Source organism: Sorangium sp. So ce185 (assembly GCF_051526825.1).
GTDB lineage: Bacteria > Myxococcota_A > Polyangia > Polyangiales > Polyangiaceae > Sorangium > Sorangium cellulosum_D.
In genome coordinates this window covers 8,899,518-8,957,188 of the sequence record NZ_CP150316.1, presented here as the reverse complement: position 1 = coordinate 8,957,188, position 57,671 = coordinate 8,899,518, and the positions used below count along the sequence as shown (strand labels likewise).

The window sequence follows — 57,671 nt, the reverse complement described above, 5'->3', positions numbered from 1 at the left end:
GTAGAAGCGCGTGAGCGGCGACGCCGCCTCGCCCGGCCGGGCGCCTTCGTGCTCCGCGCCCTCGCCCGCCCGGCCCGGCTCGTGGCCGCGCAGGCGCTGCACGAGCCGGTGCAGGACGGCCACGATGTCGTGGATGGCGTCGTGCCGGGCCCGGCGCGTGAAGGTAAGGCGCCGCTCGGCCTCGGCGGCGACGTCCGCCAGGGGATCGCCCGACGCGAGGCGCAGCGCCACGATGTGAAAACAGCAGTACGACGCGTAGATGAGCGCGCCGGTCTCGACGGCCTCGTCGAAGGCCTCGTGGAAGAGGCCGACCACGTCGCGGAAGGGGCGGATCCAGGGGTCGATGAAGGTGCTGATCATGTGGAGGATCTGCGCCCGGCTCCCGGCCTGACCGCCGGCGTCGAGCAGCGCGCGGGCGAGCTCGCCGAACCGGTAGCTCTCGCGGTAGAGTCCGAGGACGCGGCCGAGCGTCCCGCCGAACGCGACGTAGCCGGGCGGAGAGGCGTCCGAGTTGCCCGCGCGCAGGCTGAGCCGGACCATGTGGCACGCGATGAGGCCGTAGAGGTCCGGATCCGTGTAGTAGGCCGACGGCAGCGCGGTCGACAGGGTGAGCATGAGGGCCGCGGTGTCCGCATCGGCCATGCGCGGCAGCCGGGCGAGCGCCTCGGTGCGGCGATCGCGGATCTCGCCCCACACCTCGCGCGCCGCGCGCTCCACGGCGTCGCGCGCCGGGTGGAGCGGGAGGTCGACGCCGAAGCGGCGCGCGCAGGCGAGGGCGCTCCGCGCCGCCCGCTCGAAATCGGCCCGCGTCGTGTGCAGATCGATCTCGATGCGGTGGACCTCCGCGAGATCGAGCCGGCTCCGGGCGCGCCCGAGGAGCGCATCGACGAGCCGCTCGGCGGCGGCGAAATCGCCGCTCAGGAAGGCGCAGCGCGCGCCCTCGCCGTGGAGCTCGAGCGCGAGCGCGTAGTCCTCCTCCCACGCGTCGTCCGCGAGCAGCGCCATGCCCGCCGTGAGGTAACGGGCCGCCGCCGCGAAGGCGGAAGAGGCCTTGGCCCGTCGGCCCGCCATCAGGTTGAGCCTGGCGATCCGGTCCCTCTCGCGGCGGTCCGTGACGAGCGCCGAGCCCAGGTTGAGGTGGCCGGCGATCTCGAAGATGCGCGGGTCGGCGGCGTCCGCCGCCGCGCGGGCGGAGAGCAGCCGGCCGATGCGGAGGTGCGCCGCCGCGCGATCCTCCTCCGGGATGAGCGCATAGGCCGCCTGCTGGACGCGGTCGTGGAGGAAGCGGTAGGTGTCGCCGGACCGGAGGAGGAGCCCCTCGCGCACGAGCTCCCGGTGGTCCTCGTGAATCGCGCCCGCGGGCCGATCCCGGACGACGGCGAGGGTGCCGGCGTCGACGGTGTTCCCCACGCAGGCGGCGAGCCTGAGCGCCTCCTGGGCGGGCTCGGAGAGGCGCTTGATCTTCGTGATCATGAGATCGATCACGTTGTCGGCGAGGCCCTTCTCGCGGATCGCGCCGATGTCCCACCGGAAGGCGCCGGCGCGCAGATCGGCCTCGATCAGGCCCTCTTTGTGGAGCATGGCCAGGAACTGCGTGGCGAAGAACGGGTTGCCGGCGGTCTTCTCGTGGACGAGCCGCGCGAGCGAGTCGCTGTCCTCGCAGCTCGCCTGGACCGTGTCGGCGACGAGCCGCTGGACGTCCCGGGTGGAGAGCGGCGGGATCTCGATCTCGCGGAGCGGCGCGCCGGCGCCCCGCGCGCGCTCGATCATGCGCGCGAGCGGGTGGAGCGGCCCCACCTCGACGTCGCGGTAGGCGCCGATGGCGAGCAGGTGCCGCGCCTCGGGGTGGGCGACGAGCTGCTCGAGGAGCGAGAGGCTCTCCGGGTCTGCCCATTGGAGGTCGTCGAGGAACAGGACGAGAGGGCGCTCCGCGCGGCAGAAGACGGAGGCGAGCTGCCGGAGCACCGCCTCGAACCGGCGCTGCCCCTCGGTCAGCGGCAGCTCGGGGGCGGGCGGCTGCTCGCCGAGGATGAGCGCCACCTCGGGGAGGACGTCGATGACGAGCTGCGCGTTCTTGCCGAGCGCCGCGGAGAGCCGCCGCCGCCACGCGCCGATGACGGGCTCGCTCGCGCCGAGGACGCCGAGCAGGAGCTCGCGGAGCGCCTGGACGAGCGTCGCGTAGGGGACGTGCCGGTGCCGCTGGTCGAATTTGCCCGCCGCGAAGAGGCCGCGCCCGCGGACCGACGTGCGGTGGAGCTCCTGCACCAGCGACGTCTTGCCGGCCCCGGCGCCGCCGGCGAGCAGGACGAGCTCGGGCGCGCCGCGCAGGGCGACGCGCGCGAAGGCGGCGAGGAGGGCGGAGGCCTCGCGCTCGCGGCCATAGAGCTTCTTCGAGATCCGGAAGAGGCCGGAGAAGTCGTGCTCTCCGAGCGGAAATGGGTCGATGTGAGCGACCGTCGTGAGCCGCTCGAGGCAGCGCTCGAGGTCGCGCGTGACGCCGCGCGCGCTCTGGTAACGGTCCTCGGCGGCCTTGGCCAGGAGCTTCATGACGAGCTCGGACACGGTCCGCGGGATGCCGGGGACGAGCTCCGAGGGCGGCCGGGGGAGCACGGCGGCGTGGCAGTGGACCCACTCCAGGGCATCGCCGGCCGAGAAGGGCAGGACGCCCGTGAGCATCTCGTAGAGCGTGACGCCGAGCGAGTAGAGGTCGGCGCGGTGATCGACCGCCCGGTCCAGGCGCCCTGCCTGCTCCGGCGAGATGTAGCCGAGGGTCCCCTCGATGACGCCCGGGCTCCGCCCATCGTTCTCCTCCTCCGGGAGGAAGGACGCGAGATCGAAGCTCACGATCTTCACCTCTCCCGACTCGGGATCGAGGAGGATGTTCTGCGGTTTGATGTCCTTGTGGACAACCCCCTTCGCATGGATGTCCGCGAGCGCGGCGGAGGTTCGGGCGGCGATCGGCAAGAAGCGCCCGAGCTCCATCGGCGCGCCCAGCATCCGGTCGAGCGAGCGCCCGCGGAAGTCCTCCAGGACGAGCGCCGGCCGGTCCCGGTACGTCGTCAGCTCACACGGCCTGATGGCGGTCTCTTCGCTGAGCCTCCGCCCGATCTCGAGCTCGTGGCGCAGGCGCGCCACGTCCCGGCGATCGAGGCGCTCTGCGCGAGGAATCTTGAGCAATACCGGACAGCCGTCCTCGTTCCGCACGCCGCGGTGGACGACATACCTGGTCTCCTCGCGCAGGACCTCCGTCAGCGTGTAGCGATCGGGCCTGGGCATGGCCCTCAACCGGCGGCCAGGCTGCGCCGCGCGAGCCGTCGAGTCCGCCCGCGCTCGGCGCGGCGCGCGCCCCGGCGCGCTGCTGGCCGGCTTGGCGGGCGGCTTCGCGCAGAGCGCCACCGAGCGCTCTCCACAGAAGAGGGCGACCGAGCACGCCGCGGGCTGGCCCGGTAGATCGGCTCCACTGTAGGGAGTGTGCTGGCCGGCACAGTGGCGGTCAAGCCGCGGGGGCGTATCGACGTCTGCCGTCCACCGCGTCCACCGCAGCTCGGGCCGCGAAGGCGCGCGGCGCAGCGATGCGGGCTCGAGCGCGCGCGACGACGGCTTCGCTCCGGCGGCCCCGCGGCCTTCGCGGAGCTTCCGTCTGGCGCGGCCGGGGGCGACGCGCGTATCCTTGTGGGCCCAATGCATCCGCCCGCACCCGATACCGCTTCGCTCGACCTCGACGCCTACCTCGCCCGCATCGGCTACCGCGGGGCGCTCGCTGCCACGCGGGAGGTGCTCGATGCGCTGCACACCGCGCACTCCTACTCTATCCCTTTCGAGAACCTCGATGTCCTCCTCGGCCGGCCCATCCGCATCGACCTGGCCGGCGTGCAGGAAAAGCTCGTCAAGGCGCGCCGCGGCGGCTACTGCTTCGAGCAGAACACCCTGTTCGTCGCGGCGCTGCGCCGGATCGGATTCAAGGTCACGACGCTCATCGCGCGGGTGAGGTACCATCGGAGCGATATCGGCCCGCGGACTCATATGCTGTCCCTGATCGAGCTGCCCGAAGGGCCGTTCATCGCGGACGTCGGCTTCGGCGGTCCGGGCCTCACGCAGCCGATCCGGCTCGTGGAGGGGGAGAGCCAGGCGCAGGCGCACGATGTGGTCGGCCTGCGCCGGGAGGGCGACGCGTGGGTGCTCGAGACGAGGGGGCGCGAGCCGTGGCAGGACCTCTATGCGTTCACGCTCGAGGAGCAATTCCCGGTCGATTACGAGGTGGCGAATTATTACACGTCCACCCACCCCGACTCGCTGTTCGTGAGCAATGTGCTCGCGGCGATCTCCTCGCCGGAGGCGCGCGTGACGCTGCGCAACCGCCAGCTGGGGGTGCTCCGGGGCGGCCAGGTCCAGTGGTTCGAGCTCGGGGACGACGAGCTCATCGACGTCCTGAAGACCCGCTTCGGGCTGGAGCTCCCGGCCGGAGCGCGGCTCTCCTGCGCTGGCCTGAACGGCTGAAGCGGCGGCCCCGCGAGCGGGGATGTCCGGCGCGCGCCGCCTCGGGCGCGGGCCGTCGCGGGGGCGAGGCGGCGACGGGCCGGCGGGCGCGGCTCGCCGGCCGCGCCCGCCGCCCGTCGCGCTGCCGCGTCAGTGGACGCGCCCGATGCCGCGGCGGATGAACGCCGAGCGGCTCGCGGCCGCGCCGGCCGCGCCGCCGCGCCCCGCGGCGCCTGCGAAGGTCGGGGCGGGCTCGCAGACCAGCGCCTTCAGGTCCTGGTTCCGGCGCCCGAGGTCGTTCAAAAAGCGCAGCTCGCCGGTCACCGGGTCAGGCATGTTGATGCCGGTCATGAAGCCGGACAGCGTCGCCTCGCCCCCGAGCGACCTCGGGTTCACGTGCAGGAACGGCGTCCCGGTCTCCGCCGCCCCGTGGCACCCGTTGCAGGTGTTGAGCGAGAACTTGTGCCGCGCCTCGTTGTTGAGGATACCCGGGGCCGTCCACGCCGTCAGGTTGTTGAACGACGAGCCGCCGAGGAACGGGCTCCCCTGGAACGAGTCGGGCACCGTGTGTTGCTCCGCGACGATCGCCGCCTCGTTCTGGTTCACGTAGGCCGCGAGCGTGGCCGAGCCGTCGAAGCCGATGTCCGGCGTCAGCTTGACGGTCTCCGGGCGCAAGAAGCCCGTGTCGGCCGAGAGGACGAACTCGCGCAGCTCCCACGGGCCTGCCAGCGCGATCTCGTTCGTGCGGAGCTGCCCGAGCGAGCTCCCGTTCGGCCTGCCGGGCGCCGCGTTCCGGCCCGCGAACCGGGAGGTGATGTCCTGGAGGGCGGCGTTGTACTCCTCGGACGGGAAGGGCAGGCTGCCGAGGGCGTGCCAGTCGTTCGCCCAGTCGAGCACGTCGGCCTCGGTCGACGCGGGGAGCTTGTACTCCAGGATGATGGTGAACTGTTGCGGGAAGCCCTGGCTCACGACGCCGAACACGAAGCGCCCCTCGCCGGCGTGACCTTCGGCGAGGTTCCGCACGTCGATCCTGTTGACGATGCCGAGCAGCAGGAGCGGCGCCTGCGTCAGGTCGAGCGACCCGTCGGGGCTCCTCGGCCACTCGTCGAGCACGACCTGCTGAATGGCCGGGCGCGCCGGCACCGTGAAGCCGTTCACGACCTGGTCGGTCAGCCAGGTATCGAGCATCTGCTCGACCATGGCCGGCGCCTCGGCGGGCGTGGGGGCCATGTCCTCCATGAGGCGCGCGAACGTCCACGCGCCGGTCCGGGGGTCTTCCGGCGGCCCATTGGAGGTCGTGCGGATGGGATCCTCGACGACGCTGAGGTGCTTCACGAAGATCTCGCGGCTCGTCCGGACGAAGCAGCCGGTGGGCTCGGCGAGCTCGAAGTTGAGGGCGCCTGAGCCGACGAGGAGCTCGTTCGAGCTGAAATTGAGCACGTCGAAGGGGATCTCGTGGACGCCGGGATCCGCGTCCTCGGTGCCGTTCACGGTGACCGCGAAGGTCGCCGTGCTCCCTGGCGGGACGCCGGGGATGAACGTGGTATCTCCGGAGACGTTGATGCCCGGCGACGGGTTGAAGATCTGGAGGGCGTAGTCCCCCGGGGCGCACGCGCCGACATCGTTGTTGGCGACGGCGACCTGGTACGCGACCGGCGTGTTCGGGGGGACCGGCCCGGTGCTCGCGGGCGTGACGGTGATCGTCCCGGGCCGCCTGAGGCAGGAGAGCTGGGCGATCTCGCTCGCGGTCGTCGGGCTGGCGGAGAGCCACACCTCGTCGATGAGGCCCGTGAAGCGCTGCTGTTTCTGCTCGTTGCCGCCGATGTGGATGGACGCGTTGACGTCGCGGATCGTGCCTGCGGCGCTGAGCTGCCCGACCTGCTCGCCGTTCAGGAACAGCCGCACGAACCTGCCGTCGTAGATGCCCGCGACGTGCGTCCACACGTTGGCCTCGATGGGAGCGCGGGAGGTGACGGTCCGGCCGTCGGTCAGGGTCACGGCGAACCGCGCCTCGCCGTTGCGGATGCCGAGCGAGAAGCCCCTGTCTCCGCTGTCTCGCTCTTGCACGATCGTCTGCAGGGTCGACTCGGACACCGAGGTCGGGTTGACCCACGCCGCGACCGCGAGGTTCTTTCCGAAGGTGAAGAGGGGATTGTCGTCGGCGCTGACGGTGTCTTTTTTCTGGTCGAACGAGATGGCGAGGCCGCTGATGCCCTGAGCGCAGGCGGCGCTGGCCGAGCGGGTGGCGGTCGTGCCGTTGCCTGACGAATCGAGCAGCTCCGTCGTCGAGCCGTTGCAGTCGTCGAACTGCCAGAAGGCGACCGCCGGCGGCCCGACCGGGGTTGGCTCGACCGGCCCGCCGCCGGTGCCCCCGCCGACGCCGGTGCTGCTGCTGCTGCTGATGCCGGTGCTGATTCCGCCGGTGCCGCTGCCGCCGGTGCCGCTGCCGCCGCTGCCGCCGACGCCGACGGCGATCGAGGCGCCTTCCGCCTCGTCGAGCGCCAGCTCTGCGTTGCCGAGCGAGCCTTCATCGACGCCATAGCTTCCGCATGCGGCGGCGCCCAGGGCGAACAGGGCGAGGACCGCAGCCGAGCTGGTTTTGGTTGCGAGGGGATGGGCGAAGCCGAAGGAGAGGTTCCGCATCTACGTTCTCGTTGGGTGAGAGTTGACTGCACGAGCGTGGTCCGGCCGCAGCGCGATCTGCGGCTGGTGACGCGAGCAGGCGTTGGTTCAGACCCGACCGGGCTGTTCGGGCTTGGGCGCTGGTACGGAGCGCCCCATTGTTTCTCAAGCAATGGATATGCCCGCTGCTGGACGGCGATTTCCCCCTTGCCGCATCGATCCCAGCGTGTCCGGCCATGTCGCCGGGGCCTGACACTGGCACATGTGGCACACCATTTTTACGATGACAGGCGGGTGCTCGAGCCCCGACAAGCACGCTTCCAACGCGTCATCATCGTGCGCCGCTGCGCCGCGTCTACGCCAAAGCTCCTCTCTGGAGCCGCGCGCCCGTCGCTCTTCGTCCCGAACGCCGCGCCTCTGCCGTCCGCCGCCCTGCGCGAGGTCGTTATACGGAGCAGCTCCCGTCGCGCCGCGTTCCTGGCGGCCGCGGTGCCCCGGTCGATCGCGGCAAGTTTCCGCCGCTTCCCCCTCTACAACCTCACCCCTATTCTCTGATACACGTCAGCGGAGCCCTCCCGCACAGGAGGCGGCCCTCCCCCCTAATCTCTGACCCACGTCATCGGAGCCCTCCCGCACAGGCGACGGCCCTCCCCCCTAATCTCTAACCCACGTCAGCGGAGCCCTCCCGCACAGGCGACGGCCCATCCCCCCTAATCTCTGACCCACGTCATCGGAGCCCTCCCGCACAGGCGACGGCCCATCCCCCCTAATCTCTGACCCACGTCAGCGGAGCACTCCCGCACAGGAGACGGGCCCAGATCGGCGTTTTCGGCGCGGAGGCGTACTCTTGTACGCCGAGCACCGAAAACGTCGAGATGGGCCCGTATCCGAAGCGGGAGTGCTCCTCAGGACGAGGTCCAGCGGGGACCCTGGGGGGTGTCTTCGAGGACGACGCCGGCCTCGGCCAGCAGGTTGCGGATGGCGTCCGCCTTCGCGAAATCCTTCGCCTTCCGCGCGGCCTGGCGCATCGCGATCAGCCGGTCGATGGCGGCGTCGCCCCCGCGCCCCGCCGCGCTCTCGGAAGGGGCGACCGCATAGTCGGCCACGAGCGCCGGATAGAGCGCCGGCTCGGCCACCTCCACCCCGAAGACCCAGAGATGGCGCGCCACCGCCCGGTACACCGCGAGCAGCGACGCGCGGTCGTCGCACTGCTCGATCCCCGCCGAATAAAGCGCGCTCACGTAATCGAAGAAGGCCGCCACCGCGTTCGGCGTGTTCAGGTCGTCGTCCATCGCCTCGACGAATCGCGCGATGAACCGCTCGGTGTGCTCCTTGAACTGGCCGTGGACGTACTGGTGGCGCATCCTCGGGAACCGCTCCTCCTCGGGCCGCTGCGACGCATACGCGCCCGGCGCGAGCGGCTCCTCCCCCGCGCCGCGCAGCTTCTCGGCGAGGACCGCCGCGAGCTTCTTGATGCGCGCGTAGCCCTGGGCGCTCTGCTGGAGCAGATCCCAGCCGAACGGGAGCTTGCACCGGTAATGGTGCGTCACGAAGAACCACCGCGCCTCGTCGTGGCCGTGCCGGGACAGGAGCTCCTCGACGGAGATGACGTTCCCGAGGCTCTTCGACATCTTCACCTCCTTGAGATCGAGGTGCTCGGGGTGCAGCCAGTAGCGCACCCACGGCCTCCCGCAGAGCGGCTCGCTCTGCGCGATCTCGTTCTCGTGGTGCGGGAACATGTTGTCGATTCCGCCCCCGTGGACGTCGAAATGCTCGCCGAGCAGCGCCGTGCTCATCGCCGAGCACTCGATGTGCCAGCCGGGCCGCCCCGTCGGCCACGCGCCCTCTCCGGTCGGCCAGCTCGGCTGGCCCGGCGAGGTCGGCTTCCAGAGGCTGAAATCCGCCGGGTGCCGCTTCCGCGCGAAGTCCTCCTCGACGCGGCCGCTCGCCCCGACCTCCTGCTCGTCGACCTTGCGCCCCGAGAGCTCACCATACGAGGGGCACGTGGCGACCTCGTAGAAGACCTCGCCGTTCACCGAGTACGCGTGGCCCTTCTCGATGAGGCGCTTCACCATGTCGACCTGCTCGTCGACGAAGTCGGTGGCGCGCGTGTAGACCGCGTAGTCCTTGATGTGGAGCTTGCGGCAGTCGCGCCGGAAGGCCGCGATGTTCCGCTCGGCGACGTCGACCGCGCCCTCGCGCTCGTTCGCGCGCTGCATGATGCGGTCGTCGATGTCCGTGTAGTTGATGATGCTCAGCACGTGATTGCCGCGGTACTCGAGGTAGCGGCGGAAGACGTCCCAGAAGCAGTAGGTGCGCGCGTGACCGATGTGCATCGGCGCGTAGACCGTGAGGCCGCATGTGTAGATGCGCACGATCTTCGGCTGGGCGGAGACGAATGGCTCCTTCTTCCTCGTGAGCGTGTTATGGACCTTGAGCGGCATCGGCCACCTGCGTGAATGTGCGAGCTGCCCCCCGGACCGCGTACGCTACCCTGGCGCCGCTCCCCGGTCAACGCGGAACATCGCCGCCGTTCCCGCCCGTTCCCGTGGTTTTCCGCACGCTTGCGGCCGTCCTGTCTTCGATCTACGCAGGCGTGCATGCACATCACTTCAAGGACCTTGCTGTTCGTCCTCACGGGCGCGCTCGCCGCCTGCGCGTCCAACCCGCCGCCCGTCGAGACCGCCCCGCCGCCCCCGCCGCCGGCTCCGGCTCCGGCCGCCGAGCCGGCCGCGCAGCCCGAGGCGGCGGCCCCGCCCCCGGTGGATCCGGCAGAGGAGAAGAAGAAGGCGGAGCTGGCCAAGCTCGCCGAGGACACGAAGGCCATGGAGGCCAAGGCCGACCAGGAGGCCGCGCGGTTCGACGACGCGCTCAAGGCCGAGGTGAAGGCGCTCCTCGCGGCCAATCACCCGAGCGCCGGCGCGGCGCTGCGCGCGGCGCTCAAGAGCAAGCACCGCGTCCCGGGCAACGCCGAGCGGGACGCGGCCCGCCACCCCGTCGAGACCCTGGAGTTCTTCGGCCTCAAGCCGACGAGCACCGTCGTCGAGCTCGGGGCAGGGGAGGGCTGGTACACCGAGCTGCTCGCGCCCGTGCTCGCCAAGAAGGGCAAGCTCATCGTCACGTCCTTCGACCCGAACGGCCCCGCGGACTCGCGCAACACCCTCTATGGCAAGCGGCTGAAGCGCACGCTCGATAAGTCGCCCGACCTGTTCGGCAAGGTCGATGTCGTCGTCATCGACCGCGACAACCCGAAGCTCGGAATCGACGGCAAGGCCGACCTCGTGCTCGCCATCCGCGAGGCGCACGGCTGGCAACGGAACGGCAAATTCGACGCCTACGTCGCCGAGGCGTTCAAGGCGCTCAAGCCGGGCGGCGTCTTCGGCATCGTGCAGCACCGCGCCAAGCCCGACGCGAACCCCGACGAGAGCGCCAAGCAGGGATACCTCCCGGAAGCGTGGGTGATCCAGAAGGTCGAGTCGGCCGGCTTCAAGCTCGCGACCAAGTCCGAGGTGAACGCCAATCCGAAGGACACGAAGGACTATCCGGAAGGGGTCTGGACGCTGCCGCCGAACTTCCGGCTCGGCGACAAGGACCGCGCGCGCTACGCCGCCATCGGCGAGAGCGACCGGATGACCCTCAAGTTCGTGAAGCCCGCCCGCTGACCCCCGCCCGCGCAGATCCCACCCGCGCCTCGCGCGCCGCGCCGACCCGCCGCTACGCGGGCGCCGCGGCGCCGTCCGAGGGCGGCCGCGCGGCCACGCGGCGCATCGGGATCGCGGCGCCCGGGGCCCCCGTGGCCCGGTGCGACGTGAAGCCGAGGCCGTCCAGCATGGCCGGCGACGCGTAGACGCCCGTCGCCGCCGTCTCCGGCAGGCACGAGGAGAGCTCGAGCACGTTCCCGCCCACCACCGAGCCGTCCTCGGTGACCACCACGTCGCCGGCGTGGAGGCAGAAGCGCACGCCGACCCGCAGGTCGCGCCGGTCCGGCCCGGCGAGCCGCTCGTACAGCCCGAGCGCGGCCGCGATCGCGCGGCGGCGCGCCTCCTCGGCGCCGCGCTCGTCGCGCGGCCAGTCCGCCGAGAGCAGCACGCTGGTGCTCGTGACCGCGAGCGGCGAGAACCCCGCGGTCGCGAGCTCGGTCATCGCCTCCGGGAGCACCGCCTCGAAATCGGTCAGGAAGGAGTCGGTCGGCGCCTCGAGCGCCCGGGTCTCGGCGAGGACCTCGACGAGCATCCCGATGGCGAGGCGGCGGACGCGCCCCGCCTCCTTCGCGTCGGTGCGGAGGACCCGCGCCGTCGCGGCCCGCACGTCCTCCAGGAACGCCGCGACGTCCGGGTGGCGGCCCGCGGGGTCCTTGCTCATGGCCCGCACGACGATGTCGTCGAACGCCGGGTCGACCGGCGCGTGCAGGCTCGGGCGGGGCGGCGCCTGGTGGAGGTGCAGGTGGCGCAGCACCGGGTACGCGCTCGCCGAGAAGGGCATCGCGCCCGCGATCATCGTGTAGAGCAGCGCGCCGAGCGCGTAGACGTCGGTCCGCATGTCGACCGGCCGGTTCAGGAGCTGCTCGGGCGACATGAACGCCGGCGTCCCCACGACGTGCCGCGACGACGTGAGCGAGAGATCCGTCGTGCCGAGCAGCTTCGCGATGCCGAAGTCGAGCAGCACCACCCGGAGCCCGCCGCCCTGCTCGCACAGGATCACGTTCGAGGGCTTCACGTCCCGGTGGATGATCCCGAGCGCGTGGACCGCGGCGAGCGCGCTGCAGAGCGGATCGAGGATCGCGAGCGCCTCGTCGGCCGGGAGCCGGCCGCGCGAGAACAGGTGCTGCTCGAGGCTCCTGCCCTGCAGCAGCTCCATCGCGTAGTAGGGCCGCCCGTCCTCGAGCTGCCCGACGTCGAGGATCTCGACGACGTTCGGGTGCCGGATCCGCACGATCGCGTCGACCTCGCGCTGGAACCGGAGCACCACGTCGGTGCGCGAGATGAGCTCGGCGTGCATGATCTTGACCGCCGCCGGCGCCCCGCTCGTCGCGTGCACCGCGCGGTAGACGACGCCGAACCCGCCCTCGGCGATCACCCCGTCGAGGAGGTATTCGCCCGCCCGCGGCGCCGCGGCGATCGGGATGCCGGGGCCGTCGCCCTCGCGATCGCGCGTATCGAGCGTGCGCTGGTCCCAGGTCGGCGCCGTGCCGGCCGCCGTCGCGCCCGCCGGGGGGGCGACGGGCGCGTCCACCGCCGGCTCGGCGAGGGACGGCTCATCGTCTCGAGAGGAGGTCTTCATACATGACAGCCGTCGACTTCCTGCGTTACTGTAGGAGTAAGCCGGTGTCCAACGCGACCGTCGGCTGCCCGAAATCGAGCCGATCATGCACCGCTGCGCCGTATGTCACGGGCGGCTCGCCGACGGCGCGCCGTGCGCCAGGGATGGCTTCACGCCGCCGCCCGGCGAGCCCGACGTCGTGGCAGGCGCGGCGCCCGCGATCGACGGCTTCTCGCTGCTCGGTCCGCTCGGGCGCGGCGGCTTCTCGGACGTCTGGGCCGCGGAGCGGGACGACGACGGCGCGCCGGCGGCCATCAAGGTGGCGCGGCAGGCGGCGTCGAGCGTCCGCGAGCGGTTCCGGCGCGAGGCCGCGCTCCTCGAGCGCGTGGGGGTGCCCCACGTCGCCCAGCTGTACGCCCAGGGCGAGCTCGCCGACGGCCGGCCTTACCTCGCGATGGAGCGGCTCTTCGGCCGGACCCTGGCCGACGAGCTCGCCGCGCTCCGCGCCCCGTTCGACCCGGACCGCGCCGCCGGGCGCGCGGACGCGATCCTCGCGGTGCTCGAGGCGGCGCACGCGCGCGGGGTCGTCCACCGCGATCTCAAGCCGGAGAACCTCTTCCTGCTCCGCACGAGCGGCCGCGCCGTGCTGCTCGATTTCGGCCTCGCGAAGCTCGCCCCGGGCGACGACCAGCCGGCCTCGTCGATCCGCGCCACGCGCGTCGGCGACGTCGTGGGGACGCCGGAGTACATGGCCCCGGAGCAGCTCCGGGGCGACGCCGCGCGGATCGACGCGCGCGCCGACATCTACGCGTTCGGCGTCGTCCTGTTCGAGCTGCTCACCCTGCGCCCGCCGTTCGTCGGGAACGAGGACGCCATCGAGCACGGCCACCTGGCGCTGCGCCCGCCGCGCCCGAGCGACCTCGCGGACGTCCCCGAGGGGCTCGAGGAGCTCACGCTCGCCTGCCTCGCCAAGGACCCGAGCCGCCGCCCCGACAGCGCCACAACGCTCCGGCGCACCCTGCACGCCCTGCGCGCGCGCCCGGCCGCCGACACCCTCCCGCCGCCCTCGTCGCCGCGCTCCGGGCCGCGGTCGTCGCGGCCGGTCGACGGCGTCGCCACGGCCGCCGCCGAGGGGCGCCAGCCGGTCGCGCTGCTCCTCGCCGAGGCCGGCGCCGGGCCGGTGATCGCGGCGGTCGGCAGCCGCCGGGGGTTCGTCGCGCGGCAGCGGGGGCAGCGCTGCCTCGCCGTGTTCTCCGCGCGGGACGTCCACGACCCGGCCCGCGCCGCCCTCGCCGCGGCGCGCGAGATCGCGGAGCGCGGCGGCGCGCGCGTCGCGCTGCACCTCGCCAGCGTGCGCCTGCGCCGGGTCCCCGGCGGCATGCACGCGGCCTACGGCTCCCCGGTCGAGCGCCCCGAGACGTGGCTCCCCCCCGAGCCGTGGCGGGGCCTCGCGATGACCGAGGAGTTCCAGCGCGCGCTGCCCGAGGAGGAGCTCGCCCCCACGCCGCCGAACGACCCGGAGAGCCTGGGCGAGCCGCCGCTGCTCGGCCGCGACGACGTGCTCTCGGCGCTCGCGGGCAGCGCGACCGAGGCCTTCGACGGGGCGTGCCCCGGCCTGTTCACGCTGATCGGCGACGCCGGCCTCGGCAAGTCGCGCCTCACGGCCGAGGCCGCCTGCATCGCCGGCGTGCCGGTCCCGGACGTGCGCGTGGTGGTCGTGCGCGCGCTCCACCCCATCCACGGCGGCGCCGCGCAGGCGGTGCGCGCGCTCCTGCGCGTCGCGCTCGACGCGCCCGACGACGCGCCCGACGACCCGCGGGGCTTCTGCGTGGCGCGGCTCGGCGAGCCGCTCGGCAGCGCGACGTGGGAGGCGGTCGCGGCGGCGCTCGGCTGGGCGGATCCGGGGGGCGGACGGCTGTCCGGCGCGGCCCGCCACGGCCTGATGCTGGCGCTCGCCGAGGCGCTCCGCCAGCGGGCGCGCCGCGGCCCGCTCGCCGTCATCCTCGACGACGCCGACCAGGCGGACGACGTGCTGCTCGACGCCCTGGAGTACGCCACGCTCGACGGCGAGGGTGTCCTGCTCTGGGCGGTCGTGACCGCGCGCCCGCGCTTCGAGCAGGCCCGCCCCAGCTGGGGCCAGCGCAACCAGCGCCACACCCGCGTGACGCTCGCGCCGCTCGCGGAGGAGGCGGCGATGGACCTCGCGTCGCGGCTGCTCCTGCCCGCCGAGTTCCCGCCGGCCGAGACCCTCCGCCGCCTGGCCGACTGGGCGGGGGGCAACCCGGACTGCCTGCGCCAGATCGTCCGCTCCCTCAAGCACGCCGGGGTCGTGCGCCGGCGCGCCGGCGGCGGCTTCTACCTCGCGACCGCGGAGGTCGAGGCGCTGCCGCCCGCGCCGGCGTGGCAGTGGCTCGCGGCGCGGCAGCTCGACGAGCTCCCGGCGGAGCTCGCCGCGTGCGCCCGGGTCTGCTCGGCGCTCGGCATGTCGTTCGATCGCGCCGAGCTCGAGGCGGTGCTGGACGGCCTGGAGCGCGCGGGCGCCGCCGGCTCGATGGTCGACGCGGGCTTCGGGCTCTCGGCGCTCGTCGAGCGGCGGATCCTGCTGCGCGACAGCGAGGTCGGCGGCGGCGCGGACGACCGCCACGCGTTCCAGAACGCGATCTTCCAGGAGGCGGTTTACGAGATGCTCGACCCGGCGCACCGCGCCGCGATCCACCTGAGCGCCCTCGCGTACTGGCGGGCGCAGGTGGCGGCCGGCTCGACCGACGGGCTCCGCGCGCTCGCGCGCCACGCGGCCGCGAGCGGCGAGTGCGCCGAGGCCGCCGACGCCTACCTCGCGCTCGGCGATCTCGCGTCGGCGCGGCACCACGTCGTCGAGGCGGACCAGCGCTACGGCGCCGCGCTCCAGGTCGCGGCGCCGGGCGACGCGCGCCGGCGCGTGCGCGCGCTCGCGGGGCGCGGCAGGAGCCGGTACCGCATGTGCCGCCTGAAGGAGGCGCGCCGCGATTTCGGCGAGGCGCTCGCGCTGGCCGAGGCGCTCGGCGACGCCCACCAGAGGGCGAGCCTGCTGCTCGAGGACGCGACCGCGCTCGACTGGGACTTCGACTTCGAGGCGTCGGCGCGCCGGGTGGACGAGGCGCGGCCGCTCGTCGACGCGGCGCGCTCGCCGGAGCTCGCGCTGCTCCTCCGGGTCGCCGAGGGCCGGACCTCGTGGCGGCGGGGGAAGCTCGAGGCGTCGATCGCGGAGCTCACCGACTGCGCCGAGCGCGCCGGGGCGTCGGGCGACTACGACGCGCGCGTCCTCGCCCTCATCATGCTGTCCTTTCAGCTCGCGTCGGCGGGCCGTCGCGAGGAGGCCGAGCGGGCCTTCGGGGATCTCATCGCCCTGCTCACGGCGGCCGGCGACCGGTTCCACCTCTGCGCCGCGTACATCAACCGCATCGCGCTGTGGGCCTGGAGGTGGTCGCTGCCTGGCGCGGTCGACGACCTCCGCCGCGCGGTCGATCTCGCGCGCGAGATCGGCAATCCGTGGCTCGAGAAGATGGCTTCGTACAACGTCGCCGTGCTCCTTCACTGGAGCGACAGGCAGCGTGAGGCGCTCGCGCTCGCGCGGCGCGCCCGGTGGCTGGAAGAGCAGGCCTCGGAGCGCCCCGTGCCGCACACGGCGATCCTGCTCGCGCAGATTCACCTCGTCCTCGACGAGTACGAGCAAGCCAGCCAGCTGGCCCTGTGGATCGCGCGCTCCTGCGTCCTCGAGCCGGGCGACGTCCGGGACTACGCCTTGCTCGAGCTCGTGCTCTCCGAGGTCGGTCTCCGGCCGGCCGGGTCCGCCTCTCTGTCGTGGGACGACGCCATCGCGCTCGCGAGAGACCAGCCCATCGTCGAGAACACGCTTCAGCTCTTCTACTGGCGTGCTCGAATGGCGCTTCGTCGAGGACACACCGGAGAGGCGGAGGAGTCGCTCGCGAGCGCGCGGGCGCTCCGCGCGGCGAGCCCCATGTGGCTGTCTCGCTTCGACGAGCTCGAGCGCAGGCTGGAGGAGGCGTCGCGAACGGACGTTCGTCCAACCCTGACGGCTTGATTCGACAAGCCATGTCCCCGCGCCGCGTTTGGGCGAGCACGGCTATCCGTGCACGCAGTGTATACCAGTTTTCAGTATTGCGCGTCTTCCTGGAAAATGAAACAGTGTGGGATTAAGAAAACAGCGCTTGTAGTCTTATGTCTGACGCTGTAATGACCCAGGAGGAAAGCGGAATGTCCTCGATTCGCTTCGTCGCAGTTGGTGTCCTTGGCGCCTGTGTGCTCACGGCGGGGTGCATCGGACCATCCGATGTCGATCCGGTCGAAACGGCCGAGACGGCGGAGGCGCCGCTGGGGCGCCGCACGGTGGCGCCCATCGGCGCGAACGGCCTGGCTCCCGCCCACTTCTGGGCGCAGGAGAACCGCGCGGCGTTCCGGGCGCTCGGCGGCGCTCCGCTCGTCGTCGGCGGCGTCCTGGCCGCGACGTCGCTGCTCGGCACCGAGGGCGGGAGGAGCGTGCTCGACTATACGATACGTTGCGCGCTGTCCGAGGGTCAGGTCGTCCACGCACCGAACGGCGATCCGTATTACGGCTCCTTTGGCTTTGCGCCGGCCTGGACAGGTCGTGCGCTCAACCTCTCGGAGCAGCGCTGGGTTTCGGCGTGCATCTTTCAGCACCTGAACGGCTCCGGCGCGCATGTGGATATCCTGCTGAGGGGCGGCCATCCGGCCCTCGCGTGCTCCCCGGACGAGGCGCCCTTTCTCGATTTCTTCGTGCGGGACGCCACGATGTTCGGAAACGCCTTCCTCCCCGGGCCCATTGCCGGGTTCGCCTGCATCGATCCCGATCTGACGGGGGAGCTCTCGAGGATATCGCTGAGCTGCCCGCTCGATCTCAACCTCCTCGAGCTGGACAGGCTCTGCGGTCATGTGCCGACGTGCGGGATCGCCTTCGTCGGGCTCTGCAACCTGGCCTGCACGGCGGACACCGCCGGCAACAAGACGTGCAACACGCTCCCGCTGCTCGGGCCGCTGCTCGGGCCGATCCTCGGGCCCATCCTCGGACCAAGCTACGCGGAGACCATCCGGACCCAGCTACGCGACGCGGATCTCCTCCCGCTCTACCCAGGGTGCGGCCTGCTCTGACCGGCGCCGGCGGGCGGCAGGGGAGCTCGCCGCGCGCTGGCCGGCGGGTGTAGCGCGCGGCCTGCCCGCGCGGCCACGCACCTCGTCACGTCCCGAGGCGCGCCTTCAGCTGCTGGATGGCGTCGGCGATCGCCTTGTCCTCGCGGAAGCAGCACGGGTCGTTCCGCCTGCACCGGGCGCCGTGCAGCACCTGGAGCTCGAAGAGCGTGCGCTCGTCCCCCTCGGCCGCGGCGCGGCCGAACAGCGCCCGCTTGCCGTTGCACGTGGCCTTGCGGAACGCGAACGTGACGCGGAGCGCGGGGGTCGCGCGCGCCATCACCTCGGGCCTCGCCAGGATCTCGCTGGCGCGCCGGGCCGCCTTCGTGCCCCCCCGGGCGCGCACGACGTCGAGCAGCACGTCCAGCCCGCCGGTGCCGAGCCGGTTCGTGAGCAGGTCGAAGACCTGGTCCGCCGCCGGGTTGTCCTCCTCGAACGCGATGCCCGCCACCGTGGAGAGGACCTCTTCGCGCAGGCCCCGGCTCAGGACGAGCTCCGGGTCGGCCTCGGCCAGGCCCAGCAGCGACTGCGCGCCGAGCACCCAGTTCCTGATCGCCACCGCCTTGCCGAGCTGCGCGCGCAGCCCGGCGGCGCCCCGGTCGTCCTCCTCGGGCGGCGCGCTGGCCGGCGCTGCCGGCGGCGGCGCTGTCGGCGCGGGCGGGGTGACCACGGCGGCGGCCGCGGGCGCCTCCGCGGCTGGCCTGGGCTGCCGGAGGACGAGCCAGAGCGCGACGCCGATCGGGAGCGCCGCCGCGGTCGCCAGCGCCACCGCGAGGGGCACCCACCGCGCCGAGGGCGCGGGCCGGCGGTGCGCGTGGGCGAGCAGGGTCTTCCGGGGGCCTGACCAGGCCGGCGGCGCCGCCTTGGGGGCGCCTTGCGCAGGCTGCGTCGCCGGCGCCTCCTGCGCAGCTGGCGCTCGCGGCGCGGGTTGCGCTCCCGGCCCGGCGTGCGCCCCCTGCGCGGCGTGCGCCCCCTGCGCGGCCTGCGTCGCCTGCGCGGCCTGCGTCGCCTGCGCGGCGTGCGCCCCCTGCGCGCCGCTCCCGACCGCCGCCCGCGCGATCGCCGCCAGCGCCTCGTCGAGCGCCGCGACCGCATCGGCCGCCGTCTGGTAGCGGAACGACGCGTCGTGCTCCATGAGCCGCGCCACGGCCTGCTCGACCTCGTAGGGCACGACCAGATCCGGCGCGCGCAGGCTGAGGGCCGGCGGCCCCGCCGCGCCCTGCTGCTTGAGCCGCGCCACGATGTTCTTCGTGTCGAAGGGGTGGTGTCCTGTGAGCATCTCGTAGAGCACGAGCCCGAGCGCATACAGGTCCGCGCGCGCGTCCACCGCATCCATCCCGCGCAGCGCCTCCGGCGCCAGGTACGCGAGCGTGCCGAACACCTCGCCCGCGTTCGTCAGGGCCGGGGTCGGGCCCGCCGTCTTCCGGCTCTGGCTGGACAGGAGATCGACATCCACCTTCGCCAGCCCGAAATCGATGAGCCGGACCTGATCGTGCGCGTCGAGCAGGACGTTCAGCGGCTTCACGTCGCGGTGGACGATGCCCTTCTCGTGCGTCGCCGAGAGCGCCGACGCGAGCTGGCGCGCGATGCGGAGCGCCCGCGCGGGCGGCAGCCGCCCCTCGGCGATCACGTCCTTGAGCGGCGTGCCCTCGACGTACTCGAGGACGAGGAAGAACGACGCGTCGTCCAGCTGACCGAAGTCGATGGCCGCGACCACGTTCGGGTGCCGGATGTGGGCGCCCGCGACGGCCTCGCGCTCGAACCGGGCCACGAGCTCCGGCATCCGCCGGGCGAGCGGCCTGAGCACCTTGATGGCGACCCGCTTGCGCAGGTGCACCTGCTCGCCGCGGTAGACGGCGCCCATCCCGCCCTCCCCGATGAGCGCGTCGACGCGGTACCGCCCCGAGATCAGGCTCCCGACCAGCGCGTCGCCGCCCGCGGCGCCGGCGGCGGCCGCCGCCTCGATGTCCTCGGCGAGCGCCGAGCTCGAGAGCTCCTCCAGCGGCGCAGCGGCCGGCGCTCCGACCTTCGGCACCGCGAGCTCCTCGATGTAGGCCGAGCCGAGCGGCTCTTCGGCCGAGCCGAGCGGCTCTTCGGCCGAGCCGAGCGGCTCTTCGGATCGCGGCGTCTCCGGCATGCGGCGCAGGATATCAGGTCGGCCGGCGCCGCGGGGAAGGTGCGCAGCGCCGGGAGGGGCGCGGGCGCGCGCGCCTCCCGGCGACGCACCTCACAGGAGGAACGACACGCCGAGCGAGAACGCGGGATACCCGAGGCGCATCGTGAGCGTCACGTTCTCGGTGAAGTGAAAGCGCCCTCCGATGAACACCACCGGTGAGACCCCGGGGTACGGGTCGCGCCCGAGGTCGCCCAGATAGAACGACAGCCCCGGCTCGCCGAAGACCGACCACCGCCGGTGAAGCCAGAAGTTCCACTGCATCACGACCGAGCCGAACACGTAGTTCGACGCGTCCCCGTACGCGTCGACCTCGGTGCAGATGCGCGTGCCCGCGGGCCCGTTCTCGAAGCGCCTGCAGTCGCCGCGATAATTCCCGTTGCCCGCGTAGTGGAGGCCGTCGATGCCGAAGCCGAGCCCCACCGAGTCGTTGATGCGCTTGATGAAGCCGTCGGGCACGATATCGATGGTGGCGCGGAAGCCCGCGCCGACGCCCGTACCGACGCCCGGGCCCAGCGGCTCGAACGGCGCGAAGAGCAGGTGCGGCTCGAGCTCGACCTTGTAATCCGGGCGATCCCCGGGGCGCTTGATCGTCATCTGCGCTTCCCCGACCCCGGCCCACCCGACGGTCAGCGCCGCGAACGAGAGCGCGGCGGCCAGGAGGCGCGGCGCGCGAAGCTGCGATGTCATCGCTCTCTGCATGGATCTCCGTCTCCTCAGCATCCGCCGCACGCGAGCGAGCGGTCCGGGCAGCTGACCGCGGCCTCGCCGTCGGGGCAGCGGACGCGGCACTCGCCGCTCACGTTCTCGCAGAACACATGGCACGAGCCCCGGCACTCGATCTCGCAGGTCCCCACGTTCCGGCAGGTCACGACGCTGCTCGACCCGACGCTGACGCCGCACCGGCTCGTGTCGTGGCACTCGTACCGGCAGCCGCGGTCGCAGATGGCGCCGCACGACGCGGTGTTATGGCAGTTGAGATCGCAGTCGTCGCCGCACGAGGCCGAGCAGTCGTTGACGTCGAAGCACTCGAACGAGCACCCGTGCTCGCAGACGGCGCCGCAGTGGACCATCTGGAAGCAGCGCTGGTCGCAGAAGTCACCGTCGCAGCCGAGGTAGCAATCGTCTCCGTTGAAGCACTCGCACGCCTCTCCCTCGACGCAGGCGCCGCTGTTCCAGCAGCTCGCCAGGCAGAGGCCCGCGAAGAGCATGAGCAAACACAGTGCATAGAAGCGCATGGCCGGGGCAGCATACTCGAGCCGCCCGGAAATTGTCACCAAATCCGCGGAGGTGCGCCCCGAGGTCCGCTCACCACCGCGTCCAGCGAGAGATTCGCCGAACGCGTGTAAATCGTGTGTCGTCGCTGGCGAGCCCGAGCCGCTCCGCGAGGTGGGTCCCGAGGTGGGGGCCCCAGCCGCCGTCGTCCCGCGGCTCGTCCCCGTCCGCGCCGAGGTTGTATTCCCAGCACTGCGCGTAGTGCTGGGTGACGTTCTGGTTCTGGAGCGCGCAGTTCCCCGGGTCGGGGTCGACGTCGCGGTCCTGGGACGACCACCCGGAGAGGAACTGCGAGACGTAGATGTCGGCGTTCCCGGAGACGTGCTCGGGGCGGAGGAGCTTCATGGTCGCCGAGTCGATGCCTTCGGCGGTCGCGCGCATGACCGTCTTGACGGTCCCCTCGATATCCTCGATCTCGTCGCGGTACTCTCGACCGACGAAGTAGAGCGAGCCTCGGTAATAGTTCTGCGAGATCGCCGGCTCTCCCCGGGTCCCGAGCCGCTCGGCGTAAGGGATGTTCCAGAAAGGGAGCGTCGCTCCCGCGTCGGAGCCGACGCTGTTGTAGACGAGCGCCCAGCCGCCGCCGTCCGTCGTCAGATCGCAGTAGACGGGGAGCTCCGGCTCTGGGCCGGCCCCGTCCAGATCGAGGAGGACCACGCCGCTCGGCTGGCCGCGGGGAACGTCGGCGCACCGGGCGTAGGTGCACCCCTGGTTGATCACACCGTCGCAGTCCTCGTCCTCGGCGGTGTCGCAGCGCTCGGACGCCGGCAGCACCTCTCCGGCGCAGGGGCCGTATCCCTTCCCGTCCTCGTCGCAGGTCCTCACGCCGCCGCGGCAGACGCCGCGGTTCATCGTGTCGGGCTCTCCGCTGTAACAGCCGTTCTGGGTTCCGGGATCGCACGGCCCGCCGCCGCTGCTCGCCGAGGCGCCGCCGCCGCTCGCCGTCGCGCCGCCCTCGCCGGCGCTCGCCGTGGCGCCGCCCGCGCCCCCTCCGGCGCCGTCCTCCCCGAACCTCCGCACCTTCGTCGTGCAGGCCGGCGCGGCGGCCAGCCACACGACGGCCGCGCAGCAGGCGCCTGCGACCGGACGTTGGCCGAGCACCGTGCGGTGTTGGGGGGACTCTTGAGAGGACCGAGCGCGCGCCACGCTGCCTTATACACCAGCCGCCTCGCCCCGCCCAACGACCGAGCACGACCGGGGCGGCGCCGGCGTGGCGCACGGCGCCGGCGCGGCGTGGCGCGCGGCGCCGGCGCGGCGTGGCGCGCGGCGCCGGCGCGGCGTGGCGCACGGCGCCGGCGCGGCGTGGCGCACGGCGCCGGCGCGGCGTGGCCGCGGCGCCGGCGCGGCGTGGCCGCGGCGCCGGCGCGCCACGGTCAGGGGGAGAGGGCCCGGGCCGGGGTCTGCCCGCTTTGCAGCGCGAACGAGATGGCGCTCTGGAGGGTGCTCTTCGTGATGAGGCCCGCCAGGTCGAGCCCGAGCCCGACGAGCGTCTGCGCCACCGCCGGCCGGATGCCGGTCAGGATGGTCCGTGCGCCGAGCAGCTGCAGCGCCCTCGCGGTGTCGACGAGGGCGGAGGCGACCCGCGTGTCGATCTCCTTGAGCCCCGTCACGTCGAGGATGACCATCTGGGCCTGGCTGGACTGGACTCCATCGAGCGCGACGGCCATCACCTGGCTGACGCGCTCCGTGTCCATCTGCCCCACGAGCGGCATGACCACGATGCGATCGGTGATCGGGATGAGCGGCGTCGACATCGCCTGCATCGAGTCGCGGAGCCGCGCGAGCGTCCGCTCGAACTCGCCGAGCAGCTCCCGGTACGACGTGACGTCGTGGGCGGTGCCATAGACGAGGCGGTTCGCCGGGTCATCGGCCGCGTCGAGGTGCGCGGTCCACGCGAGCCACTTGTAGGAGCCGTCCTTGCACTCGTAGCGGTTGTCGAACCGGATGGTCGTGCGGCCCTGGAAGAGGGCGGCGGCCTCGGCGAGCGTGGCCTCGCGGTCCTCGGGGTGGACGAACTCGATGAACGGCCTCGACGTCATGTCCTCGGGCGTCCACCCCAGGGTGCGCTCCCAGGCCGGGTTGGCGTGCCGGAAGTACCCCTCGGCGTCCAGGGTCACGAGCAGGCCCACCGAGACCTGGAACAGCCGCTCGTACACCTTTGCGAGCTGCGCCACCTGCTCGAACCGAGCCGCCTGCTCCCGGTCGTTCGTCACGTCGAGCGCCGTGGCATAGATGAGGCGCGCTTCGGCGGGCTCGGCCATGTCCACGCGGGCGGCCCAGCCGAGCCAGCGGTACGACCCGTCCTTGCACAGATAGCGGTTGTCGAACCGCGATGTCGTGCGACCGTTGAAGAGGGCGTTGGTCTCCGCGAGCGTGGCCTCCCGGTCGCCCGGGTGGACGAACTCGATGTACGGCTTCGCCCTGAGCTCATCGAGCGACCAGCCGAGGGTCCGCTCCCAGGCGGGGTTCAGATCGTGGAAATGGCCGCGTGCGTCCGCCGTAGCCAGGAGCCCTGAAGCGACCTCGAACAACTTTTCGTGGCTCAAGCCGATGTCCTCCCCTGTGCGGGCGCGGCGCGCTCCTCGTCGCGTCCGGCCGCTCCGCTCGACTCCCCTGTGCCGGCGCAGGCGAGCCCCTCCGCCGTCCGGCCGGAGCGCGCGAGCGCCCGCGTCCACACGGCGGGAGGTCGAGCCCACCCATGCTTCGGAGCTTGCTTGTCCACGAGATCGACTTTTATGTCAAGAGTGTTTCGCGGGCTCCGCGGCGTCGCCGGGAAGCCGCCGGAAGCGGCCGGAGCCTGGTGTGCGTGCTCGCCCCTGGGCGGCGTCCGCTGTCAGTGTGAGCGAGGTTGCAAGGCCATGATGAGGCGGGTAGGGTCCGCGCCACAAGGAGTGGACCATGACCGTCTCTGCGATTTTCAACCCGGCGCGCTGGCGTGAGGTCGAGGGCTTCTCGTTCGAGGATCTCACCTATCACCGCGCCGTCGATCAGGGCACCGTGCGTATCGCGTTCAACCGGCCGGAGGTGCGCAATGCCTTTCGTCCCCGCACGGTCGATGAGCTGTACACCGCGCTCGAGCACGCGCGCACGACCTCCGACGTGGGTTGTGTGCTGATCACCGGCAACGGGCCTTCTCCGAAGGACGGCGGCTGGGCGTTCTGCTCCGGCGGCGATCAGCGCATCCGCGGGAAGGACGGTTACAAGTACGAGGGCGAGAGCGCGGGGCAGGCCGATCCGGCGCGGCTCGGCCGGCTCCACATCCTCGAGGTGCAGCGGCTCATCCGGTTCATGCCGAAGGTCGTCATCGCCGTGGTGCCCGGCTGGGCGGCGGGCGGCGGCCACAGCCTCCACGTCGTCTGCGACATGACGCTGGCGAGCCGCGAGCACGCGATGTTCAAGCAGACGGACCCGGACGTGGCGAGCTTCGACAGCGGTTATGGCTCGGCGCTGCTCGCGCGGCAGGTCGGGCAGAAGAAGGCGCGGGAGATCTTCTTTCTGGGGCTCGATTACACGGCGGAGCAGGCGGCGGCGATGGGGATGGTCAACGCCGTGGTGCCCCACGCCGAGCTCGAGGAGGAGGCGCTCCGCTGGGGGGCGATCATCAACTCGAAGAGCCCGACCGCGATGCGGATGCTGAAGTACGGCTTCAACCTGCCTGACGAGGGGCTCGTTGGACAGCAGCTCTTCGCCGGCGAGGCGACGCGGCTCGCCTACGGCACGGAGGAGGCGCAGGAGGGGCGGGATGCTTTTCTAGACAAGCGCCGTCCCGATTTCAAGCGCTTTCCCTGGCACTACTGACGGCGCCGCGCCGCGCGCTCTCCCCGGGGCCCCGGCGGACTCCCGTAAGTCCTCTCAAACATGAAGAAAAATTGATGCGGAACCGGGCGGCCGGGCGCCGTTTCCACAAACCCACAGGCAGGATCCGACCTGTAAAATTGCATCGTGGACGCACGGATGCGGCATGTTCGCGACGCCGCGATGCGTGATCTCGAGTCAACGAGGTCGGGTGATCGTACGGCGCGAGGGGCGCCTATCTGCGCTTGACAATCACACCGTATCCATCAATGGTGTCGCTGCCGCGCCGTGACGTGACGTTCGCATCGTTCACTGCTGCGCGGCCCTCAACTTCTTCTTCTTCCGGAGATGCTCATCATGCTTTGTGCTGGTAGGTCGGCTGGTTGGAAGCGTTCATGGCTGTCCCTGGGAGGGTCGCTACTCCTGGCGCTCGTGGGCGGCCTCACCGCGGTTGGCTGCGGCGACGACGGCTCCTCGAACGGCGCGAACAACGGTTCGGGCGGCGCGGGGGCCTCGGGCGGCGCGGGCGGCGCGGGCGGCGCGGGCGGCGAGGGCGGCGTGGGGGCCTCGGGCGGGGGCGGCGCGGGCGGCGAGGCGCCGGTCGAGACGGTGCCGCCTTCCGGTTCGGAGCTGATCCGCGTCAATCAGGTCGGGTACCTGCCGGCCGCCGCCAAGGTCGCGACGGTCGTGGCCGCGGCCGACAAGCCGCACGCGTGGGAGCTCGTCGACGCGGCCGGCTCCGTGGTCGACAGCGGGGCGACCCGCGTCGTGGGCGACGACGCCGCCTCCGGCGAGCACGTGCACACCATCGACTTCAGCGATTTCACCACCGTCGGCGAGGGCTACAAGCTCCGCGTCGGGACCGTGACGAGCCACCCGTTCGACGTGAGCCCGACCATCTATTCCCAGATGAAGTACGACGCGCTCGCGTACTTCTATCACAACCGCTCCGGCATCGAGATCCTCGAGCAGTACGTCGGCCCGGACCACGCGCGCCCGGCGGGGCACAAGCCGGATGAGGCGCCCTGCGCCGACGGCATCGGCTGCTCGTACACGCTCGACGTCACGGGCGGGTGGTACGACGCCGGCGATCACGGCAAGTACGTGGTCAACGGCGGTATCTCCGCCTGGACGCTGCTGAACCAGTACGAGCGGTTCGTCGCGCTCGGGACCACGGCGGGGGATTTCGCCGACGGCAAGCTGAAGATCCCCGAGAACGGGAACCGGATCCCCGACCTCCTCGACGAGGCCCGGTGGGAGATCGATTTCATGCTCAAGATGCAGGTGCCCCAGGGCGAGACCAACGCGGGCATGGTGCACCACAAGATCCACGACCTCGCGTGGACCGGCCTGCCGCTGGCGCCGCACGAGGATACGCAGCCGCGCTTCCTGCGCCCGGTCAGCACGGCGGCGACGCTCAACCTGGCCGCGACCGCGGCCCAGGCCGCGCGCATCTGGAAGGAGCTCGACCCCACGTTCTCGGCGAAGTGCCTCGAGGCCGCGACGCGGGCGTGGACCGCGGCGAAGGCGAACCCGAAGGTCACCCTCCCGAACGAGGGGATGGTTGCGGGTGGCGGCGCCTACGGCGACAGCAACCTGGGCGACGAGTTCTACTGGGCGGCCGCCGAGCTGTTCCTCACCACGGGCGACGCCGCGTACAAGGCCGAGCTCGCGGCGTCGGACTACAGCAAGGAACTCATCGGCGTGGACGGCACGTTCAGCGCCATGACCTGGGGCCAGGTCGACGGGCTGGGCGCCATCTCGCTCGCCGTGGTCGAGGCCCAGCACGCCGCGGCGGAGCGCGAGGCGGCCCGCACCCAGCTGATCGCCATCGCCGACAAGTACCTCGAGGCCGTCGCGACGGAGGGGTACCGGGTGCCCTTCACGGTGGGCGCGGGTGGCTACCCCTGGGGCTCCAACTCGTTCGTGCTCAACAACATGCTGGTCCTGGCCCTGGCCCACGACTTCACCGGCGAGCAGAAGTACTTCGACGGCGTGGCGTCGGGCGCGGACTACCTCCTCGGGCGCAACCCGATGGACAAGTCCTACGTCTCCGGCTACGGCGAGAACCCGCTCGAGAACCCGCATCATCGCTTCTGGGCGGCCCAGGTCGACCCCGAGTACCCGTCGGCTCCGCCCGGCGCGGTCTCCGGCGGGCCGAACTCGGGGCTGGAGGATGAGGTGGCGCAAGCGGCGCTCGACGAGACGGCCGAGCGCGCGAAGTGCGCCCCGCAAAGGTGCTACCTCGACGACATCGGGGCGTGGTCGGTCAACGAGATCACCATCAACTGGAACAGCCCGTTCGCGTGGACGGTGGCCTGGCTCGACGAGAAGGCCAAGACCGCCCAGTGACCCCAGAGCGCCGCGCGCTCGCGTGATCGCGTGATCGCGTGACGCGCGGCGCGGCTCCCCCCGGGGGCGCCGGCAGCCCACCGGCGGCCCGCCGGGCGATTGGCCGCGACAACCGTCCAGGTTCTGCTAGGTTGCGCGGCTTTCATGAATCCAGACTCATTGCACGACGCCTTGCCCGCGCCGCTCGCGGGCGCGCTCGCCCGCCGCGGCTTCACCTCCCTCACCCCCGTTCAACACGCCGTCCTCGCGCCCGAGCTCGCCGGGCGCGATCTCCGCATCTCGTCGCAGACCGGCTCCGGGAAGACCGTGGCCATCGGCCTCGCGCTCGCCCCCCGCCTCGAGCGCGCCCTCGCCGGGCGCGCGGCCGCGCCCGACGCCGCGGCCGCGCCCGACGCCGCTCCCCGGATCGCGGCGGCCCCGGCCGCGGTGATCATCGCCCCGACGCGCGAGCTCGCCGCGCAGATCGCCGGCGAGCTCGGCTGGCTCCTGTCGCCCCTCGGCGCGCGCGTCGCGTGCGTCACCGGCGGCACCAGCTTCGGCGCCGAGGCGCGCGCGCTGCGCCGCGACCCGCTCGTCATCGCCGGCACGCCCGGGCGCCTGCTCGACCACCTCGAGCGCGGGACCCTCGATCCGCGCGGCGTCCTCGACCTCGTGCTCGACGAGGCGGACCAGATGCTCGATCTCGGCTTCCGCGACGACCTCGAGGCGATCGTCGGCAAGATGCCCGAGGACCGCCGGACCCACCTCGTCTCGGCCACCTTCTCGCGCGAGGTCCGCGCGCTCGCCGACCGCTTCCAGCGCGATCCGGCGAGCGTCGAGGGCACGCGCCCCGGCGCGGCCAACGTCGACATCGCGCACGTCGCCCACCTCGTGCTGCCGGCGGAGCGCGACGCCGCGCTCGTCAACCTGCTGCTCCTCGCGCCCGGCGAGCGCACCCTCGTCTTCGTGCGCACGCGCGAGGGCGCCGCCGAGCTCGCCGACAAGCTCACCGCGCTCGGCCTGCCCGCGCGGGCCCTGAGCGGCGACCTCGAGCAGCGCGAGCGCACGCGCACGCTCGACGCGTTCCGCTCGGGCGCCGTCACCACCCTCGTCGCGACCGACGTGGCCGCGCGCGGCATCGACGTGCCCGAGGTCGGGCGCGTCATCCACGCCGACCCCCCGGGCGACCCCGAGGTCTTCACGCACCGGAGCGGCCGCACCGGGCGGGCGGGCCGCAAGGGGACGAGCGTGCTGCTCGTCACGCCGCCTTCGCGCGAGCACGCGCTGAGGCTGCTCCGGCGCGCGCGCGTCGAGGCCACGTTCCGGCCCGCCCCGTCGCCCGAGGACGTGCTGCGCGCCGCCGACGAGCGGCTCGCGGCCGAGCTCGCCGGGGCGCGCCGCGGCGGCGCGGCCGACGCGGCCGTCGAGGCGGCCGCGGAGGGGGCGAGCGAGGCGCCGGTCCCCGCGCCGGGCGCACGGGAGCCCCGTGAGGCGTTTTGCCCCGCGCCCGACGCGCGGCTCCAGCAGCTCGCGGCGCGGCTGCTCGCGGACATGGACGCGACCGAGCTCGTCGCGGCCCTGCTCGCGCGGGCGAAGCACACCGGCCCCTGCGCTCCGCAGCCGGTCACCCCCGTCGCGCCGCCGCGGTCCGAGCCCCCGCCGCGCGGCCGCCCCGCGGCGCCGCCGTGGTCCGGCGCGCCGTCGCGTGGCCGTTCCGCCGAGGCGCCCTGGTCCGGTGCGCCGGGGCGCGGCCGTTCCGCCGAGGCGCCCTGGTCCGGTGCGCCGCCGCGCGGCCGCCCCGCGCCCCGCCGCGGCGACGGCGAGCAGCCCCCGCGGCTCCCGTTCGTGCCCTTCCAGGTCAACTGGGGGGAGCGCCACGGCGCCGATCCCCGGCGCCTGCTCGCCCTCGTGTGCCGCCGCGGCGGCGTCTCGAGCCGTCAGATCGGCGCGATCCGGATCGGCTCCACCGCGTCGGTCGTCGAGGTGGCCTCCCCCGCCGCGCCCGATTTCGCGCGCGCGGTCAACCAGCCCGACGCGCGCGACGCGCGGATCCGGATCGTCCGTGCGAGCTCGATGCGCGTCGACTAGCCGCGTCGCCGAGCGTTTCGCCGAGCGCCTCCGGCGCGCGCCGCCGCGCCGCGATCGATCGCGCTCGCGCCCTGCGGCGACGATCGCCAGCAAGTGCAGGGGTTTCCTGATTTCTCGACGACCTCAGGTGATGTACAAAGGCCGGGTGAACCGACGCCCGAACAACAAGCCAGCCCTACGCCGTCTCGCGAGCCCGGTTGCGGCGCTCGCTGCATTGCTCGGCCTCGCCGTCGCCGGTTGCGGCGGCTCCCTGCCGCCGCCGAACGACCAGCTCGCCGAATCTCAGGCCGCCATCCGCGCGGCCGACGAGGTGGGCGCCGAGACCGACCCCCAGGCCACCCTCCACCTGAAGCTCGCCCGCGAGCAGCTCGAGAAGGCCAAGAAGCTGATCGAGGCCGAGGAGAACGAGTCCGCCCTGCGGCTCCTCGAGCGCGCCGAGGCCGACGCCGAGCTCGCGCTGGCCATCGCCAAGGCGCGCGCCACGCAGGCCCAGGCGCAGGAGGCGCTGAAGCAGGTCGAGAAGCTGCAAGAGGCGGGGGTCCAGTGAAGCGAGAGGTGAAGGAGATGGCTTCTTTCGTGAACAACGTGTCGTCGCGGGGCTGGTCCCTCGCGCTGTGCGCCGCGCTCGTCGCGGCCACGGGGTGCAGCGCGGCGATGCCGCCGAAGGAGCTCGTCGACGCCCGCACCAGCTACAAGCGCGCGGCCCAGGGCGCCGCGGCGAGCCTCGCGCCCGCCCAGCTCGACACCGCGAAGCAGGCGCTCTCCCGCGCCGAGGGCGCGTTCAACGAGGACCCCGAGGCCCAGCAGACGCGCGACCTCGCGTACATCGCCGATCGCAAGGCGCGCGAGGCCGAGGCGGCGGCGGCGCTGCAGCAGGCGCAGCGCGACAAGGCCGCGGCCGAGGAAGATTTCAAGGAGCTCTCGCAGCAGCAGCTCGCCACCGCGAAGGACGCGCTGCAGAGCGGCCAGCAGCAGATCGAGCGCGAGCGCCAGGCGCGCGCGCAGGCCGAGAGCGCGCGGCTCCAGGCCGAGAGCGCGCGGACCGAGGCCGAGAAGGCCCGGCAGGAGGCCGAGGCGGCGCGGCGGGAGGCCGAGCGCGTCGCGAACGCGGCGCTCGCGAGCCTCAAGGAGATCGCCGCGGTGAAGGAGGAGAAGCGCGGCGTGGTCATCACGCTCTCCGGCGCGGTGCTCTTCGCCTCGGGCAAGTCCGAGCTCCTCCCGATCGCCAAGGAGAAGCTCAACCAGGTCGCGACCACCCTGAAGGATCAGGGGTCGCCGCCGCTGCGGATCGAGGGGCACACCGACTCGACCGGCTCCGCCCAGGCGAACCGCAAGCTCTCGCTCGCGCGCGCCGACTCCGTGAAGGCCCACCTCGTCAGCGTGGGTCTGCCGGCCGACAAGATCGCGACCGTCGGCCACGGGCCGGATCGCCCGGTGGCGGACAACGCGAGCGCCGAGGGCCGCGCCAACAACCGGCGCGTCGAGATCATCGTCAATCCCACCTCGGCGCAGTGACGCCGCCGGGGGGGGCGCGCGGGGAGGCGGGGAGAGCATCCATCGACTCCTCCCGCCTCCCTGCCTCTCTCCGATCACCACCTCACGGCGAGCGACGGCGCGGCGCCGGTCATCCGGGGCTGCCCCCGTCGCCCCGGGGAGCGCGCTGCGCGAACGGCCTCATCACGGGCGTCCTCACGACGCGGGGCGCCGCCCCTCGCGCCGCCCCTCGCGCCGCCTCTCGCGCCGCCTCTCGCGCCGATCGAGGCCTCGACGGGGCGAGCGCGGGGCGCGCCGCGCCGGCCGCGATCTGCGCCTCGATCGCGTCGAACATCCCCGTGAGCTCCCGGTAGCACCGGTCGATCAACTGCAGCGCCTCGGTCCGCGTCTCCTGGTCGAGGGAGATGGCCTCGATGCGAGCGTCGGTGTCTTCCTCGAACACGTCGTGGGCCTTCTCCACGTCGAGGTGTGTCTGGGAGAAGTAGCGCAGGCGGCGCTGCTCGCCGATACGCTCCAGGTAGCGCGCGACGCGCTCGAAGAAGACGTGTCCCGCCGACTCCAGCGTCAGGAGCAGGGTGAGCCGGCACGCGTCGTGGCGCGCGCGGAGCGCCTCCGAGAGCAGCGTGAGGCTCGCGTTCCGCGCGGCGCGATGACGCTCGCCGAACAGCTCGGCCGCCGCGGGAGGCTCGAGGCCGAGCGCCGCCAGATCGCCGAGGAACCAGCGGTCGTGCCCCGCGTCTTCGAGGCGATGGCGGTGCACCATGGACTTGTATCCCGGCTCCGTCGCGCGCTCATCGCAGATGCGCAGGATGTCCTGAAATGTCATCACGAAGAATGTCAGACAGACCGGGAAAGGCGCGAGCCGCTCGAACGGCGGATCCGTCGCGAGGCGTGCAAAGAAGGGGTGGTCGCTGAACTGCTCCTGATGGCGCACAATGTGCTGCTGAACGATTTTCATGGGCTGGCTTTCTCCGAGAGCCCGTAAGAATGCAAAACACATACCGAAAACGGAACGTCCGGTGCGTCGCCAGCTGCTTTGAGGAGCGCTGAGGGGCCCTGCGGCCGTCGGCCGAGGTGGTTCTGGGTGGGCGTGGGCGACGCGCAGGACGCAAGACACGGAGGAATCGGTGCACAAGCTCGATCGACGTACGTTTCTGGATCTCCTGGGGCTGAGCGGGCTCGGTCTGGCCCTGGGCCCGGGCTGCGTGCTGGGCGATGCGGGGCGCGGGCCTGAGGAGGACGGTGAGGCGCTGTCGGACGGATTGCGCGCGGGGCCGGCGCTCTCGCTCCGGACCCGGCTCACCGTGGATTACGGTGTTCCGTTTCCGCTCGTCAGCGCCGGCATGGCGTTCGTCAGCCTTCCTCCGCTGGTCGCGGCGGTCTCGAACGCGGGTGGGATCGGCGTGCTGGGGTCGGCGACCGAGCCGCCTTCCGTCGTCGAGGCGCGGATCCGGGCGACCAAGGCGCTCACGGCGGGCGTGTTCGGCGTGGATTTCATCGTCGCGACCGGGCCCGCGGGCGCGTTCGTCACGCGGGATCACATCGATGTCTGCGTCGCCGAGGCGGTGCGGCTCGTGGTCTTCCACTGGAACGCGCCGGAGGTCGCCTGGGTCGACGCGCTCCACGCGGCGGGCGCGAAGGTCTGGGTCCAGGTGGGCTCGGTCGCGGCCGCTCGCGACGCCGTCGCGGTCGGCGCCGACGGGATCATCGCGCAGGGGTCGCAGGCCGGCGGGCACGCGCGGGCCACGGTGAAGACGAAGCCCCTCGTCGATGCCATCCGCAGGGACGTGAAGCCGGCGCTGCTCCTCGCGGCGGGCGGGATCGCGGACGGGGCCGGCGTCGTGCGGGCGCTGCGGGACGGCGCCGACGGCGTTGTCGTCGGCACGCGGCTGGTGGCCTCCACGGAGGCCTACGCCCATCCCGACTACAAGGCTCGCCTCGTCGCGGCGGGCGCCGGGGCCACGGCGGTACAGACCTTCTTCGGCCCGGAGTGGCCGGGCCAGCGCCAGCGCGTCCTGCGGAATCGCGTCGTGCGGCAGTGGGCCGGGAGAGAGCCGCGGATCCCGGATCCGCCGCCCCCGCCGGCCACGATCGGCACCACGGTGCTGTTTCCCGGGGTCCTGGACGTCCCGTACGAGATGCCGAAATTCAGCGCGTTCGTGCCCACGCCGGACACGGTGGGCGACCTCGAGGAGATGGATATGCCCGCCGGCTCGGAGAGCGTCCTGTCCATCGCCAGCGTCAAGCCAGCAGCCGAGATCGTGGCGGAGATGATGACCGAGGCGCAGGCCATCCTCGACGTGCGCCCGACCGGCGTGCTCGACGCCGGCGTGCTCGGCGCCGCGCCGTCGGGAGGCGACGCGGACGATGACGACTGATCGTGCGTTGGACGACTGACGGGCAGCAAAGCGGCCCGGCCGGAGCGCCGTGCGGGCTCGGGCGCAGGCCTTCTCGATTGTGCCGGGGGCGCCCGCGGTGATAAGGCACGGCGCGTGATCGGACGTTTTTTCCGCGGGATCTGGCAGGAGTACGTCATCGACCTGCGCGATCGGCTCGACGCCGAGGCGGCGCTCCACCGGGCCGAGACCCCCGCGGGCGAGGTCACCCGCCGCATGGTGAGCGTGTTTCTCACCGTGATCGGCGTGCTCATCTTCGTCCGGTTCGCCGGCAACGAGAACGACACGCGCTGGATGGTGGATGGCCTGCGCGCCGTCGGCCTCGAGGACGCCGCGGCGCGGCTCCACGACGCGCTGAACACCTCCCCGGACCGCCGCTTTCACCAGCGGATCGTCTGGGCGGTCGGCCGCCTCACTGGTTACCTGCTCCCGACCCTCCTCGTCGCGCGCTTCGTGCTGGGCGTGCCGATCCGGACCCTCGGCCTGCGCGTCCGCGGGACGGCGCGGCACATGTCCATCTATGCCTTGTTCTTCGCGGTCATGGCGCCGGTCCTCTACGTCGCGTCGCTCTCGCCCGCGTTCCAGGCGAAGTACCCCTATTACAAGCTCGCGCGCGGCGAGGACCTCTGGCCGTGGTTCTGGGCGTGGGAGGCCCTTTATGCCGCGCAGTTCGTCGCGCTCGAGTTCTTCTACCGCGGCTTCTTCATCCACGGCGTCCGCCGCGCGCTCGGCTATTCCTCGATCTTCGCCATGATGGTGCCTTATGCGATGATCCACTTCGGCAAGCCGCTGCCCGAGGCGCTCGGCTCGGTGCTCGCCGGGTTCATCCTCGGCACCGTGAGCCTGAAGAGCGACTCCATCTGGGGCGGCTGCGCGATCCACGTCGCCGTCGCGACGTCGATGGACCTGCTCTCCCTGTGGCATCAAGGGCTTCTATGACCCCGCGCGCGCCTCGATTCGCCTCCGAGGCGGCGCCGCGTCGAGCGCGGCTCGTGCGGCTCGATCGGGATGGAGCGCTCGACTCCGAGGCCGGCGAGGCCTGTTCCCCGCTCACCCGCGCCGCGTGACGAGGCTGCCCGGCGTCCGGCCACGCGGTGCTCACTTCGGCCGCTCACCGCGGCTGGCGGCCTGCGCGACCGAGCCAGCGCCGTCCAGCAGCACCGTTTATTTACGGAAAGAAAAATTTGAACATGCGCCGGGGACGGGCAATTGTTAAGGACCATGACAAAGTCGCCCCTCCTTGCCCTCGTCGTCGCCGCCGCGGCTTCCCTCGTGCAACTTGGCTGTGCCGTCCTCCCGGAGGATACGGCCGAGGAGCCGGTCGACGCGGACGAGCAGGCCGCGATCATGGGGAATGGGCTGACGTTCAACGGGCTCACGTTCAACGGGCTGACGTACAACGGTCTGACCTCCAACGCCCTGACGTACAACGGTCTGACCTTCAACGGGTCTGTCATGGCTGCGCTCTCGGATCCGCTGGGCCGCCAGCAGCTGTCCACCATCGTGGGCTGCGCGCTCCCCAAGGGGCAGGCCATCCGCCTGAACATCCAGGGCGTCGACTACGCCTTCGAGGGCTCGACGGGCCTCGCGCCCGAGTGGGGCAAGCCCGGCGGCGCGTGCGGCGAGAGCTGCAAGTCCTGGGTGTCCGCGTGCGTCATCTCCCGGGTCAACTACCTCGGCGAGACCGTCCGGATCTCGATCCGGGGGAAGGACAAGGCGCTCGCCAGCACGAGGGAGGAGCGCGAGGGATACACCAAGCGCGAGGGCGCCTATTTCGGAGACATCTTCGCGACCCCCCAGAAGCTCCACGCCTGCGTCGCGCCCGGCGCGTCGCAGATCCCGCGGGTGTGCGGGCCGTCCATCCGGGCCTGCTCCCCCATCGAGGTGCTCGGGGAGTGCGATGACGTCTGCGGCAGCGAGCTCAGCGACGGCGCTTACGACAAGTGCAGGGATCCCTCCGGCAAGATGCAGCAGGCCGCCGTGACGGTGTTCCTGGCCCCTTAGACCCGCTCACGTTTCGCGCGGCCGGCGGGCCTCGCCTCCCTCGGGGGCCGCCGCCGGGCAGAGCGCGAGATGAGCCCGGGCGGCGCGGAGCTCGCTCAGCGATCCCGCGAGAGCTGCGGCTCGGTCTCTTTGACGCTCTCGCAGGAACGGAGGCGCTCGCACCACGCGCGCAGGCGCGGGTGGGGCTCGAAGAGCGACGCCTCCGGGGTCAGCTGGAGATAGCGCACGATCGGCAGGACCATGATGTCCGCCAGCGTCAGCCGGTCGCCCGCCAGGAACTGCCGGTCTCCGAGGAAGCGATCGAGCTCGGAGAGGCTCGTCCGCACGACCGGGACCGCCGCCTGCACGACGGCCTCGTCCGGCGCGAGGCCGCGCGCCGCCGCGAACAGCCGCTGGCCCACGATGCCGGGGCCCGCGGCCCTCCAGAAATACCAGTCGACGATGCCGATCGCCTGGTTCATCCGCGCCGCGTCGCGCGGGTCGCTCGGCTGGAGCGGCGGGGAGGGGACCACCTGATCGAGATACCGGAGGATCGCCTGCGTCTCGTACACCCTGAAGCCGTCGTGCTCGAGCACGGGCACCTTCGCGAACGGATGCCGCTCCCGGTGCGGCGGCAATAGGTGCGCGCCGAAGGCGACCTCGACGAGCTCATAGGGGATCTTCTTCTCGACCAGCGCGATCTCCGCGCTCCAGGTGTAGGTCGAGCCAGGGGTGCCATAGACGATCATGCGCGACATGACGGCTCCTTTGACGAGAGGCTGGGGCGCAGACGCGCGGCGCGAGCAGGCATGGAGCGCCCCCTCGCCGCGCCTCCGGCGGTTCGCGCCAGCGCGCGGCCGAACCCCGCGCGCCGTATCGCGTAAGCCAATACTTACCGGTTCGAGGGGTCCGGTCAAGCGGAAGATCGTTCTTGCGGCTGCCTCTGCGCCTGCGCATGCTGGCTCCATGGATCCGGTCGGTGCGGTGCTGGCGGCACTCGCAGATCCGACGCGCCGGCAGATTCTCGAGCGGGTGCGCGCACAGCCGCTCTCCGTGGGAGACATCGCCAAGACGGTGAGCGTGAGCCGCCCCGCGGTGTCGCAGCACCTCCGCGTGCTGGAGGACGCCGGGCTGCTCCGGTGCCACAAGCGCGGTCGCCACAACTTCTACGAGGTCGACCGCGAGGGGCTCAGCGCGCTGCGGGCGTATGTCGAGAGCTTCTGGGACGATGTCCTCGGCGCCTTCCACGCCGCGGCCGTCGAGGAAGCGGAGCGCAAGAAGCGGCATTGAGGGCGGCGCTCCGGGCCCTCGGCCGCGGGCCGCCCGGGCCGGTCAGGCCAGGGTCCTGCCGCCGTTCACGGAGAGCTTCTGGCCCGTGATGAACCTGGCGGCGTCGGACGCGAGGAAGACCACGGCGTCGCCGATCTCGTCCGGCGTGCCCAGGCGCCGGAGCGGGTTGCCCGCCGCGTAGCCCTCCATGGTCGCCTGGCTCGCGCCCTCGCTGAGGTGGCGCTCGACCGGGACCCAGCCGGGCGCCACCAGGTTGACGGTGATCCCGTGCGGACCGAGCTCCACCGCCCACGAGCGCGTGAGGCCGAGCTGCGCGCCCTTGGCCGAGACGTAGTTGGAGAACGCGGGGACGCCCTGCTCGAAGACCTCGGACCCGATCTGGATGATGCGGCCCGCGCGGCGCTCCTTCATCCCGGGGACCACCGCCCGCGCGAGGAGGACCGGGCTCTTCACGAAGAACTCGAGCTGATCGAGGCAGTGCTGCCACGTCAGCTCGTCGATGGTCACGTGCGGCTGCGGGCCCGTCGCGTTCAGCACGAGCACCTCGATCGGGCCGAGGCGCGCCTGCACCTCGTCCACGAGGCGGGGGACCTCCCGCTCGTCGCGCACGTCGGCCTGGAACGCCTCGGCCTCGCCGCCGCCCCGGCGGATGTCCTCGACCACGCGCTCCGCCCCGTCGCGGCCGGCGAAGTAGTTCACCGCCACCCGCGCCCCGGCGGCCGCGAGCCGGCGGGCGATGGCCGCCCCGAGGCCGCGGGAAGCGCCGGTGATCAGGGCTACTCGTTTCGATAGATCGTGCACCATTCAGGCCTCTCCAGGGGATGCGTGACCGCGGATCGCCCGGCGCCGCGAAGGAGATCGGCCGCGCAAGCGCGCCTCCGGGAGCCTCCCTCCCGCGCGGAGCCGCTCGCCGCGCGCAGTGGGCCAGGATCGGTCGCCGCAGGTGGTATCGACTGGGGTCCAGCAATACAAGATTTTTCCGTCACCCTGTCGTGCTGCTGCGTCGCAATGTGAATCTTCTCACCGTAGAAGTGAAGTTTTTCAACGCAATGCGCTACTGATCGACCTCTGAGCATCGTACGCTGGGACACATGAAACCACGAACGATGCGACAAGCCCTGCGCCCTCTCGTGATGCTCGCCATGGGGCCGGTGTTCTGTGCGGCCGTGGGGATCACGCTGATCCATGCCTGGCTCGACGTGCGGCGCCGGCCGCGCGAGCGGCGTCGACTCGGCCGCGCTGCGGTGCGGCATCGCCTCCAGCGGCCGCGGGAGCATGCGGGCTGCGATTGACACGGCGCTTCGTCGGCACGACCGCGGTCCGGCTCAGCGCACGAGGAGGAGCCAGAGGAGCGCCGCGGCGGTCGAGGCCAGGGTCACCGGGACACCGACCTTGGCGTAGGAGCGAAAGCCGATCTCGCGCTCGGCGCCCACGGTCTCCACGACGATGATGTTCGCCACCGAGCCGAGCAGGGTGAGGTTGCCGGCGAGGGTGGACACGACGGCGGTCGCGATCCAGGCGAGGTGCGGATCGGGCTGGCTGCGGATGTACGACTCCGCGAGCAGGATGAAGGGGACGTTGGAGACGATCTGGCACCCGACGAGCATCGCGATGCCCAGCCCGAGCACGCCCATCGTCGGCCCCGCGGGGAGGTAGGGGCTCGCGGCGCGCAGCGCCTGCTCGGGCATGCCGGTCTTCTGGAGGCCCGCCACGACGATGAAGAGGGCGCCGAAGAACACGAGCACGGTCCACGAGACCCGGTCGAACAGGCCGGTCGCGTCCCGCCGGTGCAGGAGGATCGCCGCGGTCGCCCCGCCGATCGCCGCCCACGCCAGGTTCGCGCCCAGCACGAACAGCACCGACACGACCGCGATGCACGCGAGCGGCACGAGGGCGCTCGGCCGGGCGTCCCCCGCCGGCGTGGGCGCCGCGGATGCGGATGCGGGGGCGGGCGTCGCGGATGCGGGGGCGGGCGTCGCGGATGCGGGGGCCTGCACCGCGATGCGGCGCCGGAGCAGGAGGTGCAGCGTCACGGCCGTGACGGCGAGCCCGATCAGCGCGGCCGGGCCGGCCTCCAGCAGGTACGCGCGGTACGAGATGCCGGACAGGTGACCCACGAGCATGTTCTGCGGGTTGCCGGCGAGCGTGAGCGCGCTGCCGGCGTTGGCGCCCATCGCGAGCGCGAGCAGGTACGGCACCCGATCGAGCCCCGCGCGCCGTGCGGTCCGGTCGACGAGCGGCGCCAGCATCACGCACACCGAGTCGTTCAGCAGCACCGCGGAGGCGAGCCCGGCGCCCAGCGTGACCAGGTAGAGCAGGCGGACCGGCGAGAGGTTTCGCCGCGCGACCCACGCGGCGGCGCGCTCGAACACCCCCGCCAGGTCGAGCGACGCCGAGAGCAGCATCATGCCGAGCAGCAGGCCGATGGTGTTCGGCTCGACCGCCGAGAACGCCTCATGCGGCGTCAGGCCGGCGCCGGGCTCGATGGCGCTCAGGAAGACCATGGCGCACGCGCCCGCGAGCGCGCCGGCCGGGCGCCCGATGGGCAAGATCGACAGGCGCCGCGCGGCGATGAGGATGTACGTCGCGGCGAATACGAGCAGGACGGACCACACGGCGCGGCATCAGAGCGGCCGGACGCGCGCGTGTCAAACGGAGCGGCGCGGGCCGCGCTCGCCGCCGGCCTGCATTCCGGCTAAGCAGCGGTGGCCGCGGAGCGGCGCGCGGGCGGGGCGCTCTCCCGGGCTCCGTGGCAACGCCAAGGCATGAGCAGACAGCTCTCGACCCCCACCGCGATCCTCCTCGGCAGCGCCATGATCGCCGCCGCGGTCTACCTCGGCCTGCGCCACGGCCCGGCCGCCGTCGCCCCGGATCCGCGCGCCGCCGCGGGCGACGCCTCGCACCGGGGCGAGCCGGCGCCGCCCGCCGGGGCGGCGGAGCGCGCGTCGGGAGAGCGCGCGGCGGCGGCGCAGCGCGCGCCGGCCGTGCCGCGCGAGGAGGTCGCGAGGCAGGCCGCGCGGGCGCTCGAGGCGCGCCGCCCGGCGCTGGTCGAGCGCTGCTACAAGCCGGCGATCGCGGCGCGGCCGGCGCCGCGCGAGGTGAAGTACGTCTTCAATTTGACGTTCGACGCCCAGGGCCGGCAGATCGCGCGCGGCATCATCGAGGACCGCGAGGCGTCGCGCCCCGACGTGACGGCCTGCCTGGCCACCGCGCTCCCGCCGGTGGCGGTCGAGCCGCCCGGCGCGAGCGTGCGCGTGGACGTCCCGTTCTCGCTGCCGTGACGGGGGCCGGGCCCGCCGGGGCAGGGGGCCGCGCGCGTCGCCCTTGACGCACCCGCCTGAACGCCCGATGCCGGAGCGGTGACGCCCGACCAAGCCTTGAAGGAAGCGACCAGCGGCGCGCTTCGCCCGGTCTACCTCGTGATGGGGGAGGAGCGCTGGCTGGTCGATCGCGTGGTGAGCGCGATCCGGGAAGCGGCGGCCAAGGGGGGCATCGCCGGGTTCAACGAGGACAAGTTCACCGCGGGGGACGCGCCCGTCGAGTCGATCCTCGGCGCCGCGCGGATGCTCCCGATGATGGCCCCGCGCCGGTTCGTGCTCGTCCGCGGCGTCGAGCGCTGGGAGAAGAAGGACGACGCCGACGGCGACGACGGGGACGACGAGCGCGGCGGTGCGGGAGGTGCGGGAGGCAAACGGAGCGCGTCGAAGCAGGCGAGCCCGCTCGACGCGCTCGCCGAGTACGCCAAGGCGCCGTCGCCGAGCGCGGTCCTCGTGCTCGTGGCGGCGAAGCTCCACGGCCAGCGCCGCCTCGTCACGTCGGCGAAGAAGGGCGACTTCCTCGTCTCGTGCGAGCCCTTGAACCGCCGCGCCCTGCCCGGCTTCATCACGTCGATGGCCCGCGAGAAGGGCAACCCGATCTCGAGCGACGTGGCCGACCAGCTCGCCGAGCTCGCCGGGCCGGAGCTCGGCTACGTCGTGGACGCGATCGAGCGGCTCTCGCTGTACGTCGGGCCGAAGCAGCCGATCACCGAGGACGCGATCGCGCAGGTGGTCATCCGGGTCCGGCAGAGCACGGTCTGGGAGCTCATCGACGCGCTCGGGCGGCGCCGGCTCGATCGCGCGCTCGCGGCGCTCGCGGACGCGTACGACCCGCGCGACGGGGGGCTGCGCCTGCTCGGCGCGGTGTCGTGGTCGGTCCGCCAGATGGTGAAGTTCGAGTCGGCGCTCGCCGGGGGCGCGAGCCAGGCCGAGGCGGCCCAGCGCGCGGGCGTGGCCCCCTACAAGGTGAACGATGTGGCGCAGACCATCCGCCAGCTCCCGAAGGGCGCCCTCGGCGGCTGGATGCGCCTGCTCGCCGAGGCCGACCTGGCGCTGAAGAGCAGCCGCCGCCCGGCGCAGGCGGTGCTGGAGACGATGCTGATCGAGATGTGCGCGCGCTGAGCGGGGGCCGCGGCGGAGGAGAGCAATCCCACGCTCGGCCTATACAAGTACGATCCCCGCGGCGAGCTGCTCTGGAGGAAACTGCTCGGCGCCAACACAGTGATCGCCATGGCGACCGATCACGCCGGTAACGTCGCCTACGCCACCACGAACATCACCAGCGGAGACTACGATTCCATCGAGCTGCTCGACGGTGAGGGTCGGAGGATCTGGAGCCGGACGTTGGACCATGACCGCGGCTCGATCCACGCCCTGGCCTTCACCGCGTCCGGCGTGCTGATGGTGGCGGGCCGGCTCAGCGGCACGATCGACCTCTGGGGCGGGATCGTGAGCCCTACCCGTGACCCGATGGGGTTCCTGGCTGCGATCGAGCTCGGTTCTGTTCGGATTCGTTGATCTCCCGCCTCTTCAGATCACCTGCACCCGCGCTGCTTGTCGCCGTCCTCGGCGAAGCGGCTCGTGTGGCCCGCCGGTGGCGCCGGTCGGCTCCGCTCCCAGACCGGCGTCGGGGCCGCATGATCCTCCCGCGGAGCACGCCCGAGTCCGCGCGGAGGTCCAGATGAACCCGAAGAGGCTAGCTCTCCTGTCTCTCGCGACCTTGGCTTTCTGCTGGAGCTTCCCCGCTCTTCCCCGCGAGGCGGCGGCACGGCACGCCAGCGTCGTCCCCACGCTGTCCTGGAGCGAGCTCCTGTCCTCCAGGGGAGGGGGCACGCTCGCGATCACGACGATCGGCGGGGATGATGTGCTTGTGGCCGGCACGTTCGCCGGCTCCCTCGTGATCGGCGGCGAGCGCTTCACCGCCCGGGGCGCGTCGGACTTCTGGCTCTCCAGGATGGATGCGCGCGGCCGCCACCTCTGGACGAAGCAGTTCAGCGCCAAAGGACAGCTCTCCTCGATAGAGGCGGGCGGCGACCACCTCGTCCTGGCCGGCACGTCGGACGGCGGTGTCGACTTCGGCGGCGGCGCGCTGGCCGCAGGCGCCTTCCTCGCCAAGCTCGACGGCGCCGGCAACCATGTCTGGAGCAAGGTCATCCCGGGGGCGTACAGCGTGCCCCGCGTGCGTGTCGGCGGCGAGGGTGACGTCGTGGTGCTGCTCGTGACCGATGGGCCGGTCGATCTCGGGGCCGGTCCGATCGACTACGCCTCCTCCGAGCTCGTGACGAAGCTCGACCCGCGCGGCCGCCACGTCTGGAGCAAAACCTACGATCGCTCGCTGACCGTGAGGGACATCGCGGTCACCCGCGACGGCGACGTGATCGCCGGCGGGCGCCTGCCACGCTCTTTCGACTTCGGCGGTGGTCCGGTCGTGGGATCGGGCAACAGCGACGGGTTCCTCGTCCGCTACGATCCCGAGGGGCGACACCGCTGGAGCTTGCGCTTTGGCTCCGCCCACGACGTCCAGTATGCTCGCACGCTGGCCGTGGACGACGCCGGGAACCTCTTCGTCGCGCAGATGGAGGCTGCCGCTGAGGACGGGCTCGGGCTGAGCAAATACGATCCCCACGGCAAGTTGCTCTGGACGAGGCTGCTCGGAATCAACACCGTGAAGGCGATGGTCGCCGATCACGCCGGTAATCTCGCCTATTCCACCGTCAATCAGCTGACCTCCGACGATGTCCTCGAGTTGCTCGATGGGGATGGACGCCCGATCTCGAGCCGGACGTTGCGCGATGAGATCGGCTCGATCTCCGGCTTGGTGGTCACCGCGTCCGGCGCGCTGCTGGTCGCGGGCGCGATCGACGCCCAGAACGACAGGATCGACCTCTGGGGCCCCATCGTGAACCCTACCCGTGAAGGGACGTGGTTCATCGCTGCGCTCGCGCTCGTTCCTGTGCCGGCTCCTGCCTCGACCGGTAGGTGAAAGCCGCCCTGCGCGCCGTGGGCGAGCTCGACCTCTGGCCGTCGGCCAGAGGTCGAGCTGCCACTCGCCCCGCGGGCTGTGGCGTGAACACGGCCCCTGGCTAGGCGGGCTTTCGTGCCCAGGCGCCGAAGACCATGTCGCTCACGTACGTGGTGTTCGCCTTCGTCCGCTCGTCCGCGAGGCGTTCTTCGAGCGTGTCGACGTCGATCTCCGCCTCGGTGGCGACGCCCTGCTGCACGATGCGCGGCAGCATCGCCCGGATGATCGCGGCGGTGCGGTGGTGCGCCCGCGGCGTTTGCACGATCGCCTCCGCGCGCACGCGCACGACGTCGAGGCCCGCCTGCTCGAGCACGGCGGCGAGGTGGAAGCCGATGTGGATGTCGGCGCCCTCGCGCTCCACCGTTCGCCACATCCATTGATGCGCGCGCTCATGAAGCGGCAGCGGCGTCAGGCTCGCAGGCACCATGGTTGCGTCGTGCTCCTGAAAGACGACCAGGCCGCCGGGGCGCAGGGCGCGGGAGAGGCTCTTCACGGCCGCGGCCGCGTCGGGCTGGTACATCAGGACGCGCCTGCCCACGACGGCATCGAAGAGGCCGTGCTCGGGCGCCAGCGCGCCGAGGTCCCCCTCCGCGAAGGTCACGTTCTGCAGCCCGAGCTCGCGCGCCCGGTCGCGCGCCGCCGCGAGCGGGCGCGCGTCGCGGTCGATGCCCACGACCTGCCCCTGCCCGCCGACGAGCTGCGCGATTCGAAACGAGACATCCCCGGCGCCGCAGCCCACGTCGAGCACGCGCATGCCGGCGCCGAGGCCCGCATCGGCCAGCAGCCGGTCGGTCATCTCTCCAACCATGTCGATCATCGGTCCCACGCTCCTCCGCTTCGTTGGCCCTGCTCGATGCGTAGCGTGAGCGGCGCCGCCGCTGAAGGGCGTCGTTTGTTGACGGATCGGCGGATCTTTCGATCGGGGGAGCGGCGCTATCCGAGCAGCGCCTCGAGCACGCCCCTCTCCCGGAGATCGCGGAAGCTGTGGGTCGGGGCGCAGGCTTCGAGCTCCGCGAGGGCGTAGGTGCCGGTGGCCACGGCGATCGACTCCGCGCCGATCGCCCGGGCCGCCGCGATGTCCTTGGGCGTGTCGCCGATGACCACGACGCGGCACGCCTCGAGCGGCGCCTCGAGCCGCGCCGCCCCGCGCGCCGCGCCGATGCGCAGGAGCTCGTCGCGGAGCTCGTGATCGCAGCCGAAGCCGCCGAACGCGAACCGCTCGTAGATGCCGACGCGCGTGAGCTTCGCCTGCGCCCCCGCGCGGACGTTCCCCGTGCCGAGGCCGACGGCGCACCGCGCCCGCCGGGCGGCGGCGTCGAGCGCGTCGAGGACGCCGTGGTGGACCCGGGTCTCGCCGGCGAGCGACATCTCCTCGGCGAGGATCTCGACGTAGATCGCGAGGAGCGCGTCGATGGCGCCCTCGGTGACCTCGCGCCCGAGCGCCTCGAGCCCCGCCCGGATGATGGCCCTGTCGGTCATGCCGGCGAACGAGAACGCCTCGCACGCGTCGGGCCGGCCGGCAAACCGGTCGAACGAGCGCTCCATGGCGCGCCGGCCTGCGCCGCCGGTGGAGAGCAGGGTGCCGTCGATGTCCCAGAGGAGGACCGTGGGGCGCATGTCCCCATGGTAGATGCGGCGCGGGCCGAGGGCGAGCGCGGAGGCGCGGGCCGAGGGCGAGCGCGGAGGCACGGCGGGGGGCCGTCAGAACGCCCTCCGCCAGGGCGCGATGGCGCGGATGAGCACGCCTCGCCTCCCGTGCCGGCCCTCGCAGGTCCGGAGATCTCAAGAGGGGTACCGCACCCGGACACGTCGCGCGGCGCCCGGACAGGGGAGGCGGTCACCCGGACACGTCGCGCGGCGCCCGGACAGGGGAGGCGGTCACCCGGACACGTGGCGCGCCGCCCGGACAGGGGAGGTGGTCACCCGGACACGTCGCGCGCCGCCCGGACAGGGGAGGTGGTCACCCGGACACACAGAGGCTGTTTTTGCGCGTCGATGCACGAAGGTAGAGAATCAAAGAGCGTTCGGCGTAATGCGCGGCTCGCGCGGCGTCTGCGTGCCTGTCGATCGCTTCGAGCGCAATCGCGCGGCGATCTCTGCTAAGAGGGGCCGCCGAGGGCGGGAGATCGCGTTGCTCGGGCTCTCGTGCAGGTCGCCGACGCCGATCGAGGGACAGGGCGCCTGCGAGCACCTCGCGAACTGCACGGGGCGCCGGTTGCGCGGAGGGTGCCCGGGAGACAAGACCATGCGACGCTCGCCACGAAGCCCGATCCCCGCGGTCCTCCTGCTGCTCTCGTGCGCCGCGCCGGCGGCGGCGGAGCCGCTCCCGCGGCGCCGCCCGTCGACCGGACCGGAGCAGGAGATGCTCGACGAGGCGAAGCGGCTCGTCGATCAAGGGCGCATCGCGGACGCGCGCGACATCCACCTGACGCTGTGGCGGCTCACGAGGAGCGCCTCCGACGCGTTCCGCGTGGGGATGCTGTCGTTTCGGCTGCGCGACTTCCAGATGGCGGCGGAGTTCCTCGCCATCTATTTCGACATGGTCGGCACCCCCGAGGCGCCGAAGATCTGGGTGCCGCCGGGCTTCAAGGAGGGCTACGAGCTGGCGCGGGCGAACTTCGCGGAGGCGCGGCGGCACGTCGGGGCGATCGAGGTGCGCGTGAGCGAGCCGGGCGCGGCCGTGCTCGTGGACGGGCGGCAGGTCGGCGTCTCCCCGCTCCCGCGCCCGGTGTACGTGGCGCCCGGCCAGCACCGCGTGGGCGCTCAGCTCGCCGGGCGGCAGGTCGAGGTGCCGGCCGCCGTCGACGCGGGCGGCGAGCGGACCGTGTGGCTGGTGCTGCGGCGCGCGGAGGCGGAGGCGCCTGCGCGTCCATCGACGAGCAAGGCGGCCGCTTCTCCGACGAGCAAGGCGGGCGCGGCGCTGGGCGCGGCGCCGCCTCGGCCCGCGCGCGATCCGGCGCTGCGGTGGTGGACCGTGGGCGGGCTCGCGGCCACGTCGGTCGCGCTCGCCGTCGTCGGGGGCGTCTCGGTGGCGGAGGCCAACGATGCGGCCGGCGATCGGGATGCCGCCTTCGTCCGGGCGCGCTGGGAGGCGTTCCGCTGCCGGCCGGGGCTGCCCGCGTGCGACGCCTACGCGGAGGCCGACGGGCGCGCGAGGACGTTCACGGGGCTGTCGGTGGGCGCGTTCATCGGGGCTGGCCTTGCGGCCGGCGGCGCCGTGGCCGCGGGGTTCCTGCTCGCGCCGGAGGCGACGGTCCGCGTGGGGGCCGTCGGGGCCGGCCCCGGCGCGGCGTTCTCCTTTACGTGGTAACGCCGGTGCGTGGTAAGCGCCGGACCTCGCGCTGGCGTGCTCCGGAGAGCGGGGGCCGCTCTCTCCCTATTCTCTGCGAGAGTGTTTACTTTTGGTGAGAATTTGTTGGTGATCATCGCAATGCAGCATGCGCGCCTGATTTGACGCTTGCCACGAACTCGGTGATCGCGAGGGTGAGCAGGCCTGGTATCGTAGCGCGCATGTGGAAGCGGCGGCTGTGCGCCTCCTGCACGGTGTTCCTCACAGGGGTCCTATGGGCGGCCTGCAGCGGTGACGCCTATATTGATGTGGAGCGGGAGCCAACGTGCGATTCAACGGAGGAATGCGATCCCGAGAGGACAGGAACGCAATGCATTGACGGGCGCTGCCGGTGCGCGGACCCCGCGGAGGAGAGCTGTTGCGAGCCCGGCTCCGTCGAGAAGGACGGGGATCTCTGCAGGCGGCAGTGCCGGCCGAACAGCGAGTGCAACGCCGCGCTCTGCGAGACGCCTCGGGACTGTCCTAAGCCCGTGGATCCGCGGTGCGGCGAGGCTGTGTGCGTCGACGGTGTCTGCTGGCTGGCCTTGCCGGAGCAGCTGCCGAACCAGCGGCGTGGCGACTGCATGATCCTCCGATGCGATGAATTGGGGCGGTTGGTTGCCGAGCCCCATGACAGCGACGTGTTCAACGATGGCAACGAGTGTACGGTCGACGCGTGCGTGCAGGGGGCCAGCGTGCACACCCCGAAAGAGTCGGGGAATGCTGAGGAGGGCTCCGGGTACTGCGACGGCGAAGGGCATCGGGTTGGATGTCTCCGCGACGAGGACTGCGGGACTCCCTCGTACGCCTGCTCGATGTCGGGCAGGTGCGTCCTCGAGTGGTGCGACAACGGCATCTTTGACAATGCCTCGGGCGAGACGGCGCGGGATTGCGGTGGGCCGTGCGAGCCATGCAGGGCGGGACAACCATGTATGGTCAACAGCGACTGCATCGAGGGCGTGTGCGGTCCGGACATGCTGTGCGAGCATGCGGACTGCCACGATCGCATTCAGAACGGCGCTGAGACCGACGTCGACTGTGGCGCGCCATCGTGTCCCGCGTGCGATTCCGGACTGCGGTGCAACGCGCACGCGGCCTGTAAGAGCGGCGTGTGCGGCGACGGCACGTGCCTTGATCCGACGTGCGATGATGGAGTGCAAAACGGTGATGAGGCGGGCATCGATTGCGGCACGACGTGTCCCATCGCTTGCCCGCTGCTCATCTCAGGCGAAGAGACATGAAGAGAGTCATCAGGATGACGAGCAGGCACCTTCTTGCCGTGGGCGCGACGCTCTCTGCTGCCGCGCTCTGGATCGCATGCTCGGCGGACCCCCCGGCGCCGCCGCCGGAGCGCCCCGAGTGCGAGACCGAGTACGACTGCATCAACCCGCCGGACCCTGAGTGCGGCACGCAGCGGTGCATCGAGGGCAAGTGCCAGCGGGAGGTGTGGGAATACAGCGGCCAGTATCCCGGCGACTGCATGACGATGGCGTGCGACAGCGACGGGTTCAAGGTCGCCGTGCCCGCGCCGGACGACGTGCCGGAAGACGGCAACCCTTGCACCGATGATCTCTGCGATGGCACGCGAGCACTCCGCTTGGCGACCCGGCGAGGCCCGGCTCCCGACGATTCCGGGCTGTGCGATGGCGAGCGACATCTGGTCGAATGCCTGTCGGACGCGGACTGCGTGGAGCCGTCTACGTACTGCTCCCCGAACAGCAAGTGCGTGCCCCTCGCCTGCAACAATGGCGAGCTCGATACCGACATCGGCGAGTCCTATGTGGATTGCGGTGGTCTATGCGATCCGTGCATTCCGACGTTTCCGTGTAACACGGGAGCGGACTGCTTCACCGGCGTGTGCGGCTTCGACAAGCGGTGCAGCCGCGCCACATGCAGCGACGGAGTCCAGAACGCGAACGAGGCCGACATCGACTGCGGATCCAACTGCCGTGACTGCGCCGCTGGAGACAAGTGCAGGGAAGCCTCGGAGTGCTTGACGAAGGTTTGTTTCATGGGCCGGTGCCAGGCCCCTAGCTGCGACGATGACCGCCAGAACGGCAGGGAAGTGGGTAGAGATTGCGGCGGTGACTGCCCTCCTTGCCCAGAGGGAAGCCTCCCCTGAGCGGGAGCTGCAACGCCGCCGCCTTCGGATCGACCGCGGCCAACCTGGGACCGCCGATCCTGCTATCCGTGGGCGCTCGCTCATCGCTCGACAGTTTCACAACGTACGGCTCACGCTGAAGCCATAGCTCGGCCTGCTGGGCAGCCAAGCGCGTCAGGCGTGTCGTATGGCCACTACGCCAAAGGCTGAGCCGTCGCAGGCGAGCGAGCCGTCCACCGGGGAGCTATACAGCGAGGACATAGTTGATGCCCAAGCTCCCGGTTGACGCCGCCTTGCTGCCGGGGGAACGCTGCGCACCTCCGGAACGGGGAGGAATCCATGGAATACGGGCTGAGGGTGAAGGCGAGCGCGCTCGTGCTGTGCGGCGGGCTCGTGATGATGCTCGCGTCGGCATGCGAGCTACAGTACGAATGTGACTCAGTGCAGCCGGAAGGCACGGGTGCCGGATACCCGACAGAATCCGTAGGAGCGGGAGATTACCTCAGAGATGGCGAGGAAGGTGGAGGCGAAGAAGTGGGGAGCGACTCTTCGCACTGATGGCAGGCTGCACTCCAGTCGATAAATGTACCGATATGTATGTCGCCTGTATCGACAGGGGGTGGCCTTGCACGCGTCAGTGGGACGTTTACGGTACGAGGCTTTGTGCTGTCTGCCGAAGAGATTGCCAGGTTGGAAAGGCATACAGTACGTCCGAGTGCTACACTTGCGGGTTTGAATGAGTGCGATGAACCGTTCGGCTCTTTGGGGTGCGACGCATGTCGCCTTCAGTGCAGGCATGCCAGAGCGCCTTTTGCGCATGGGCGCGGCCCATGTGGCGCGTGGATTTGACTGCCTCCTTGTCGGGCCAAGTCGCCGTGATGTCGAGGAGCATCTCCGGGAACGACAGGCATGGTGGGGCTCGTCCGAAGAGTGGGATCCATTCTTATCCGATCTGCGGTGGGAGCCGCCTATCGTGTTGTGGGTGTCGACGTGCCTCCGCGAGAGAGTAGATCTCTGGAAAACATGCAGCTGGATGCGCCGGCTCGGGGTCGCTTGTCAGGACGTTCTTGTTCTTGAATTCGAACCGGCGCCGCCTTCGGCGACCGTCGATGAGCGGCCGCCGCCGTTCGATTGCTATTCGTCGGTGGCACATCACCCTGACGATGTTCTTCTGGAACACCTCGACAAGGCGCAGCCGTGGTCCATCGAGCGCTACGATAACGCCGTCCGCCTCTGGGATAGTTACGTCGATGAGGATCCCTTTCCCTTTGTCGAAAGCTGCATCCGCGGTGTCGTAGGATTTCCAGAGCTCGCTCCGATGTGGACGCTCCTGTCGTCCTTTTTTCCAAGGATGACAGGGGAGGGGTGTCTTCGTCTCAGCCGATTCGATGAGCTGATCTTGATGCTTCTTTCGAGTGAGTGGAAAACTCCACTGTCGATGTGTGGTCAAAATTCGCAATTGGCAGGGCTATTGTGGGAGTTTCTTGACTGTACTGGAGATCTGTTTTTGCCGCTCAGGTTAGAGCATTGGGCAGAACACAAGTCGAGCGTGGTCGTGGAGCGCACACCCGGTCCGAATCCTGATGAGCCGATGAAGTCGTTCGCTTATCGCCTCACCGAACGTGGCACGCAGCTACGAGATAGGGGGCTCGAACAACTCGCGGAAGCGCCACGCCTACCGATAGCCGGAACCGAGGCATACGCGCCGTCGGCTCCCTGGGTGTTACTCCAGGACGGTCGGCTCGCTCGGTTGTGAGAGCCAACACCGGGCTTTCTGGTGCAGCTACGCAACGCGAGAACGCGAATCCAGCACTATCACACATGCCGTTCCATTGCCGGCCAGCTTCGTCTCACCCGGAGATACGGCGAGGAGCGTGTCCGCCTGAACGTGTGACCTGCATGCGACCTGAACAATTTTCGCGCCGCTGAACTGCTCTTGCGGGCTCGAAAGCACGTTCGCGACCCCTCGGGCACCTTCCCAGACCGTCTCCCTCCGCGTAAGCCTCATGCTTATGCCCAAGAAGCAGAACAACACTCATTACGACCGCTGGCGCGACCAGGCCAAGGCCGCCGCCCAGACGGAGAACCCCCTCAAGGTGCCTTACGACGTCGCCCTCAAGGAGGCAGGTCAGGTCGCCGGATTCTTCGACAAGCACTGGAATCCCACGGACGCGCTGCCGGGCCTCAGGCGCGTCAAGGCGCGGTTGCCCGAGCGCACCGGTGAGGAGATCGTCTCTCTGGTGCACGCGGTCCAGGAGGCGCAAACGAAGCTGCTCCTGCTCGTCGATCCCGTCGTCGTCGACCACGGAGAGCGCGCGCGCCTCGTCCTCGACGAGATCGAGTCCGCCCTCGAGTTCCTCCTCGACGACGGGGTCGAGGAGCCCGCGGACGCGCAGCTCACGGCCATCCAGGAGTTCCACGCCGACATCGGCCAGCGCTCCAGCGCGCTGCACCAGGCGCTGAGCGACTACGCCGGCCTCGCAGGCTCGCTGAAGGACCGGCTCGCGGAGGTGGACGAGGATTTCGACGTCGCCCTCATCACCGAGGCGAAGGACCTGGCGCGCGCGCTCGCCGCGGCGCCGGGCGCGCGGCCGGCGGCCGATTCCGAGGTCAAGGAGGCGACCCGGATCCGCAACGGGCTGCTCAGGCTGCTCCAGGAGAAGATGGGGCTGGTGCGGAAGGCCGCAGCGCGGGTGTTCCAGCGGAATCCAGAGGTGCTGCGCGAGGTGACGAGCAGCTACGAGCGCCGCCGTCGCGCCGCCGCGCGCCGCGCCAAGGCCGCCGGTGACGCGGCGAAGGTCGAGAGCGCGCCCGCGAAGGGGCCCGGAGAGAGCCCTCTCCTCGGCTGAAGCGCCGCGCCCCCCAGAGCGCCGCGCCCGCGCAGCGTAGCGCCCCTCCAGAGCGCCGCGCCCCCGCAGCGCCTCGCCCCTCCGCAGCGCGCCCGCGGCCTTCGTGACGCGGCCCGCCGCCCGCGCCGAAGCACGCGCACACCGCCGCGAGTTGCGCTACTCCTCCAACTCGATGGCGCTCCAACCTTTCCGCGTCGCCGCGCTCGCCCTCGTGGCGGGCCTCGCCCTCCTCGGATCTCCGGCCTGCAAGAAGGGCGAGGAGGCCTCGCCCGAGCAGGGGCGCAAACCAGGGAAGCAGGCGATGAGCTTCCCGGTCGAGGTCGCGCCCGTCGCTGCGGAGCGCGTCGAGTACGCCGTGCCCGCCGTCGGCACCGTCGAGGCGTTCGAGCAGGTGCAGCTCACCGCGCGCGTCGCCGGCGTCGTCGAGGCGGTGCGGTTCATGGAAGGCGACGAGGTCAAGGCGGGGCAGGTGCTCGTCGAGATCGATCCGGCGCGGTACAACCTCGCCGTCCGCGCCGCGCGCGCGACGCTCGACCGCATGACCGCCACGCAGGCCGAGGCCGCCGCCGGCCTCGAGCGGCGCGAGGCCGAGGGCGCCGAGGGCGTCTTCAGCAAGGAAGAGGTCGCGTCGTGGCGCTCCAGGGCGGCGACGACCGCCGCGCAGGTCGCCGAGGCGAAGATCGCCGTCGACCAGGCGCTCCTCAACCTGCGCGACGCCTACGTGCGCGCGCCCATCCCGGGGAAGATCCAGACGCGCACCGTGCAGACCGGCCAGCACGTCGCCGTCGGCACGGTGCTCGCGACGCTCCTCCGCCGCGACCCGCTCCTGCTCCGCTTCCAGATCCCCGCCGCCGAGGCCACGCGCGTCCGCCCCGGCATGGAGGCGCGGTTCGCCGTGAAGGGCGACGCGCGGACCTACACCGCGAAGCTCACGCACGTCGCCGACGCGGCCGATCCCGCGACGCGCATGGTCGCCGCGACCGGCGAGGTGCAGGGTGAGGGCAAGGACCTGCTCCGCCCCGGCACGTTCGCCGAGGTGACCGTGCCCGTGGGCGCGAGCGGCGACGCGCCCGTGATCCCGCAGACCGCCGTGCGGCCGAGCGAGCGTGGGTTCCTCGCCTACGTGGTCGACGGCACCACCGCGCGCGAGCGCGTGCTCTCGCTGGGGCTGCGCACGGCGGACGGGCGCGTCGAGGTGAAGTCGGGGCTCTCCGTGGGCGAGCGCCTCGTGGTGCGCGGCGCCGAGGCGCTGCGCGACGGGTCCCAGGTCCGCATCGCGACGCCCGGCAGCCTGCCCGGCGGCCAGGCCGCGGGCCACGCCGGGGAGGGCGCCGGCGCCGGCGCTGCGCCAGGGGCATCGGCCGGCGCTGCGGCGGGGGCACCGGCAGGCGCTGCGCCCGGAGCGCCGGCCGGCGCGCCTCCGCCCACGTTGCCCGCCGGCTCACCGCCGGCGCCCGCCGGCTCACCGCCGGCGCCCGCCGGCTCGGCGCCGGCGATCTCCCCCGCCAGCTCGACGCGGAGCGCGCCGTGAGCCTCACCGAAGCGTGCCTCAGGAAGCCGGTCTTCGCCTGGATGCTGATGGCGGCGACCATCGTCTTCGGCCTCGTCGCCGTGTCGCGCATCGGCATCAGCCAGTTCCCCGACGTCGACTTCCCCACCATCACCATCTCCGCCACCCTGGAGGGCGCCGCCCCCGAGATCATGGAGCACGACGTGGTCGAGCCGCTCGAGGAGGCGGCCGTCCAGGTCGAGGGGATCCGGTCGATCACGTCGACGTCGCGCCAGGGCAGCGCCTCGGTGACCATCGAGCTCGACCTGTCGCGCGACGTCGACGTCGCGCTCCAGGACGTGCAGACGAAGATCTCCCAGGCGCAGCGGCGGCTGCCGCTCGACCTCGACCCGCCCGTCGTCTCCAAGACGAACCCGGAGGACCAGCCGATCATGTGGGTCGGGCTCTCCGGCCCGTTCTCCCCGCAGATCATCGCCGACATCGCGCGCTACCGGCTGAAGGAGAAGCTCCAGACGGTGCCCGGCGTCGGCGAGCTGACCCTCGGCGGCTACCTCGAGCGCAACGTCCGTATCTGGATCGACGCCGACCGCCTCGCCGCCAAGGGGCTCACCGTCGCCGAGGTCACCGAGGCCCTGCGCCGCCAGCACATCGAGCTCCCCGCCGGTCGCATCGAGACCCAGGGGCGAGAGCTCAACGTGCGCGTGATGGGCGAGGCGCTCGACCTCGCCACCTTCAAGAAGATCGTCATCGGCGAGGGCGACCCCAACGGGGCCGCCCAGCCCGGCGCGGCCGCGCAGCCGGCGGGCCCGCCGTCGTCGGCGCGCGCCACGGTGTACCTGGAGGACGTCGCGCTCATCGAGGACGGCTTCGAGGACGTCCGCCGGCTCGCCCGCGTGAACGGCGAGCCGGCGCAGGGCCTCGGCGTGCGGAAGCAGCGGGGCTCGAACGCGGTCGAGGTCGCGCAGGGCGTCCGCGCCGCGCTCGCGGAGGTCCAGAAGACCCTGCCCGAGGGGATGGAGGTCGGGGTGAACTTCGACTCGACGAAGTTCATCGAGGAGTCGGTCCACGAGATCGAGCTCGAGCTCGGCATGGCCATCGCGCTCACGGCCCTCGTCTGCTGGATGTTCCTCGGCTCGCTCTCCAGCACGATCAACGTGGTCCTGGCGATCCCGATGTCGCTGCTCGGCACGGTCGCCGCGATCTACTTCCTCGGCTTCACGCTGAACACCTTCACGCTGCTCGGGCTCTCGCTCGCCGTCGGCATCGTCGTCGACGACGCGATCATGGTGCTCGAGAACATCCACCGGCACGCCGAGGGGGGGAAGGACCGCGTCCGCGCCGCCCGCGAGGGCACCGCCGAGATCACCTTCGCGGCGCTCGCCGCGACGCTCGCGGTCGTCGCGATCTTCATCCCGATCATCTTCATGGAAGGGGTGGTCGGCCGCTTCTTCCTCCAGTTCGGCGTGACCCTCTGCATCGCCGTGCTCCTCTCGTACCTGGAGGCGATCACCCTCGCGCCCGCCCGCTGCGCGCAGATCCTCGACGTCTCGCGCGAGGGCCGGGGCCGCCTCGGGCAGCTCGTCGACCGCGGCTTCGAGGCGCTCTCCCGGGGCTACGGCTGGCTGCTCGCCCGGGCGCTGCGGTTGCCGGTGGTGGTCGTCCTGCTCGGCGCGCTCCTCTTCGCCGGCGCGATCGTGACGATGCAGCGGCTCCCGACGGAGTTCGTCCCGTCGCAGGACCAGGGGCGGCTCCTCGTGCGCCTGCAGACGGCGGTCGGCTCGGACATCGAGGAGACCGACCGGCTCTTCCGGCGCGCCGAGGCGTTCGTGGGCGAGCACCCGGCGGTGTCGCGCGTCTTCGCCGTGGTCGGCGGCTTCGGCGGCGGCGCCGTGAACACGGGCGTCCTGTTCATCACGATGAAGCCGCCCGAGGAGCGGTCGCTCTCGCAGGCCGACCTCCAGGGCGTGCTCCGCAAGGAGCTGAACGGCTACCCCGGCCTGCGCGCCGTGGTCCAGGACCTCTCGCAGTCGGGCTTCACGGCGCAGCGCGGCTTCCCGGTCGAGTTCTCGATCCGCGGCCCGGACTGGGGCGAGCTCACGCGGCACAGCGAGCGGATCCGGAGCGAGCTCGCGCAGAGCGGCCTCGTCGTCGACCTCGACACCGACTACCAGCTCGGCATGCCCGAGCTCCGCATCGTACCCGACCGGGCGCGCGCCGCGGATCTCGGCGTGAGCGTCGAGTCGATCGCGACGACGCTGAACACGCTGGTCGGCGGCGGGCGCATCGCCAAGTACAACGACAACGGGCGCCGCATCGACGTCCGCGCGCGCCTGCTCGCGGAGCAGCGGAGCCGGCCCGAGGACCTCGCGCGCATCCAGGTGAGGAGCGCGTCGGGCGCGCTGGTGCCGCTCACGTCGGTCGTGAGCTACGAGGAGCTCCCCGCGCTGCAGGCGATCACGCGGCGCGACCGCGAGCGCGCCATCTCGATCTTCGGCAACATCGCGCCCGGGCGCTCGCAGGGCGAGGCGGTCGCGCGGGTCGAGGAGCTCGGCCGGGACCTGCCGGCCGGCTACCGCGTGGTGCTGGGCGGCGCGAGCGTGACGTTCCGCGAGTCGATGGGCGGCCTCATCTTCGCGCTCGTGCTCGGGATCCTGGTCGCCTACATGGTGCTGGCGTCCCAGTTCAACTCGTTCCTGCACCCGGTCACGGTGCTGACGATCCTGCCGCTGTCGATCGCCGGGGCCGCGTTCGCGCTGCTCCTGTCGGGGCACACGCTCAACATCTTCAGCATGATCGGCATCCTGCTGCTCATGGGGATCGTGAAGAAGAACTCGATCATCCTCGTGGATCACGCGATCGAGGTGCGGCGCGGGCACGGCGAGGGGGCAGGGGAGGCCATGGACGCCCGCGCGGCGATGCTCCGCGCCGGCCCGGTGCGGCTGCGGCCGATCCTGATGACGTCGATCGCGACGCTGATGGCCGCGGTCCCGTCGGCGCTGGCGCTCGGCCCGGGCGCCGAGATCCGGGCCCCGATGGCCGCGGCGGTCATCGGCGGGCTCCTCGTCTCGACGGCGCTGAGCCTCCTCGTCGTGCCGGCGTTCTACGTGCTCGCCGACGACGTGCAGGGCCGCGTCGCGCGGCTCCGGGCGCGGCGCGCGGGGCGTCACGCGCCCGCCGGGCCGGCGCACCCGGCCGCGCCGGAGGGCTAGGGCCGGTCGTCGGATGCGCGGCGCTGCCCGGGAGCAGGGCTCGCATCGATGCCGATATTCCCGCGTACTTAAACCTGAAGACAGTGCTCAAAATGGAACATGAAGGCGGAATGGCGGGATGGCGGGAAGAAAGCTTAATGATCTTCCTGCCTTCCCGCCTTCATGTGAACTCTCTCCGGGCAAATTTGAGCACTACCGATCTGAACCACTTCATCACGCTTGCGAAGCTGCGGCAGGCGGGGACAGTTTCATGACGACCTGGATCAGCGGAGTCTGCGAAACGAACGGCGTCGACATCCACTACCTCCGAACTGGAGGCGCCAAGCCTCCCGTCGTCCTGCTGCATGGATTGATGGGGAGCGGCGCCTGCTGGACGCCCTTGGCGCGGGCGCTCGAGGGCGAATTCGACGTCGTCATGCCCGACGCCAGGGGGCACGGCGGTTCGAGCGCGCCGCACCACGGCTACCGGTACGACGATCACGCGAGCGACGTCGTGGGCCTCATCCGCGGCCTGGGGCTCTCTCGTCCGGTCCTGCTTGGCCACTCGATGGGCGGCATGACCGCCGCGGTGGTGGCGAGTCGAGGGGCGGGGGTCATCCGCGGCCTCATCCTGGTCGACCCGACGTTCTTGAGCCCCGAGCGCCAACGCGAGGTGCGCGACAGCGACGTCGCCGATCAACACCGCCAGGCCCTCGGCTTACAGAGGTCTGACCTCGTTGCGCAGGCCCGCGCCCGAAACCCGCGTCGCTCGCCCGAGCTCATCGAGCTTCAAGCCGAGGCGAGGCTGAAGACCCGCATGGCCGCGTTCGACGTCCTCACGCCGCCCAACCCCGAGGTTCGCGGCGTGGTGAGCGCGATCGACGTCCCGAGCCTGCTCGTCATCGGCGACAGCGACCCCGTCGTCACGCTCGAGATGGCGACGGAGCTGCGGAGCCTCAACCCACGCATACGCGTCGAACAGGTGCGGGACGCCGGCCACGGCCTTCCCTTTCAACAACCCGAGCGCCTGGGAGAGGTGGTCCTGTCGTTCTTGCGTGAGCTCGCTTAGCTGCTAGTGCGCCTGCCCTCGGCCGGCTCGACCAGCGTTGCCGCCGGGAGAGGCGTCTAGCGGGAGGGCGAGCGACGATCCGGGGCGCGCAGCAGGTTTGCCGACACGCTCTACTCGCTCACCGACAGCACGTCCAGGTGCAGCATCTGGCCGGTGGTCGGCGCCGTGTCGTACGGTGGCAGCCCCTCGAAATAGTCCTTGGTCCAATTGGCGATCTGGCGTTCGTTGCCGTCGTTCATCACCACCTTGACCATGGCGCCGCCGTTGACCTGGATCGTCGCCTCGTAGTCCTCCTTGTGAATGTCGTGAGCGCGGTACTGATAATTGTTCAGCCAGTACGTCTGGCGCGGCTCGCTCACCTCAATCGAATATTGCTGGTAATTGATGGAATCGTTGGGGCCAATGCTACCGCCGATCATGAACGGCTTCACCGGCATCTCCCCCCCCACGATGTCCGTCGGCTCCCAGATCCCGCGCACCCGCAGCTTGACCGTGTACGTCGTGTTCGGATCGCCGCCGAAGGTCACCTGCTTCTCGATGTGCTGGGTGTTGGGCGGATGATTGCACGTCGCCATGGACGCCAGCGGCAAGGGCGTCGACGGGTCGCACTGGGCATCGATAAACAGCTTGTCCAACCCGCTCGCATAGCTTGCCAGATCTGGAGCGGCGCCGCCGCCGCCTGCCTCGACGGCACCACCGCCGCCACCCGAGCCACCGCCGCCGCCCGAGCCACCGCCGCCGCCCGAGCCACCGCCGCCACCCGAGCCACCGCCGCCACCCGAGCCCGACGCGGCGTCATGCGTACCGGTATCGCCCGGCGCTGCTCCCCCGGTTCCATCCATGCCGCCCGTCTCGGTGCTGCTGCATCCGGCGACCGTAACCAGCAGCGCAAGCAGGGCCATC

The 57,671-nt window shown here is 71.8% G+C and carries 40 protein-coding genes (2 of these 40 cut by a window edge); 24 read left to right on the top strand and 16 right to left on the bottom strand.

The window, feature by feature from the left end; translation table 11 throughout:
* Positions 1 to 3,276, bottom strand: the 5' portion of a protein-coding gene (locus tag WMF26_RS32775; RefSeq protein WP_437995933.1) for an AAA family ATPase. It extends 2,679 nt beyond the left edge of the window; the window shows 3,276 of its 5,955 coding nt (coding positions 1-3,276); its start codon is at positions 3,274 to 3,276; its stop codon lies beyond the left edge, outside the window.
* Between the two features lie 405 nt (positions 3,277 to 3,681).
* Between WMF26_RS32775 and WMF26_RS32770 the strand changes: the two genes are divergently transcribed.
* Positions 3,682 to 4,497, top strand: coding sequence for an arylamine N-acetyltransferase family protein (locus WMF26_RS32770; protein ID WP_437995932.1), 816 nt, complete (start codon positions 3,682 to 3,684; stop codon positions 4,495 to 4,497).
* A gap of 129 nt (positions 4,498 to 4,626) precedes the next feature.
* Here WMF26_RS32770 and WMF26_RS32765 read toward each other — a convergent pair whose 3' ends face one another.
* Together WMF26_RS32765 and cysS are read right to left on the bottom strand one after the other, a co-directional pair.
* Positions 4,627 to 7,119 (bottom strand): LamG-like jellyroll fold domain-containing protein, encoded by a 2,493-nt coding sequence (locus WMF26_RS32765; protein ID WP_437995931.1) that lies wholly within the window; start codon positions 7,117 to 7,119, stop codon positions 4,627 to 4,629.
* 884 nt (positions 7,120 to 8,003) lie between these two features.
* Positions 8,004 to 9,542, bottom strand: coding sequence for a cysteine--tRNA ligase (gene cysS, locus WMF26_RS32760; RefSeq protein ID WP_437995930.1), 1,539 nt, complete (start codon positions 9,540 to 9,542; stop codon positions 8,004 to 8,006).
* Positions 9,543 to 9,698: 156 nt separating this feature from the next.
* Between cysS and WMF26_RS32755 the strand changes: the two genes are divergently transcribed.
* Positions 9,699 to 10,760, top strand: a complete 1,062-nt coding sequence (locus WMF26_RS32755) for a class I SAM-dependent methyltransferase (RefSeq protein WP_437995929.1) — start codon at positions 9,699 to 9,701, stop codon at positions 10,758 to 10,760.
* 52 nt (positions 10,761 to 10,812) lie between these two features.
* Here WMF26_RS32755 and WMF26_RS32750 read toward each other — a convergent pair whose 3' ends face one another.
* The gene (locus WMF26_RS32750; RefSeq protein WP_437995928.1) at positions 10,813 to 12,378 is read right to left on the bottom strand and encodes a serine/threonine-protein kinase; all 1,566 of its coding nucleotides are present in this window, start codon (positions 12,376 to 12,378) and stop codon (positions 10,813 to 10,815) included.
* 85 nt (positions 12,379 to 12,463) lie between these two features.
* Here WMF26_RS32750 and WMF26_RS32745 point away from each other — a divergent pair, with 85 nt between their 5' ends.
* The gene (locus WMF26_RS32745; RefSeq protein ID WP_437995927.1) at positions 12,464 to 16,438 is read left to right on the top strand and encodes a protein kinase domain-containing protein; all 3,975 of its coding nucleotides are present in this window, start codon (positions 12,464 to 12,466) and stop codon (positions 16,436 to 16,438) included.
* Positions 16,439 to 16,611: 173 nt separating this feature from the next.
* Positions 16,612 to 17,523, top strand: coding sequence for a hypothetical protein (locus WMF26_RS32740; RefSeq protein ID WP_437995926.1), 912 nt, complete (start codon positions 16,612 to 16,614; stop codon positions 17,521 to 17,523).
* A gap of 85 nt (positions 17,524 to 17,608) precedes the next feature.
* Here WMF26_RS32740 and WMF26_RS32735 read toward each other — a convergent pair whose 3' ends face one another.
* From WMF26_RS32735 to WMF26_RS32715, 5 genes are all read right to left on the bottom strand, one after another.
* The gene (locus WMF26_RS32735; protein ID WP_437995925.1) at positions 17,609 to 19,696 is read right to left on the bottom strand and encodes a protein kinase domain-containing protein; all 2,088 of its coding nucleotides are present in this window, start codon (positions 19,694 to 19,696) and stop codon (positions 17,609 to 17,611) included.
* A 90-nt stretch (positions 19,697 to 19,786) separates the two neighbouring features.
* Positions 19,787 to 20,422: a hypothetical protein gene (locus WMF26_RS32730; RefSeq protein WP_437995924.1), complete on the bottom strand. Its 636-nt coding sequence runs from the start codon at positions 20,420 to 20,422 to the stop codon at positions 19,787 to 19,789.
* 26 nt (positions 20,423 to 20,448) lie between these two features.
* Positions 20,449 to 20,970 (bottom strand): hypothetical protein, encoded by a 522-nt coding sequence (locus WMF26_RS32725; protein ID WP_437995923.1) that lies wholly within the window; start codon positions 20,968 to 20,970, stop codon positions 20,449 to 20,451.
* A gap of 70 nt (positions 20,971 to 21,040) precedes the next feature.
* Positions 21,041 to 21,859 carry a fibrinogen-like YCDxxxxGGGW domain-containing protein gene (locus tag WMF26_RS32720; RefSeq protein WP_437995922.1) on the bottom strand — a complete coding sequence of 273 codons (819 nt, stop codon included), beginning with the start codon at positions 21,857 to 21,859 and terminating at the stop codon, positions 21,041 to 21,043.
* A 521-nt stretch (positions 21,860 to 22,380) separates the two neighbouring features.
* Entirely contained in the window at positions 22,381 to 23,553 is a 1,173-nt protein-coding gene (locus tag WMF26_RS32715; protein WP_437995921.1) for a PAS domain S-box protein, read from the bottom strand.
* A 352-nt stretch (positions 23,554 to 23,905) separates the two neighbouring features.
* Between WMF26_RS32715 and WMF26_RS32710 the strand changes: the two genes are divergently transcribed.
* The 5 genes from WMF26_RS32710 to WMF26_RS32690 all read left to right on the top strand — a co-directional run bounded on the left by WMF26_RS32710 (position 23,906) and on the right by WMF26_RS32690 (position 30,736).
* Positions 23,906 to 24,805, top strand: a complete 900-nt coding sequence (locus tag WMF26_RS32710) for a 1,4-dihydroxy-2-naphthoyl-CoA synthase (RefSeq protein WP_061629811.1) — start codon at positions 23,906 to 23,908, stop codon at positions 24,803 to 24,805.
* Between the two features lie 429 nt (positions 24,806 to 25,234).
* Positions 25,235 to 27,154 carry a glycoside hydrolase family 9 protein gene (locus tag WMF26_RS32705; RefSeq protein WP_437995920.1) on the top strand — a complete coding sequence of 640 codons (1,920 nt, stop codon included), beginning with the start codon at positions 25,235 to 25,237 and terminating at the stop codon, positions 27,152 to 27,154.
* Between the two features lie 144 nt (positions 27,155 to 27,298).
* Positions 27,299 to 29,221, top strand: coding sequence for a DEAD/DEAH box helicase (locus tag WMF26_RS32700; protein ID WP_437995919.1), 1,923 nt, complete (start codon positions 27,299 to 27,301; stop codon positions 29,219 to 29,221).
* A 145-nt stretch (positions 29,222 to 29,366) separates the two neighbouring features.
* Positions 29,367 to 29,768, top strand: coding sequence for a DUF4398 domain-containing protein (locus WMF26_RS32695; protein ID WP_437995918.1), 402 nt, complete (start codon positions 29,367 to 29,369; stop codon positions 29,766 to 29,768).
* 17 nt (positions 29,769 to 29,785) lie between these two features.
* The gene (locus WMF26_RS32690) at positions 29,786 to 30,736 is read left to right on the top strand and encodes an OmpA family protein (protein ID WP_437995917.1); all 951 of its coding nucleotides are present in this window, start codon (positions 29,786 to 29,788) and stop codon (positions 30,734 to 30,736) included.
* Between the two features lie 109 nt (positions 30,737 to 30,845).
* Here the strand turns inward: WMF26_RS32690 and WMF26_RS32685 are convergent, their stop codons facing one another.
* Positions 30,846 to 31,673 carry a hypothetical protein gene (locus WMF26_RS32685; RefSeq protein WP_437995916.1) on the bottom strand — a complete coding sequence of 276 codons (828 nt, stop codon included), beginning with the start codon at positions 31,671 to 31,673 and terminating at the stop codon, positions 30,846 to 30,848.
* Between the two features lie 169 nt (positions 31,674 to 31,842).
* On the opposite strand from WMF26_RS32685, the gene WMF26_RS32680 reads away from it, so the two are divergent.
* The 3 genes from WMF26_RS32680 to WMF26_RS32670 all read left to right on the top strand — a co-directional run bounded on the left by WMF26_RS32680 (position 31,843) and on the right by WMF26_RS32670 (position 35,115).
* Positions 31,843 to 33,093, top strand: coding sequence for an NAD(P)H-dependent flavin oxidoreductase (locus WMF26_RS32680; RefSeq protein ID WP_437995915.1), 1,251 nt, complete (start codon positions 31,843 to 31,845; stop codon positions 33,091 to 33,093).
* 114 nt (positions 33,094 to 33,207) lie between these two features.
* Complete coding sequence (locus tag WMF26_RS32675) at positions 33,208 to 34,050, top strand: CPBP family glutamic-type intramembrane protease (RefSeq protein WP_437995914.1); 843 nt, start codon at positions 33,208 to 33,210, stop codon at positions 34,048 to 34,050.
* Positions 34,051 to 34,332: 282 nt separating this feature from the next.
* A complete protein-coding gene (locus tag WMF26_RS32670) occupies positions 34,333 to 35,115 on the top strand; it encodes a hypothetical protein (protein ID WP_437995913.1) in 783 nt (260 codons plus the stop codon).
* A 95-nt stretch (positions 35,116 to 35,210) separates the two neighbouring features.
* On the opposite strand, the gene WMF26_RS32665 is transcribed toward WMF26_RS32670, so the two are convergent.
* Positions 35,211 to 35,852: a glutathione S-transferase family protein gene (locus WMF26_RS32665; RefSeq protein WP_437995912.1), complete on the bottom strand. Its 642-nt coding sequence runs from the start codon at positions 35,850 to 35,852 to the stop codon at positions 35,211 to 35,213.
* Here WMF26_RS32665 and WMF26_RS32660 point away from each other — a divergent pair.
* Positions 35,842 to 36,384, top strand: coding sequence for an ArsR/SmtB family transcription factor (locus tag WMF26_RS32660; RefSeq protein WP_437995911.1), 543 nt, complete (start codon positions 35,842 to 35,844; stop codon positions 36,382 to 36,384). The two genes, WMF26_RS32665 and WMF26_RS32660, sit on opposite strands and share 11 nt — an antisense overlap.
* A gap of 42 nt (positions 36,385 to 36,426) precedes the next feature.
* Here WMF26_RS32660 and WMF26_RS32655 read toward each other — a convergent pair whose 3' ends face one another.
* Both WMF26_RS32655 and WMF26_RS32650 read right to left on the bottom strand, forming a co-directional pair.
* Entirely contained in the window at positions 36,427 to 37,188 is a 762-nt protein-coding gene (locus WMF26_RS32655) for an SDR family oxidoreductase (protein WP_437995910.1), read from the bottom strand.
* Positions 37,189 to 37,709: 521 nt separating this feature from the next.
* On the bottom strand, positions 37,710 to 38,999 hold the full coding sequence (locus WMF26_RS32650) for an SLC13 family permease (RefSeq protein ID WP_437995909.1): 1,290 nt from the start codon (positions 38,997 to 38,999) through the stop codon (positions 37,710 to 37,712).
* A 150-nt stretch (positions 39,000 to 39,149) separates the two neighbouring features.
* Between WMF26_RS32650 and WMF26_RS32645 the strand changes: the two genes are divergently transcribed.
* The 4 genes from WMF26_RS32645 (at position 39,150) to WMF26_RS32630 (ending at position 42,684) form a co-directional block, all read left to right on the top strand.
* Positions 39,150 to 39,665, top strand: a complete 516-nt coding sequence (locus tag WMF26_RS32645; RefSeq protein WP_437995908.1) for a hypothetical protein — start codon at positions 39,150 to 39,152, stop codon at positions 39,663 to 39,665.
* 96 nt (positions 39,666 to 39,761) lie between these two features.
* The gene (gene holA / locus WMF26_RS32640) at positions 39,762 to 40,823 is read left to right on the top strand and encodes a DNA polymerase III subunit delta (RefSeq protein WP_437995907.1); all 1,062 of its coding nucleotides are present in this window, start codon (positions 39,762 to 39,764) and stop codon (positions 40,821 to 40,823) included.
* Positions 40,824 to 40,931: 108 nt separating this feature from the next.
* Positions 40,932 to 41,219 carry a hypothetical protein gene (locus WMF26_RS32635; RefSeq protein ID WP_437995906.1) on the top strand — a complete coding sequence of 96 codons (288 nt, stop codon included), beginning with the start codon at positions 40,932 to 40,934 and terminating at the stop codon, positions 41,217 to 41,219.
* A gap of 163 nt (positions 41,220 to 41,382) precedes the next feature.
* Positions 41,383 to 42,684, top strand: coding sequence for a hypothetical protein (locus WMF26_RS32630; RefSeq protein ID WP_437995905.1), 1,302 nt, complete (start codon positions 41,383 to 41,385; stop codon positions 42,682 to 42,684).
* Positions 42,685 to 42,784: 100 nt separating this feature from the next.
* Here the strand turns inward: WMF26_RS32630 and WMF26_RS32625 are convergent, their stop codons facing one another.
* Positions 42,785 to 43,540 (bottom strand): class I SAM-dependent methyltransferase, encoded by a 756-nt coding sequence (locus WMF26_RS32625; RefSeq protein WP_437995904.1) that lies wholly within the window; start codon positions 43,538 to 43,540, stop codon positions 42,785 to 42,787.
* A 116-nt stretch (positions 43,541 to 43,656) separates the two neighbouring features.
* Positions 43,657 to 44,340, bottom strand: coding sequence for an HAD family hydrolase (locus WMF26_RS32620; protein ID WP_437332247.1), 684 nt, complete (start codon positions 44,338 to 44,340; stop codon positions 43,657 to 43,659).
* Positions 44,341 to 44,968: 628 nt separating this feature from the next.
* Between WMF26_RS32620 and WMF26_RS32615 the strand changes: the two genes are divergently transcribed.
* The 7 genes from WMF26_RS32615 (at position 44,969) to WMF26_RS32585 (ending at position 56,768) form a co-directional block, all read left to right on the top strand.
* A complete protein-coding gene (locus WMF26_RS32615) occupies positions 44,969 to 46,033 on the top strand; it encodes a hypothetical protein (protein WP_437995903.1) in 1,065 nt (354 codons plus the stop codon).
* A 1,255-nt stretch (positions 46,034 to 47,288) separates the two neighbouring features.
* Entirely contained in the window at positions 47,289 to 48,173 is an 885-nt protein-coding gene (locus WMF26_RS32610; RefSeq protein WP_437995902.1) for a hypothetical protein, read from the top strand.
* Positions 48,174 to 48,897: 724 nt separating this feature from the next.
* Positions 48,898 to 49,908 carry a hypothetical protein gene (locus WMF26_RS32605; RefSeq protein WP_437995901.1) on the top strand — a complete coding sequence of 337 codons (1,011 nt, stop codon included), beginning with the start codon at positions 48,898 to 48,900 and terminating at the stop codon, positions 49,906 to 49,908.
* Positions 49,909 to 50,164: 256 nt separating this feature from the next.
* Positions 50,165 to 51,001: a hypothetical protein gene (locus tag WMF26_RS32600; protein WP_437995900.1), complete on the top strand. Its 837-nt coding sequence runs from the start codon at positions 50,165 to 50,167 to the stop codon at positions 50,999 to 51,001.
* Between the two features lie 172 nt (positions 51,002 to 51,173).
* Entirely contained in the window at positions 51,174 to 52,532 is a 1,359-nt protein-coding gene (locus WMF26_RS32595; protein WP_437995899.1) for an efflux RND transporter periplasmic adaptor subunit, read from the top strand.
* Positions 52,529 to 55,720 carry an efflux RND transporter permease subunit gene (locus WMF26_RS32590; RefSeq protein ID WP_437995898.1) on the top strand — a complete coding sequence of 1,064 codons (3,192 nt, stop codon included), beginning with the start codon at positions 52,529 to 52,531 and terminating at the stop codon, positions 55,718 to 55,720. Before WMF26_RS32595 ends, WMF26_RS32590 begins: the two co-directional genes overlap by 4 nt.
* Positions 55,721 to 55,970: 250 nt before the next feature.
* Positions 55,971 to 56,768 carry an alpha/beta fold hydrolase gene (locus WMF26_RS32585; protein WP_438002471.1) on the top strand — a complete coding sequence of 266 codons (798 nt, stop codon included), beginning with the start codon at positions 55,971 to 55,973 and terminating at the stop codon, positions 56,766 to 56,768.
* Positions 56,769 to 56,878: 110 nt separating this feature from the next.
* On the opposite strand, the gene WMF26_RS32580 is transcribed toward WMF26_RS32585, so the two are convergent.
* Positions 56,879 to 57,671, bottom strand: the 3' portion of a protein-coding gene (locus WMF26_RS32580) for a hypothetical protein (RefSeq protein ID WP_437995897.1). The gene runs 119 nt beyond the window's last position; only the last 793 of its 912 coding nucleotides appear in the window; its start codon lies beyond the right edge, outside the window; the stop codon is at positions 56,879 to 56,881.

What these genes read in the sequence shown, in the direction of transcription:
- WMF26_RS32770 (WP_437995932.1), top strand. Translation starts at nt 3,682, where the DNA reads ATGCATCCGCCCGCACCCGATACCGCTTCGCTCGACCTCGACGCCTAC.
- WMF26_RS32765 (WP_437995931.1), bottom strand. Translation starts at nt 7,119, where the DNA reads ATGCGGAACCTCTCCTTCGGCTTCGCCCATCCCCTCGCAACCAAAACC.
- cysS (WP_437995930.1), bottom strand. Translation starts at nt 9,542, where the DNA reads ATGCCGCTCAAGGTCCATAACACGCTCACGAGGAAGAAGGAGCCATTC.
- WMF26_RS32755 (WP_437995929.1), top strand. Translation starts at nt 9,699, where the DNA reads ATGCACATCACTTCAAGGACCTTGCTGTTCGTCCTCACGGGCGCGCTC.
- WMF26_RS32750 (WP_437995928.1), bottom strand. Translation starts at nt 12,378, where the DNA reads ATGAAGACCTCCTCTCGAGACGATGAGCCGTCCCTCGCCGAGCCGGCG.
- WMF26_RS32745 (WP_437995927.1), top strand. Translation starts at nt 12,464, where the DNA reads ATGCACCGCTGCGCCGTATGTCACGGGCGGCTCGCCGACGGCGCGCCG.
- WMF26_RS32740 (WP_437995926.1), top strand. Translation starts at nt 16,612, where the DNA reads ATGTCCTCGATTCGCTTCGTCGCAGTTGGTGTCCTTGGCGCCTGTGTG.
- WMF26_RS32735 (WP_437995925.1), bottom strand. Translation starts at nt 19,696, where the DNA reads ATGCCGGAGACGCCGCGATCCGAAGAGCCGCTCGGCTCGGCCGAAGAG.
- WMF26_RS32730 (WP_437995924.1), bottom strand. Translation starts at nt 20,422, where the DNA reads ATGACATCGCAGCTTCGCGCGCCGCGCCTCCTGGCCGCCGCGCTCTCG.
- WMF26_RS32725 (WP_437995923.1), bottom strand. Translation starts at nt 20,970, where the DNA reads ATGCGCTTCTATGCACTGTGTTTGCTCATGCTCTTCGCGGGCCTCTGC.
- WMF26_RS32720 (WP_437995922.1), bottom strand. Translation starts at nt 21,859, where the DNA reads ATGAACCGCGGCGTCTGCCGCGGCGGCGTGAGGACCTGCGACGAGGAC.
- WMF26_RS32710 (WP_061629811.1), top strand. Translation starts at nt 23,906, where the DNA reads ATGACCGTCTCTGCGATTTTCAACCCGGCGCGCTGGCGTGAGGTCGAG.
- WMF26_RS32700 (WP_437995919.1), top strand. Translation starts at nt 27,299, where the DNA reads ATGAATCCAGACTCATTGCACGACGCCTTGCCCGCGCCGCTCGCGGGC.
- WMF26_RS32690 (WP_437995917.1), top strand. Translation starts at nt 29,786, where the DNA reads ATGGCTTCTTTCGTGAACAACGTGTCGTCGCGGGGCTGGTCCCTCGCG.
- WMF26_RS32685 (WP_437995916.1), bottom strand. Translation starts at nt 31,673, where the DNA reads ATGAAAATCGTTCAGCAGCACATTGTGCGCCATCAGGAGCAGTTCAGC.
- WMF26_RS32670 (WP_437995913.1), top strand. Translation starts at nt 34,333, where the DNA reads ATGACAAAGTCGCCCCTCCTTGCCCTCGTCGTCGCCGCCGCGGCTTCC.
- WMF26_RS32660 (WP_437995911.1), top strand. Translation starts at nt 35,842, where the DNA reads ATGCGCGACATGACGGCTCCTTTGACGAGAGGCTGGGGCGCAGACGCG.
- WMF26_RS32665 (WP_437995912.1), bottom strand. Translation starts at nt 35,852, where the DNA reads ATGTCGCGCATGATCGTCTATGGCACCCCTGGCTCGACCTACACCTGG.
- WMF26_RS32655 (WP_437995910.1), bottom strand. Translation starts at nt 37,188, where the DNA reads ATGGTGCACGATCTATCGAAACGAGTAGCCCTGATCACCGGCGCTTCC.
- WMF26_RS32645 (WP_437995908.1), top strand. Translation starts at nt 39,150, where the DNA reads ATGAGCAGACAGCTCTCGACCCCCACCGCGATCCTCCTCGGCAGCGCC.
- WMF26_RS32635 (WP_437995906.1), top strand. Translation starts at nt 40,932, where the DNA reads ATGGCGACCGATCACGCCGGTAACGTCGCCTACGCCACCACGAACATC.
- WMF26_RS32630 (WP_437995905.1), top strand. Translation starts at nt 41,383, where the DNA reads ATGAACCCGAAGAGGCTAGCTCTCCTGTCTCTCGCGACCTTGGCTTTC.
- WMF26_RS32625 (WP_437995904.1), bottom strand. Translation starts at nt 43,540, where the DNA reads ATGATCGACATGGTTGGAGAGATGACCGACCGGCTGCTGGCCGATGCG.
- WMF26_RS32620 (WP_437332247.1), bottom strand. Translation starts at nt 44,340, where the DNA reads ATGCGCCCCACGGTCCTCCTCTGGGACATCGACGGCACCCTGCTCTCC.
- WMF26_RS32615 (WP_437995903.1), top strand. Translation starts at nt 44,969, where the DNA reads ATGCGACGCTCGCCACGAAGCCCGATCCCCGCGGTCCTCCTGCTGCTC.
- WMF26_RS32610 (WP_437995902.1), top strand. Translation starts at nt 47,289, where the DNA reads ATGAAGAGAGTCATCAGGATGACGAGCAGGCACCTTCTTGCCGTGGGC.
- WMF26_RS32605 (WP_437995901.1), top strand. Translation starts at nt 48,898, where the DNA reads ATGAACCGTTCGGCTCTTTGGGGTGCGACGCATGTCGCCTTCAGTGCA.
- WMF26_RS32600 (WP_437995900.1), top strand. Translation starts at nt 50,165, where the DNA reads ATGCCCAAGAAGCAGAACAACACTCATTACGACCGCTGGCGCGACCAG.
- WMF26_RS32595 (WP_437995899.1), top strand. Translation starts at nt 51,174, where the DNA reads ATGGCGCTCCAACCTTTCCGCGTCGCCGCGCTCGCCCTCGTGGCGGGC.
- WMF26_RS32585 (WP_438002471.1), top strand. Translation starts at nt 55,971, where the DNA reads ATGACGACCTGGATCAGCGGAGTCTGCGAAACGAACGGCGTCGACATC.